Below are 44533 nucleotides of genomic sequence, written 5' to 3' on the forward strand. Positions count from 1 at the left end.
CGGAAACACATGATCAAGCAGAGGCCGCTCAGCTGTCAGGCGAACGACAAACCCCACCAAGAAATGATCTTGGTGGGGTTTAAAGCCAAGCTAAGAGGCCGCGCGCATAGGTGGGGTGGCGCCGCGCATCCAGTATGCGGACGCCCCTCCGTCTTGCGATGCGCCACATCCGACGCCGCGCGCCGATCCGTCAGGGATTACGGGACAACCCTTGGGGTCGCTCGTTCGGATCACGCTGGGCTCGCGGGGTTCGGCACGCACCTATGCGGCGCTGCCGTCGGCCTTCCCCAAGCTCTCGGCTTCGCTCGAGCAGGAGAGTCCCATTCGCTCCGCATGGGAGCTGACCGGGCCGGCGTTCGTCGTTTTCTCCGCACTATGCCCTCGCAAGCCGGACGGGGCCGGTTGTGGCGCCTGTCCGGCATGGCGCGTGGACGGTCCGGGGCGCGCGCGGAGATCATGCCCGTAACCCGGGCGCCATCCGTGTGACGTACGTCTTGGCCACCGCCTCTGGGCGTAACCCCTCCGCCCGACGTAAAATGAGTCCCTATACAAGGCTCCGCATAAGTAGCCGTTACTCGGCGGTTTCGATTCCTTTTCCGCCGGGCATGAGCCGTAGACACCGCAGGCAACGACGCCTGCTCTCTGCGGTCTCCCCGGGCGCCGATCCTCCGACTGCGACCCAAACCCCCGCCGCTCCGTGAGCGGTGTCCGCATGTTGGAACAGACTTTCCGCTTCTTGAGAAGCGCCCCATTATGTAACCTGCATGAAATTTCGCAGAGGGCCAACGTCGTCCCTCGGCACTGCATATGCCACGACGACGACGGGAGAGCCGATGCGTTCCGACGCCTGGTCGCCCATGGACGGTCGCCCCGCCCAGCAGGGGATGTACGACCCCCGCAACGAGCACGACGCCTGTGGCGTCGGGTTCGTGGCCACTCTGTCCGGTGTGGCCAGCCATGAGCTGGTCGAGCAGGCGCTTACCGTACTGCGCAACCTCGAACACCGCGGCGCCACCGGATCCGAGCCCGACTCGGGTGACGGCGCCGGAATCCTGCTCCAGGTGCCCGACGCCTTCCTCCGCGAAGAGGTCCCCTTCGACCTCCCGGAGGCTGGTGCCTACGCCGTCGGAATCGCCTTCCTGCCCGCGGACGACTCCACCGAGGCCGTCCAGAAGCTTGAGAAGATCGCTGTCGAGGAGGGCCTCAAGGTCCTCGGCTGGCGCGAGGTCCCGGTCACCCCCGATTTCCTCGGCAACGGCGCCCGCGCCACCATGCCCGAATTCCGGCAGCTCTTCGTTGCCGACGGTACGAGCGCCGGCATCGCGCTCGACCGCAAGGCCTTCGTGCTGCGCAAGCGCGCCGAGCGTGAGGCCGGGGTGTACTTCCCCTCGCTCTCCGCCCGCACGATCGTCTACAAGGGCATGCTCACCACCGGGCAGCTGGAGCCGTTCTTCCCGGACCTCTCCGACCGGCGCTTCGCCACCACGGTCGCGCTGGTCCACTCGCGTTTCTCCACGAACACCTTCCCGAGCTGGCCGCTCGCCCATCCGTACCGCTTCGTCGCGCACAACGGCGAGATCAACACGGTCAAGGGCAACCGCAACTGGATGAAGGCCCGCGAGTCTCAGCTGGCGTCGAGCCTCTTCGGAGCTGCGCAGCTTGACCGGATCTTCCCCGTCTGCACCCCGGACGCCTCCGACTCCGCCTCCTTCGACGAGGTCCTGGAGCTGCTCCACCTCGGCGGCCGCTCGCTGCCGCACTCGGTGCTGATGATGGTCCCCGAGGCGTGGGAGAACCACGACTCCATGGACCCGGCCCGCCGCGCCTTCTACCAGTACCACTCCACGATGATGGAGCCCTGGGACGGCCCGGCCTGCGTCACCTTCACCGACGGCACCCAGGTCGGCGCGGTCCTCGACCGCAACGGTCTGCGCCCGGGCCGGTACTGGGTCACCGACGACGGCCTCGTCGTCCTCTCCTCCGAGGTCGGGGTCCTGGACATCGACCCCGCGAAGGTGGTCCGCAAGGGCCGCCTGCAGCCCGGCAAGATGTTCCTCGTCGACACCGCCGAGGGTCGCATCATCGAGGACGACGAGATCAAGGCGGGCCTCGCCGCCGAGCAGCCGTACCAGGAGTGGTTGGAGACCGGCGAGATCGAGCTCGAGGATCTCCCCGAGCGCGAGCACATCGTGCACACGCACGCCTCCGTCACCCGCCGCCAGCAGACCTTCGGCTACACCGAGGAAGAGCTCCGCGTCATCCTCGCGCCGATGGCCCGCACCGCCGGCGAGCCGCTCGGCTCCATGGGTACGGACTCGCCGATCGCCGCCCTGTCCGAGCGCCCCCGGCTGCTCTTCGACTACTTCGCCCAGCTGTTCGCGCAGGTCACCAACCCGCCGCTGGACGCCATCCGCGAGGAGCTCGTCACCTCGCTGCGCTCCACGCTCGGCCCGCAGGGCAACCTGCTGGAGCCGACCGCCGCGTCGTGCCGCAGCGTCACGCTGCCGTTCCCGGTGATCGACAACGACGAGCTGGCCAAGCTGATACACATCAATGCCGATGGCGACATGCCGGGCATGAAGGCCGCCACGCTCTCCGGTCTCTACCGGGTCAGCGGCAGCGGTGAGGCCCTCGCCGCGCGGATCGAGCAGATCTGTACCGAGGTCGACGCCGCCATAGAGAACGGCGCCCGCCTGATCGTCCTGTCCGACCGGCACTCCGACGCCGAGCACGCACCGATCCCGTCGCTGCTGCTCACCTCGGCCGTCCACCACCACCTCATCCGCACCAAGCAGCGCACCCAGGTGGGTCTGCTGGTCGAGGCCGGGGACGTCCGCGAGGTCCACCACGTCGCGCTGCTGATCGGTTACGGCGCCGCCGCGGTCAACCCGTACCTGGCGATGGAGTCCGTCGAGGACCTGGTCCGGGCCGGCACGTTCATCGAGGGCATCGAGCCCGGGAAGGCCATTCGGAACCTGATCTACGCGCTCGGCAAGGGCGTCCTGAAGGTCATGTCCAAGATGGGCATCTCCACCGTCGCCTCCTACCGCGGCGCCCAGGTCTTCGAGGCCGTCGGCCTGGACGAGGCCTTCGTCACGAAGTACTTCAACGGCACCGCCACCAAGATCGGCGGCGCCGGACTCGACGTCGTCGCCGAGGAGGTCGCCGCCCGGCACGCCAAGGCGTACCCCGCCTCCGGCATCTCCGCCTCGCACCGCGCTCTGGAGATCGGCGGCGAGTACCAGTGGCGCCGCGAGGGCGAGCCGCACCTCTTCGACCCGGAGACGGTCTTCCGCCTCCAGCACGCCACACGCAACAAGCGGTACGACATCTTCAAGAAGTACACGGACCGGGTGAACGAGCAGTCCGAGCGCCTCATGACGCTCCGCGGCCTGTTCGCCCTCAAGACGCATGAGAACGGAACGTCGGACCGCGAGGCGATCTCCATCGACGAGGTCGAGTCCGTCTCCGACATCGTCAAGCGGTTCTCGACCGGCGCCATGTCGTACGGCTCGATCTCCCGCGAGGCGCACGAGACCCTCGCCATCGCCATGAACCAGCTGGGCGGCAAGTCCAACACCGGTGAGGGCGGCGAGGACGCCGACCGGCTGTACGACCCGGCGCGCCGCTCGTCCATCAAGCAGGTCGCCTCCGGCCGCTTCGGTGTGACCAGCGAGTACCTGGTCAACGCGGACGACATCCAGATCAAGATGGCGCAGGGGGCCAAGCCCGGCGAGGGCGGCCAGCTGCCCGGCCACAAGGTCTACCCGTGGGTCGCCAAGACCCGGCACTCCACCCCGGGTGTCGGTCTGATCTCCCCGCCGCCGCACCACGACATCTACTCCATCGAGGACCTGGCTCAGCTGATCCACGACCTCAAGAACGCCAACCCGGCGGCCCGCATCCACGTGAAGCTGGTCTCCGAGGCCGGCGTCGGCACAGTCGCCGCGGGTGTCTCCAAGGCGCACGCGGACGTCGTCCTGATCTCCGGCCACGACGGCGGAACAGGCGCCTCCCCGCTCACCTCGCTGAAGCACGCGGGCGGCCCCTGGGAGCTCGGCCTCGCCGAGACGCAGCAGACCCTGCTGCTCAATGGCCTGCGCGACCGCATCGTCGTGCAGACCGACGGCCAGCTGAAGACCGGCCGCGACGTCATCATCGCCGCGCTGCTGGGCGCCGAGGAGTTCGGTTTCGCGACCGCGCCGCTCGTCGTCTCCGGCTGCGTCATGATGCGTGTCTGCCACCTCGACACCTGTCCGGTCGGCATCGCCACCCAGAACCCGGTCCTGCGCGACCGGTTCTCCGGCAAGGCCGAATACGTCGTCAACTTCTTCGAGTTCATCGCCCAGGAAGTCCGCGAGCTCCTCGCCGAACTCGGCTTCCGCACGATCGAAGAGGCCGTCGGCCACGCCGAACTGCTGGACACCGACCGCGCGATCACGCACTGGAAGGCGCAGGGCCTCGACCTGGAGCCCCTGTTCTACGTCCCGGAGCTGCCCGAGGGCGCGGTCCGCCACCAGCTGATCGAGCAGGACCACGGTCTCGACAAGGCCCTCGACAACGAGCTGATCAAGCTCGCTGCCGACGCCCTGAACGCGGACAGTGCCGAGGCCGCCCAGCCGGTCCGGGCCCAGATCGCGATCCGGAACATCAACCGGACCGTCGGTACGATGCTCGGCCACGAGGTGACGAAGAAGTTCGGCGGCGCGGGTCTGCCGCAGGACACCATCGACATCACCTTCACCGGCTCCGCCGGCCAGTCGTTCGGCGCGTTCGTGCCGAGCGGTGTGACGCTGCGACTGGAGGGCGACGCCAACGACTACGTAGGCAAGGGCCTCTCCGGCGGCCGAGTCATCGTCCGCCCGGACCGCGGCGCCGAGCACCTCGCCGAGTACTCCACCATCGCGGGCAACACCATCGCCTACGGCGCGACCGGCGGCGAGCTGTTCCTGCGCGGCCGCACCGGCGAGCGGTTCTGCGTCCGCAACTCCGGCGCGACGGTCGTCTCCGAAGGCGTGGGCGACCACGGCTGCGAGTACATGACCGGCGGTCACGCCGTCGTCCTCGGCGAGACCGGACGCAACTTCGCCGCCGGTATGTCGGGTGGTGTCGCGTACGTCATCGACCTGGACCGCGACAACGTCAACGTCGGTAACCTCGGCGCGATCGAGGCGCTCTCCGACGGCGACAAGCAGTGGCTGCACGACGTCGTGCGCCGTCACCGGGAGGAGACCGGGTCCACGGTCGCCGAGAAGCTGCTTGCCGAGTGGGACAGCGCCGACGGCGGTGTCTCCCGCTTCAGCAAGATCATCCCGTCCACCTACAAGGCAGTGCTCGCCGCCAAGGAAGCCGCTGAGCTCGCCGGTCTCTCCGAGCAGGAGACCACCGAGAAGATGATGGAGGCGGCGACCCATGGCTGACCCCAAGGGCTTCCTGACCACCGGGCGCGAGGTCGCCAAGACCCGCCCCGCGGGCGAGCGCGTCAAGGACTGGAACGAGGTCTACGTTCGGGGCTCGCTGCTCCCGATCATCAGCAAGCAGGCCGGCCGCTGCATGGACTGCGGCATCCCGTTCTGCCACAACGGCTGCCCGCTGGGGAACCTCATCCCCGAGTGGAACGACTACGCCTACCGCGAGGACTGGTCGGCCGCGTCCGAGCGCCTGCACGCCACGAACAACTTCCCGGAGTTCACCGGGCGGCTGTGCCCGGCTCCCTGTGAGTCGGCGTGCGTGCTCGGCATCAACCAGCCGGCCGTCACCATCAAGAACGTCGAAGTCTCGATCATCGACAAGGCGTGGGGCAGCGGCGACGTCATCCCGCAGCCGCCCGAGCGCCTCTCCGGCAAGACGGTCGCGGTCATCGGCTCGGGTCCGGCGGGTCTCGCCGCCGCCCAGCAGCTGACCCGGGCCGGCCACACGGTCGCCGTCTACGAGCGCGCGGACCGCATCGGAGGCCTTCTCCGGTACGGCATCCCCGAGTTCAAGATGGAGAAGTCGCACATCAACCGCCGCATCGAGCAGATGCGCGCGGAAGGCACCAAGTTCCGTACGGAGGTGGAGATCGGCAAGGACATCGACGCCGCCAAGCTCCGACGCCGCCACGACGCGGTCGTCATCGCCGCCGGTGCCACCGTCTCCCGCGACCTGCCCGTCCCGGGCCGTGAGCTGAACGGCGTGCACTTCGCGATGGAGTACCTGCCGCTCGCCAACAAGGTGCAGGAGGGCGACCTGACAGTCTCCCCGATCAGCGCCGAGGGCAAGCACGTGGTCGTCATCGGCGGCGGCGACACCGGCGCCGACTGCGTCGGCACCGCCCACCGGCAGGGCGCGGCCTCCGTCACCCAGCTGGAGATCATGCCGAAGCCGGGCGAGGAGCGGAACGCCAACCAGCCCTGGCCGACCTTCCCGATGCTGTACAAGGTCACCTCGGCGCACGAGGAGGGCGGCGAGCGGGTCTACTCCGTCTCCACCACCCACTTCGAGGGCGACGAGGACGGCAACGTCCAGGCACTGCACCTCGTCGAGGTGGAGTTCAAGGACGGCAAGCTGGAGCAGAAGCCCGGCACGGAGCGGCGGATCCCCGCGCAGCTGGTCACCCTGGCCATGGGCTTCACCGGCACCGACCAGTCCAACGGTCTGGTCCAGCAGTTCAGCCTGGAGCTCGACGGACGCGGCAACGTCGCGCGCGACGGCGACTACGCCACCAATGTCGACGGTGTGTTCGTCGCCGGTGACGCGGGCCGCGGCCAGTCCCTCATCGTGTGGGCCATCGCCGAGGGCCGCTCCGCGGCCCGTGGCGTGGACCGCTTCCTGACCGGGGCCAGCGCACTGCCGGCCCCGATCCGCCCGACAGACCGTTCCCTGATGGTCTGAGCACCACCAGGAGTACGCATCACCACAACAGACGTCCCGTACAAAGGCGTACGGAACTGAACGCGGCGCCTGCCCGTCCCCGACCGGACGATCTCGGCAGGCGCCGTGGCGCGTCCGGGCCAGGGGCGCCGGCCAGGGCCGGACAGGCGGAACGCTCACGCCACGGCGCCGCCGGTCAGCTGCGAGGTCTGCAGAACGACCAGGGCGACCAGTACCACGAAGACCACCCCGCACGCGGCGATCTGCACGGCGGTACGGCGCTTCGCCGGGGCGTACGCGAGAGCGGCCATGACGATGCCGCCCGTCAGCAGCCCGCCCAGGTGCCCCTGCCACGAGGTGAACCACGCGGATATCAGCATCCAGATCAGGAACTGGGCCATGAACCGGTTGACCGCCTGCATGTCCCGGCCGAGGCGCCGGTTGATGACCCAGAACGCTGCCGCCAGACCGAAGATCGCCCCCGAGGCGCCCACCGTGAGGGCGTCCGGCGCGACCAGGTACACCAGCACCGAGCCGCCCAGCGCGGACAGAAGGTACAGCGCGAGATACCGGCCCCGGCCCAGCTGCTCCTCGACGACCCGGCCCAGGTTCCACAGCCCGTACATGTTGAAGAGGATGTGCAGCACCCCGAACGGCAGCGCGCCGAACAACGCCGAGCCCGGCGGGAGATGAAGGAACGCTCCGGTCAGCAGCCGGTACCACTCGCCGTCCACCACACCGATCGCGTGGAACCCGGGGAAGTCCCCGCTCTCGTACATGTACTGGCCGCCGTGGGGTCCGACCAGACCCGCGCCGAGCATCCCGAACCGGTCGACGATCCCGGGGCGAACCAACTCGCCCAGATACGCCACGATGTTCAGGCCCATCAGTACGAACGTCACCACGGGCACCGCCGTCCTCGACACCGCACCGCCGAAGACCGTGCGCGCCTGCCGGATCGACCGCTGCCCCTCCTTCACGCACTCCACGCAGTGGTGGCCGACCGCGGCCTCACGCATGCAGTCCGGGCAGATGTAGCGGTCGCAGCGGGTGCAGCGCACATACGTCTCGTACGACGGATGGCGGTAGCAGGTGGTGGCAGCGGCCTCCATGGCCGGCTCCTTCACGGGGGGACGGTGGCGGGCGGCCGGTGGGGGTCGGCGGCGCTCAACATAGCGAACGAGGGCCGCGCGGACGCGGCCGGGTCCGGGCACGGACCAGGGCGGGAAGGGCCGGGGGCGTCCACAACGCCGCAGCCGGTCCACCACGGTGACGTAACCTCGTAAGACCGACCGGCAATGGGGGGGCGGCGTCACGGGGCTGGGGCACGCACCTCGCGGCGTTGTCGTCCCTCACCAGGGCTCCGCCATGGCTCAGTCCTCCGCCTTGCGATGCACGCACCCCAGCCCCGCTCCTTCACCCACCCCCCATTGCCGGTCGGTCCAACTCCCCTCTCAGGAACGGAGCCCCGTATGGCCGGCATCAGTCTCCGCAAGGTCGAGGAGACCGCGCCCGCGCTCGTCAGCCTCTACAGGAGCGCCGGGGTCTCCCTGCAGAAGCACCGGCTCAGTGGCGAGCGCGCGGCCGTCTATCTCGTGCTCGACTACTCCGGCTCCATGAAGGAGTACTACAAGGACGGCAGCGTCCAGGCCCTCGCCGACCGGGTGCTCGGCCTGTCGGCGCACCTCGACGACGACGGCCGCGTCCCCGTCGTCTTCTTCTCCACGGACATCGACGCCGTCACCGACATAGCCCTCGACAACCACGTCGGGCGCGTCGACCACATCGTCGCCGGACTCGGACACATGGGGAAGACCAGCTACCACCTGGCCATGGACGCGGTCATCGACCACTACCTCGACAGCGGCTCGACCGCGCCCGCGCTCGTCGTCTTCCAGACCGACGGTGGCCCGATCAACAAGCTCGCGGCGGAGCGCTATCTCTGCAAGGCGGCGAAGCTGCCGATGTTCTGGCAGTTCATCGGCTTCGGCAACAAGCGAAGCTCGCAGTTCAACTTCCTGCACAAGCTCGACGAACTGGCCGTGCCCGCCAAGCGCCCCGTCGACAACGCCGGCTTCTTCCACGCCGGACTCGATCCGCAGCAGGTTCCGGACTCCGAGCTGTACGACCGGCTCGTCGCCGAATTCCCCAGCTGGCTGACCGCGGCCCGGGCGCAGGGGATCGTCACGTGATGCCACGGGTGCTGAGGGCGGCCGACCGCACGGCCGCGCCCTGGAAGAACGGTGGGGGAGTCACCCGGGAGATCGCTGCTTCCCCCGAGGGCGCACCGCTGGCCGACTTCGACTGGCGGGTCAGCCTCGCCGATGTGACCGCGGACGGGCCGTTCTCCTCGTTTCCCGGGGTCGACCGCACGCTGACCGTGGTCGAGGGCGCCGGGATGGACCTCATGGTGGGCGGCGAGCACCACATCGTCGACGAGCAGTACTGGCCCCACGACTTCCCCGGGGACCTGGAGACGGACGGGCAGCTCCTCGGCGGCCCCGTCGTGAACCTCAATGTGATGTACCGCAGAGAACGTACGGCGGCGGAGGTCGCGGTCGTACGCGGCACCGTCCGGCTGCAAGCGCCGGAGGGCGGCACGGTCCTGGCCGTCGCAGTGGAGGACGGTGCGGCGCTCGAAGGCCAGGACATCGAACTCGACTGCTATGACGCGGTGTTGATGGAAGGTGCGGTACCCTTGGTGCTCCGCACCCACGGGTGGGCGCTGGTGATCACCCTGTCACCGGCCGGCGGCTGCCACGATGACGGCCAAAGATCTCGTACAGCACACCACGATCATGGCGGTACGGCATCCGAACCGGTGACGCCCTGGAAATCCGGACAGAAGATGTCGGGATTCAACGGTTCGATGGAACCATGACATCGAGTTCATGGGCAGCGTTCCAGGTGGCGGAGCCGGGCTTCGCCGAGACCGTTCAGGCCCGCTTCGAGCAGCACAAGCACCACATCCTGGCCACCCTCCGCAAGGACGGTTCACCACGCGTGACCGGACTGGAAGTGAACTTCTGCTTCGGTGAGCTGTGGCTCGGCATGATGCCGAACTCGCGCAAGGCGCTGGACCTGCGGCGCGATCCGCGGTTCGCGATGCACGCGAATCCGGGACCGGACGACGCGATGGAGTATGCCGACGTCCGGGTCTGCGGCCACGCGGTGGAGGAGACCGACCCCGACGTCCTGGCCCGCTTCATCGGGGAGGTGAAGCCGCCGGAGCCGTTCCATCTCTTCCGCACGGAGCTGACGGAGGTCGTCAGCACGGGGCTGGAGAACGAGGACCTGGTCGTCCGGGTCTGGCGCCCGGGCGAGCCGCTGCGCACGATCCACCGCGCAGCGGACGACGGCAGCCCGCGTGAGACCACCTGACGCCCGAACAGGTGCCTGCCGGGCTCGGCAGGCACCTCCCCTCGGCCCGGCGACCGAGGACGGAACGACCGCCGGACGCCCCGGCCCCTCAGCCGCCCGCCACCACCCGCTCCCGGCACGCCGCCGGCGCTCCCCAGGCATCCCGCAACGGCCTCGCCTTCCGCAGCCACAGCGACAGGTCCAGCTCCTCCGTATATCCCACCGCCCCATGCAACTGCAGCGCCGCCCTCGCCGCCGCATGGGCCGCCTCGCCCGCCGTGACCTTCGCCGCCGCCACATCCGCCCCGGCGTGCGGCGCCTTCTCGGCGAGCGCCAGCGCCGCCCCGAACAGCAGTGGGCGGGCGAACTCCAGGCCGGTCAACGTGTCCGCCAGCCGGTGCTTGACCGCCTGGAACGATCCGATCGCCACCCCGAACTGCGTGCGCTGCTTCACGTACTCGACCGTCGCCCGCAGCAGCGCCTCTCCCGCCCCCAGCGCCTGCGCCGCCGTCGCGAACGCCGCCCAGTCCGCCGCCGCGGCGGCGGCCTCCACCACCCGCGGCCCAGAGGCGAGCAGCTGCCCGCCCGGTTCGACATGGAAGAGCCGCCGCGCCGGGTCGGACGACACGCGCAGCGGGCCGTGCCCGCCGGCCAGCCGCAGCTCGTCCCCCGACACCGCGAACACCGCGTCCACCGCATCCGCGTCCAGCGCGAACACCCCGTCGCCCAGGCTCAGCGTCGCCGCCGCCCCGGACGCCAGCCGGGGCAGCCACTCCTTCGCCGCCGGACCCCCCACCCGGCTCAACAGCACCGCCGCCGCCACCGTTTCCACCACCGGCCCCGGCATCACATGCCGCCCCAACTCCACGAAGGCCACTGCGAGTTCCACCGGCAGAGGGCCGACCCCCTCGTACGCCTCCGGTACCGCCAGCGCGAACACTCCCGCCTCCGCGAGCCGCGCCCACAGCGCCCGCCCCGGCCCGTGGTCCCCGGCCCCCCATGCCCGTACCACCGCGGGCGTGCCGGCCGCCGTCAGCATCGCGTCCAGCGAGCGGGCGAACTCCCGCTGCTCGTCGTCGAGGAGGAATCTCATCAGCGCCGTCCCTTCGGCAGGCCGAGCAGCCGCTCGGCGATGATGTCCCGCTGGATCTCGTTCGTACCGGCGTAGAGGGGACCCGCGAGGGAGAAGACGTACCCCTGCGCCCATTCCCCGTCGGCGAGTTCGCCGTCCGCGCCCAGCAGGTCGAGCGCCGTCTCGTGCAGCGTGATGTCGTACTCCGACCAGAACACCTTGTTCAGACTCGACTCGGCGCCGATGTCCGCGCCCGCCGCGAACCGCGACGCGTTGGCGTAGGTGAACAGCTGGTACGCGCGCGCCCCGATCACCGCATCCGCGACCCGGTCCCGCACCGCCGTGTCCGACGGGTCCCCGTGCCTGCGCCACAGCTCCGCCAGCCGGTCCGCCGCGGCGAGGAAGCGACCGGGGGAGCGCAGCGTCAGCCCGCGCTCGTTGCCCGTCGTCGACATGGCGATGCGCCAGCCCTGCCCCGGCTCCCCGATGACGTCCTCGTCCGGTACGAACACCTCGTCCAGGAAGAGTTCGGCGAAGGCCGGCTTGCCGTCGAGCCGTCCGATCGGCCGGACCGAGACGCCCGCTGCCGACAGGTCGAACATCACGTAGGTCAGCCCGTGGTGCGGCTTCGTCGCCTCCGGATCCGTACGGAAGATCCCGAACGCCCGGTCCGCGAACGCCGCCCGCGACGACCAGGTCTTCTGCCCCGACAGCAGCCAGCCGCCGTCCGTCCGCACCGCTCGCGAGCGCAGGGACGCCAGGTCCGAGCCCGACTCCGGTTCGGACCAGGCCTGAGCCCAGATCACCTCGCCGCTCGCCATCGACGGCAGGATCCTGGCCCGCTGTTCGTCCGTGGCGTGGTCGAAGAGTGTCGGAGCGAGGAGGCTGATGCCGTTCTGCGAGACCCGGCCGGGGCCGCCCGCCGCGTAGTACTCCTCCTCGAAGATCAGCCACGTGACGATGTCGACGCCCCGGCCGCCGTACTCGGACGGCCAGGAGACGACCGACCAGCGGTCCGCATGCAGCCGTGCCTCCCACTCCCGGTGCGCGGCGAAGCCCTCCGCGGTCTCCAGGGACGGCAGGGGCTCGGCGGGCACATGGGCACGGAGCCACTGCCGGGCCTCGGTCCGGAACGCTTCCTGACCTGCGGTGAAGGCCAGATCCATCAGACGCCCGCCTTCCTCGGCGCCGCGTTCGGAGGGGTGCGGCGACGGGGGCCGCTCGGCGTGACGTACGCGGCCGGGCCCCGGTGCTCGTGCAGCACGGGTTCTGCTCCGGCGGGACCGGCCCCGTCGGCTGCGGCGGTCGGGTCATGGACAGGGGGCATCGGCTCATCCTTCCCTAACAAGTGTTTGGTAGGTTAACGTACGGACGTCAGGACCGTCGAGGAACCGGGGACCGAGGAGGCGCGGGCGTGAGCGCACCGCAGTACATACCGGGACACGGACTGCTGACCGGCCGCACCGCGGTCATCACCGCGGCCGCCGGCGCCGGTATCGGCGGCGCCACCGCACGTAAATTCCTGGAGGAAGGCGCTCGCGTCACCCTCGGCGACGCCCATGCCCGCCGTCTCAAGGAGACCGAACAGACGCTCGCCGACGAGTTCGGCGCCGAACGCGTCACCTCGCTGCCCTGCGACGTCACCGACGAGGCCCAGGTCCAGGCCCTCTTCGCCCACGCCGAACAGGCCCACAGCGGTCTCGACATCGTCGTCAACAACGCCGGGCTCGGCGGTACCGCCGAGCTCACCGAGATGACCGACGCACAGTGGTCCACGGTCCTCGACGTCACCCTGAACGGCACCTTCCGCTGCACCCGCGCCGCCCTGCGCTCCCTCCGGGCCGCGGGCCGCGGCGGCGTCGTCGTCAACAACGCCTCCGTCATCGGCTGGCGCGCCCAGAGCGGCCAGGCCCACTACGCCGCGGCGAAGGCGGGCGTCATGGCGCTCACCCGGTGCGCCGCCGTGGAGGCCGCCGCGTACGGCGTACGGGTCAACGCCGTCGCCCCCAGCCTGGCCATGCACCCGCACCTGGTGAAGGTCACCTCCGCCGAACTCCTCGACGAACTGACCCGCAAGGAGGCGTTCGGCCGGTACGCCGAACCCTGGGAGGTCGCCAATGTCATCGTCTTCCTGGCCAGCGGCTACTCCTCGTACATGACGGGCGAAGTCGTCCCGGTCAGCAGCCAACATGCCTGACCGGGCAGCCGCCGACGCGTCCGCGGGGGCATCCCACGGGCGGAGAATGGGCGGGTGCCTACCAAGAAGAAGCCCCAGGTGACCCCCTCGCCCGAGCGGCGCCGCGAACTCCTCGACACCGCCGCCGAGGTCTTTGCCGCGCAGGGATACAACGCCACCACAGTCCGCAAGATCGCGGACGAGGCCGGGATGCTCGCGGGCAGCCTCTACTACCACTTCGATTCCAAGGAATCGATGGTCGACGAGATCCTCTCCACCTTCCTCACCGAACTCTGGGAGGGGTACGACGCGGTGCTCGCCGCCGGACTCGGCCCCCGCGAGACCATCGAGGCGCTCGTCACCGAGTCCTTCCGGGAGATCGACCGGCACCGCGCCGCCGTCGCCATCTACCAGAAGGAGTCCAGACACCTCGCCACCCAGCCGCGCTTCGCCTATCTCATCGACTCGCAGCAGAAGTTCGAGAAGGCATGGCTCGGCACGCTGGAACGCGGCGTCGCCGCCGAGGTCTTCCGCGCCGACCTCGACATCCGGCTCACCTACCGGTTCGTCCGCGACACCGTCTGGGTAGCGGCCTCCTGGTACCGGCCGGGCGGACAGCACAGCCCCGAGGAAATCGCCCGCCAGTACCTCTCGATGGTGCTGGACGGCATCGCTCTGCGTACGTAACCCACACCCACGGACCTCTCAAGGAGCGGCAGTCATGGCCGAGGCCTACATCGTCGAAGCGGTACGCACCCCGGTCGGCCGACGCGGGGGAGGGCTCGGGGCCGTCCACCCCGCCGACCTCGGCGCCCATGTGCTGAGGGCCCTCGTCGAGCGCACCGGCATCGACCCGGCGGCCGTCGAGGACGTCATCTTCGGCTGCCTCGACACCGTCGGACCGCAGGCCGGCGACATCGCCCGGACCTGCTGGCTGGCGGCGGGACTGCCCGAGGAGGTCCCCGGCGTCACCGTCGACCGGCAGTGCGGCTCCTCGCAGCAGGCCGTCCACTTCGCCGCCCAGGGCGTCCTCTCCGGCACCCAGGACCTGGTCGTCGCGGGCGGCACCCAGAACATGACGCAGATCCCGATCGCCTTCGCCTCCCGCCGGGCCGCCGAACCCCTCGGCCTCACCGAAGGTCCGTACGCGGGCAGCGAGGGCTGGCGCGCCCGGTACGGCGACCAGCCGGTCGACCAGTTCCACGGCGCCCAGCTGATCGCCGAGAGGTGGGGCATCAGCCGCCGGGACATGGAGGAGTTCGCGCTCCGCTCCCACCGGAGGGCGATCCGCGCCATCGACGAGGGCCGCTTCGCCCGCGAGACCGTCGCGTACGGGGACGTCACCGTCGACGAGGGGCCGCGCCGCGACACCACGCTGGAGAAGATGGCCGCGCTGAAGCCGGTCGTGGACAGCGGCACGATCACCGCCGCCTGCTCCTCCCAGGTGTCCGACGGGGCCGCCGCGATGCTCATCGCCTCCGAACGCGCCGTCGCCGGACACGGCCTCACCCCGCGCGCCCGCATCCACCACCTCTCGGTGCGCGGCGAGGACCCGATCCGGATGCTGTCGGCGCCCATCCCGGCCACCGTGTACGCACTGAAGAAGACCGGCATGACCATCGACGACATCGACCTGGTCGAGATCAACGAGGCGTTCGCGCCGGTCGTGCTGGCCTGGCTGAAGGAGACCGGTGCCGACCCGGACCGGGTCAACGTCAACGGCGGAGCGATCGCACTCGGGCACCCGCTCGGCGCCACCGGCACCAGGCTGATGACGACGCTGCTGCACGAACTGGAACGCACGGGCGGCCGCTACGGCCTGCAGACCATGTGCGAGGGCGGCGGCCAGGCGAACGTGACGATCATCGAACGGCTGTGAACCGGTTGCCGTCAAGGCCTCCGCGGGAGTCCGCCGACCCGCGGCGTGGCAAGATCCGCCGCTGGTCGGCAGAACGTGCTACGGTGGTCCGGTTGCAGTTTTGGTACCCATGAACTTTATGTGCGCCTGACGGAAATGCTTCCTCAGGCGCATTATTGTTTTCCGGCTTTCTCCGGATGGGGCTCAATGCGGCGACTTGGAATTCGTAAAGTGCGGATTTCCGGCACTGCACCTCTTGAGGAGAATGACATGGCTACTGGAACCGTGAAGTGGTTCAACTCGGAAAAGGGCTTCGGCTTCATCGAGCAGGACGGCGGCGGCGCCGACGTCTTCGCCCACTACTCCAACATCGCCACCTCGGGCTTCCGTGAGCTCCAGGAGGGCCAGAAGGTCTCCTTCGACGTCACGCAGGGCCAGAAGGGCCCGCAGGCGGAGAACATCGTCCCGGCCTAATTGCCGCGACGCGTACCTCGCAGCCGGGGCCCGCACCGTGAAGGTGCGGGCCCCGGCTTGTGCTGTCCCGGGGAAGTGCGCCGAGAGTCCCGCGCGTACGCACATACGACCGGAATTCTCGAACATTCACCGAGAATTCACGAGCCGGTACGCGCGCTCCGTAGAGTCCCCAGCAGTCCCCAGTAGTTCCCAGGAATCCCCAGGAGGGCAATTCCGTATGACCCGCTCCGAACGCCAGGACCGACCCGCCCGCACCCGCCCGTCGAGGGGGCGCGGCACGGCCCAGGCACAGGCAACCGCTAAGGGTTCCGGCAAGGGATCCGGCAAGGCGTCGCCCCGTCGCAGGGCCACGCCGCCGCAGGGCGAATTCGCCCTGCCCGAAACCATGACCCCCGCACTGCCCGCCGTCGAGGCGTTCGCCGAGCTGGACATGCCCGCCGCCCTGCTGAAAACCCTTGCCGCGCAGGGCGTCACCGATCCGTTCCCGATCCAGGGCGCCACCCTGCCGAACTCGCTCGCAGGCCGGGACATCCTCGGCCGCGGCCGCACCGGCTCCGGCAAGACCCTGGCCTTCGGCCTCGCGCTGCTCGCCCGCACCGCCGGACGCCGCGCCGAGCCGCGCGCCCCGCTGGCACTCGTCCTCGTCCCGACCCGCGAACTCGCCCAGCAGGTGACCGACGCACTCACGCCGTACGCGACATCCGTGAACCTGCGGCTCGCCACCGTCGTCGGCGGCATGTCGATCGGCAAGCAGGCCGGCACGCTGCGCCGTGGCGCCGAGGTGCTCGTCGCCACGCCGGGCCGGCTGAAGGACCTCATCGAGCGCGGCGATGCCCGACTCGACCAGGTGTCCATCACCGTTCTCGACGAGGCCGACCAGATGGCCGACATGGGCTTCATGCCCCAGGTCGTCGGACTGCTCAAGCAGGTCGAGCCGGACGGTCAGCGGATGCTGTTCTCCGCGACCCTGGACAAGAACATCGACCGGCTGGTCAAGATGTTCCTGACCGACCCGGTCGTGCACTCGGTCGACCCCTCCGCGGGCGCCGTCACCACCATGGAGCACCACGTGCTGCATGTGGCCGACGAGACCGACAAGAAGGCGATCGCCACCAGGATCGCGGCCCGCGACGGCCGCGTGATCATGTTCGTGGACACCAAGCGTGCCGCCGACCGTTTCGCCAAGCGGCTGCTGGCCAGCGGTGTCCGGGCTGCCGCACTGCACGGCGGACGCTCCCAGCCGCAGCGCAACCGGACGCTCGACCAGTTCAAGAACGGTCAGGTCACCGCGCTCGTCGCGACGAACGTGGCCGCCCGCGGCATCCACGTCGACGACCTCGACCTGGTCGTGAACGTGGACCCGCCGACGGACCACAAGGACTATCTCCACCGCGGCGGTCGCACGGCGCGCGCCGGGGAATCGGGCAGCGTCGTCACACTGGTGCTGCCGGAGGAGAAGCGGGAGATGAACCGGCTGATGGCCGACGCGGGCATCGCGCCGCGAACCACCCGGATCAAGTCCAGCGACGAGGAACTCAGCCGGATCACCGGGGCGCGCGAACCGTCCGGCATCGCGGTCGTCATCGAGGTCCCCCAGCCGACCCAGCCGAAGCCGCGCACACGGTCGGGCGGGGCCGGTGGAACCGGAGGGGGTGCGCCGTTGCGTTCCGGCACCCGAGGCCGGGGCCGACGCGGTGGGTCCGGCGCCGGAAGCGGAGCCGGGACCGGGGCCCCGCAGGGTGGCGGCGCGGCACGGGCCGGCGGCGCGGGCCGTGGCAACGGTTCGGGCGCGGCTCCGGGGCGCGCGGGAGGCTCCGGGCGAAGCAATGGCAGCGCGGCCGCGCGGGGTCGCAGGGCGGCATAGCAGCGTACGAGGTGCGGTGACCGGTCGACCTGGTCACCGCACCGGTGCTCTGCCCCGGACCCCGGTCCGGGGGTGCCGGACAGGCTGGATCCATCCGCCCGTCCGGCTCTTTCGTCCCGCACCATGGAGCGGCCCCCGGACGGACCCGGGCATCCCGCCCCCGCCCCTACACCCGAGGCAGCCCCTTCAGTACCTCCCGCGCCTCCTCCATCACCCGTTCCACCAGCTCCGCGGAGCTCGGCACGTCCTCGATCAGGCCCGCCACCTGACCCGACGCCATCACACCCAGATCCGTCCGGCCGTCGACCATCGACGCCTTCAGCAGCATCGGCGTGTTCGCCGCCAGCAGCACCTGGCTCCACGACAGGTCCCTGCCGTGCTTCAGCGCCATGCCGTCGCGCACCATCCGGGACCAGCTCAGCCCCGAGATCCGTCTGAAGCCCGCCGCCCGGCGCACCGCCTGGGCCAGCGCCCTGGTACGGCCCGCGTTCTCCAGCGCGGCGACCATCTCCGTACGCAGCATCCGGTGCGGCAGCCCGTCCACCGCCGTCGTGACCGTGACGTCCTTGACGCCCGCCGCCAGATAGCGTGCCTTCACCGCGTCCGGGACCGTCGAGTCGGACGTCAGCAGGAACCGTGTACCCATCGCGATGCCCGCCGCCCCGTACGCCAGCGCCGCGACCAGACCGCGGCCGTCGTGGAAGCCCCCCGCCGCGATCACCGGAATGTCCACGGCGTCCACCACCTGCGGCAGCAGCACCGTCGTCGCCACGTCGCCCGTGTGCCCGCCGCCCTCGCCGCCCTGCACGATCAGCGCGTCCGCACCCCACGCCGCGACCTTCTCGGCGTGGCGCCGGGCACCGACCGACGGGACGACGACCACCCCCGCGTCCTTCAGCTCCACGATCAGCTCCTTCGACGGGGCCAGTGCGAACGACGCGACCTTGACGCCCTCGTCGATGATGATCCGAACCCGGTCGCGCGCATCACCGGCGTCGGCACGCAGATTGACGCCGAACGGCGCCTGCGTACGGGACTTGACCTCCCGCACCGCTGCGCGCAGCTGCTCCACGTTCATCGTCGCCGAGGCGAGAATGCCGAGTGCACCCGCCTCGGCGGTGGCGGAGACCAAGCGGGGACCGGCGACCCAGCCCATGCCGGTCTGCACGATCGGGTGGCGCACGCCGACGAGCTCGGTGAGCGGGGTCCGCATCGGATCCGTCGCGTCCATCAGCCCCTGACCTCGTGGTCGCGTGTGCCCATCGGGTCGATGACCTCGCGGATCAGCCGGAGTTCGCCGGCGGTCGGCTCGCGGGTGTACGGGACGTCGTCGGCGATCGTCAGCGCGAAGCCGGTCGCCGCGCGCACCGTGTCGACGGTGACGCCGGGGTGCAGCGAGGCGAGGCGCATCGAGCGGTCCGGGGTCGCGAAGTCGAGGACGCCGAGGTCGGTGACGACGCGTGGGATGCGGTGGTAGCGGGTCGCCGACGGTCCGGCGGCCGCCGCACTGTCGTAGCCGACCCCGCTGATCATGTCGACACGCTCGACGAACACCCGGGGGGAGTGCTTGGGAACCCAGTAACTGACTGGATTGTTGAGGGTGTTGACGGGCGCGCCGCGTACGCCGAGCAGCTGACGGGCGGGCTGTTCCCAGTCGCCGATGCAGGAGATGTTCTGATTGCCGAACCGGTCGATCTGGCCGGCGCCCATCATCACGTGCCGCTTGCCGCCGGTCACCATGGCGAGGTGCCGGCGGTACGGCAGCCACCCTTCGGGCGTGCCGTCGAGATCGACGATCATTGCCTCACCGTCGGTGAGCAGCAGATCGGGCGAGAACGTGCGCTTGGCGAGACGGGCGCCGAGGGACGGGATCAGGCCCATCGGGCTGGCGAGCACCTCGCCGTTGTCGCGCCAGGCGTCCGCGCAGGCGATCACGCAGTACTCGGCCCGGGTGATGGTCCGGGGCCCGGGGGTCTTCGTCACTTCTGCTCCTCGTGCCAGGTCCGGACGGCCAGTTGGTAGCTCTTCTCGTCACCGTCCGCCGGCAGGAACCGGTCGGTGAACGCCGCCCAGGCGTCCGGGTCCGCCGCCGCGGTGGCGTACGCCCGCTGGAAGGCCTCGTCGCGCGGGTGGTCGGGGGCGCAGGAGGTGAAGTGCGCGCCGTTCGGGGTCTCGACGACGCCGGTGACCGAGTGCCGGTTGACGAGCAGGGTCTGCGGGGCGGCCTCCGCGGTCAGTTCGGCGGTCTCCACGAGCCGTTCGCAGGAGACGTACGCGGTGTCGGCGGCCTCGCAGAACAGGTCGTCGAAGTACGGGTCCGGCCCGAGGTACTGGCCGTTTCCGTACCGGTCGGCTCGGTTCAGGTGGACCAGCGCCGCGTCCATCCGCAGGGCCGGCATCGCGACGAACTCCTCGCCGTCCTCGTACGGTGAACGCACCGTACGCAGACCGGGGTTGACCCGCATGACATCCGAGCCGATGCCCGCCCGGACCGGCAGGAACGGCAGCCGGTTCGCGGCAGCGTGCAGTCCCCACATGAACATCGCCTCGTCGACCTCCCTCAGCTCGAAGGCGCCGCGCTGGCGGGCCGCCCTGAAGTGCGGTTCGAGCGGAATCGAGTCGAGCGTGGCGAAGGCCGCGACCAGCGTGCGGATCTTTCCGGCGGCGGCGAGCAGGCCGACGTCGGGGCCACCGTACGAGATCACCGTGAGATCGGTGATCTTGGACCGGAGCAGTGCGCGAACCAGGGCCATCGGCTTGCGGCGCGAGCCCCAGCCCCCGATGCCGATCGTCATGCCGCTGCTGAGCCGGGAGACGACCTCCTCGGCCGTCATGGTCTTGTCGGTCACGGTCGTGCCTCCTTGCCGAAGGTGTCACGGACGCGGCCGGCGATGCCGCTGAGGTTGGCCTCGAAGGTGAACCCCTGTTCGAAGCGGTAGCTGCGACGTACGTCCACCGGGTCGATGCCGTTGATGGCGGCCTTGGCGAGCCGGATCAGATACCCGTCCTTACGGGCGATCTCCCCTGCCAACTCCATGGCGCTGTGCATGAGTTCGGCGCGCGGGACGACCTTCCAGACGGAGCCGTGGGCGTGCAGATCGGCGGCCGTGGCGGTGCGCGAGGTGTAGTACAGCGCGCGCATCAGGTGCTGGGGGACGAGCCGGGCGAGATGGGTCGCGGCGCCGAGCGCACCCCGGTCCAGTTCCGGCAGGCCGAACGTCGCGTCGTCGCTCGCCACGATCGCGTCGGCGTTCCCGACGAGACCGATGCCACCGCCGAGGCAGAAGCCGTTCACCGCGGCGACGACCGGCACCTCGCACTCGTACACCGCGGCGAAGGCCTCGAAGCAGCCGCGATTGGCGCCGATCAGGGCGTCGTGTCCGGAGTCGCGCTGCATCTCCTTGATGTCGACACCCGCGTTGAAACCGCGCCCGGCGGCGGCCAGGACGACGCACCGGACCTCGGGATCGCGGCCCGCGGCGCGGAGTGCGTCGGCGAGGTCGTACCAGCCCTGCGCGGGCAGTGCGTTGACGGGCGGACAGTCGACGGTGACGACGGAAATGCCTGTGGCGGGGCTGGAGGTGGAGACACCCATGAGCGGATCAGCTACCTTTCCACCAAACATTTGTTAGGTGGGAAGGTAGCAGCCTGCCCCCGCATCGCCAACAAGGAGATGTGAGATGACCGCAAGCAGCGACGCACACGACACCCGGATCTGCGCCGGACGCGTCGTCATCGTGACGGGCGCCGGGCGCGGGCTCGGCCGGGCCCACGCGCTGGCCTTCGCCGCCGAGGGAGCGAAGGTCGTGGTCAACGACCTGGGTGTCGGACCCGACGGCGACGGAGGGTCCGCCGGACCGGCCCGGGACGTCGTCGACGAGATCACCGCCGCGGGCGGCGAAGCAGTGGCCCACGGAGGAGACATCGCGACGCGGGAGGGCGCGTCCTCGCTGATCGCGACCGCACTGGACGCGTTCGGGCGGCTGGACACACTCGTCAACAACGCGGGATTCCTGCGCGACCGCATGCTCGTCAACCTGGACGCGGACGACTGGGACGCGGTGCTGCGAGTCCATCTGAGAGGCCACTTCCTGACCCTGAAACACGCGGCGGCACACTGGCGGGCCGAGACCAAGGCGGGCCGCACCCCGGCCGCCCGGGTGATCAACACCAGCTCCGGCGCGGGCCTGCTCGGCAGCGTCGGCCAGGGCAACTACGCCGCGGCGAAAGCCGGGATCGTCGGCCTGACCCTGGTCGCCGCGGCGGAGATGGGCCGGTACGGCGTCCAGGTCAACGCCATCGCCCCGGCGGCCCGGACCCGGATGACCGAGCAGACGTTCGCGGCGACGATGGCGGCTCCGGGGGAGGGGACCGGGGCATTCGACGCGATGGCCCCGGAGAACGTGTCACCGCTGGTGGTGTGGCTGGGCTCGGACGCGAGCGGCGGAGTGACCGGACGGGTCTTCGAGGCGGAGGGAGGCCGCATCACCGTGATGGAGGGCTGGCGCCCCGGACCCACCACGGACCGGGAGGCACGATGGGCGCCCGCGGAGGCGGGGGAGGCCACCCGGAAGCTGCTGGCGCAAACGGTGCCGGCGGAGCCGGTGTACGGGGCGCGGTAGGGCGGGACTGCTCCGAAAGCGGTCCCGCTCCCCACACCGGCCTGTCCGGGCCTCAGCCCCGCCCCGCCCGCCGCCGAGGGCCGGAACCCCGGCCTCGCCGGAACCCATCCCACCCCCGGAAACGGAGACCGCTGCTGCGCGAGCCGGACCTGGTCGACAGGATGGCCGAGGACGCCGGAGCCCGCTCCCTGCGCATCCACTGCAACACGTGCATGCCGACCGTCACTCGGGCACCCGCTGCCCACTCGTCACCGCGCCGCTCACGGCAGGCGCGGACAGATCCGTTCCAGACGCTCCCTGACCGGGCCGTCCGCGACGCACGCCGCCGCGTCGACAGCCACCGCCCACGCATAACCGTCCGGCTCCGACTCCTGCAGCAACCGCTCCAACACCGGTACCGCCCGCGGGTCCTGACGCCGCGCCAGGCCCTGTGCCGCCTCCGCGACCGTGTCCGGATCCGCGTCGTCCAGCCGCTCCGCCAGCGCCGCGCGGAGCACCGGCGTGTCCGCGTCCAGCGCGGCCAGCGCCGTCGTGGCCCAGTCCCGCACCTCCGCATCGGTGTCCCGGCTCAGCCCCACCAGCGCCGCGACCCCCTCCGCATGGTCACCGGAAACCAGGTCGAACAGCGCCAGCGTCACCGCACGGCGCACCACCCGCTCCGGATTCCGCGCATGCCGCAGCACCTCCGGCAGGGCCACCGGATCCCCATGGTGCCCCAGCCCCAGCACCGCCGACTGGATCAGCTCCGTATCCGCCGCCTCCCGCGCCAGCTCCCGCAGCAGCGGAACCGAACGGGCGGCAAAAGGCTTCGACCCGGTGCGGAAACCGAGCTGGGCCAGCACATCCGCGCCGAACGCCTGCCGCAACGGCTCACCGTCGCCCGCGCACCACGCGGCGCCCGCCTGGAACGTCTCCTCGTCGCCCCGCCGCCACAGCACCTCGACCGCCTCGTGCCAGTTGTCCAGCTCCGGGTTCCCGCCGCGCAGCGCCCGCGCCGCCAGCTCCGCGTACGGCGTCCGCAGACCCAGCTCCCCCTCCAGGACCGTGGCGATCGCACCGTGCCCCGTCTGCTGCTCCTGCCCCGCGAACGGCGCCCCGTCCCGCACCAGTTCGACGGCCACCGTCTCCCCGCCGTCCACCGGTGTACGGCGCACCACCACCCCCGGCCCGTCCCCGTACATCTCCCGAAGCGCGCGCCGCATCTCCTGCTCCACATCCAGCGCAAGCATCCGGCGCGCCTCCCGCAGCGCCTCCTCCAGCGCCCCGGCCCGCGCACCCGCCCCGTACCGCAGCAGCGCCCGCACGGTCTCCAGCGACCCGCGCCGTACCGCGAACACCAGCGGCGGTTCATGCCCCGGCCCCGGTCCCGGCAGATCGGGGTCCGCCCCATGGGCGAGCAGCACCTCCGTGGTCCGCGCATGACCCAGACCCACCGCCCACCGCAGTGCCGTGAACCCGAACTGCTCCCGCAGATCCGGCTGCGCCCCGGCCGCCAGCAGCGCCTCGACCACATCCGTGTGCCCGCCGCACGCCGCCCCGCAGATCGGCAGATCGCCCGCCTCGGGCCCGCACGCCCGGTCCGGATCGGCGCCCGCCGCCAGCAGCAGCCGCACCACACCCGGCCGGTCCGACACCGCCGCCAGATAGAGCGCCGTCGCACCGTCCTCGTCGACCGACTCGGCAGGCACCCCCGCGCGCAGCAGCCGCACGACGGCGTCCTCACCCTCGTACAGGGCCTCGAACAGGTTCTGCGTGTCCGTCATCGGATCTTCTGCCACCCATCGACTCTACGACCGAGGGCCCCGACGGGCTCAGGTATTGCAGTCCAGTACCGTACGGCACAACCCGCACCGCGCCCGCACCCGGCCCCGGACCGGTACCCGGATGCGCTGGTGGCAGGTCGGGCAGGTGAACGAGACCCGCCAACCCCCCGGACCCTCCTCGAACCGGTACGGGACCCCCGGGGTCGCGGCGGCCCCCCCATGGTCCTGGGCGTACCGCCGGTCCTTCGCGTAACGGTGCCGGCCGGCCCAGCCCGCCGCCGCCAGCGGAGGCTGCTGCCCGTCCCGCAGCGCCAACGCCCGCCCCTTCACGTACGCGGCATACGCCTGCGGACTCGTGAACCACGGCGACGGATCCTCGTCGAACACCAACGCCCGCTTGGCCAGCACATACCCGAACTCCTCCGGGGTGAGATAGCCGAGCTTCTGACTGGACGCGGCGTCCTCCCGGAACGCGTCGAGCAGCAGCCAGCCCGCCCCCAGATACGCGGCCGCCGTGTCGGTCAGGATCTCGTTGTCCCGTGTACCGGGGAACTCCAGACCCAGCCGGTGCAGCAGCACATGCATCACCTCGTGCGACAGCGCGGCACCGATGTCCCTGCGATGAGTGCGGAAGCGGTCGTTGAGTTCGATGAAGTACTCGGGCCCCGCCGCGAGTTCGACACTCCCCGCATGCTCCATCGCCCGGAACCCGACGATCATGCGCGCATCCGGCAGATGCAGATGCCGGACCATCGCCCGAGCCACGCGCTGCGCCCCCAGATGCAGATCGTCCTGGTCGGAGAAGGCCGCTTCGGCGGGCAGCAGGCTCGGGGCGTACCTGCGCACACCGTCGTACGACAGCCTCCGGTACAGCGCGGTGATCGCGGACCGGACGATGTCCAGATGAGGGAAGCCATGCACCACCGGGCCGCCGTCCGTCACGTCCGCACCCCCATCCGTGACGCTCAACCGGCTTCCACTGTAACGGCCTGCCCCGCGGTAGGCAGTGGGCTCCCGTACGAACCCGGCTGCCCCGGGGTGTACAGCGAGGCGCCGGCCTTCGCCGCGACCACCGCCTCCGCGACGGCCACACTCCGACGCCCCGGCCGGCCCCACCGCATCAGCCCTGAGCACCCCCGGGTGTGCCCGTCCGGACGGGCACACCCGGACCCAGCTCCACCCACGGATCCCCGGCGCCCTCCACCTCCAGCACCCACACCTCGTTGACGCCCTCCCGCAGAACCGGACCCGGCACATACAGCGTCCGCTGCGGACCCGCCGACCAGTACCGGCCCAGACAGAAACCGTTCACCCAGACGAACCCGCGCGTCCAGCCCGGCAGTTCGATCCCCGCATGATCCGGAAGACCCGCGCGCCCCGAAACCGCCGACTCGAACGAACCCCGGTACAGCCCGGTACGACCCCCCTCGGCGACAGCCCCGAAGGGCACCGCGTCCACCGCACCCGGCTCCTCGAAAGCGGCCAGCCGCAGCGCCCGCGCCCGCACCCCGTGCAGATACTGCCGCTCGTGCCGGACACCGCCCGTGATGCCCTTCGGCTCAGCCAGCCGCGGCCCGTAATTGACCCGGCCCAGCGACTCCACCCACAGCTCGACCGACGCGGGCCCGGCCACCGGCTCGGCGAGGGTGGCACTCTCGCCGCTCAGCACGCCTTCCCGGACCCCGTTCACATACACCACCGCCCGGTCCCGGAGCCCGGTCACACCCAGCGCATACGGGCGTCGCGAACCCGGAACGGCGACCTCGTACCGCACCAGGCCCCGGTCCACGCCCAGCTCCTCGAACGTCGGCGGAACACCGGACTCCGCCCGTTCCGGGTCGCCCAGCACCTCCAGCACCACGGACAGCGGCGCCCACCCGGTCAGCTCCGCCCGCACCGGAGCCGCAAGCCCGGTCGGCTCCGGCGGCAGCTCCGGGATCGGATCGTCCGCGAACTCCGCCAGGACCTTCCGGAACAGCCAGAACTTCTCCGTCGGCCGCCCGTACTCGTCGATCGGCGCATCGTAGTCGTACGACGTCACCGTCGGCTGAAAATCCTGGTCCTGCACCGGACCCGAGCGGTTCGCCCCCGCCCAGCCCGCAAAATTCGTTCCCCCGTGCGCCATGTAGATATTCACCGATGCCCCGCACTCCAGAATCTCCCGCAGCGCCTGTGCGGCCTCCGCCGGATCCCGGACCATCGGCGCGGCACCCCAGTGCTCGAACCAGCCGCACCAGAACTCCATACACATCAGCGGACCCTTCGGCTGATGCCGGCGCAGCACCTCGAACGCCTCACGCGCCCCCGAGCCGAAATTCGCCGTCGCCAGCACCCCCGGCACGGAACCACCTGTCAGCATGTGGTCCTCCGGCCCGTCCGACGTGAACAGCGGCACGCTCACCCTGTGCCCGCGCAGCACCTCCGCCAGCCGCCCCAGATAGACCTGATCGGTGCCGTAGCTCCCGTACTCGTTCTCCACCTGAACCATGACCACCGGGCCACCACGGTCGATCTGCCGCTCCACCACCTGCGGCAACAACGCGGCGAACCACCGCTCGACCGCCTCCAGATACCCGGCGTCACGCGTCCGCACCCGCCGCCCGAACCGGCCCGTCACCCACGCGGGCAACCCGCCGTTCTCCCACTCAGCACAGATGTACGGACCCGGACGCACGATCGCCCACAGTCCCGCCCGGTGCGCCGCATCCAGGAACCGGCCGAGCGCCGCCACATCCCGGAACACCCCGGGCTCCGGCTCGTGCAGATTCCACGGAACGTACGTCTCCACACAGTTCAGGCCCATCGCCCGCAGCATCGAAAGCCGGTGATCCCACTGCGCCTCGTGCACCCGGAAATAGTGCAGCGCCCCCGACAGCAGGCGTACCGGCCTCCCGTCGAGCCGGAAGTGGTCGTCCCCCACGGTGAAATCAGCCATCGTGCTCGTACTCTCCTGTTGCGCCGGTCCCACCCCCGGGCCCGCACACCCCGGGGCCGCACAACGGCACGCACCACGGAGCGGGCGAACCCGGGAGGAATGTTCCATCCACCTTTGCCCCCTGGCGTACAGCCGGTCCATGGACAAAGATCACTGCTGTTTGGACACAATGCGCAGGTCACCGCCGCCGACCGAGCCGGCGAGCCCGGCGGAGTCGAGCCCGGCCGAGCCGAGCGGAGGAAGGGAAGTCGATGTCGACGTACCACACCTGGATGCGATTCTTCACGCCCAGCCCGCTCCATCACCGCCTCGGCCTCGTCTGCCTGGGCGTCGGCCTGCAACACGGCGCCCTGCCCACCGTCGGCCCCCGCACCCTCGACCACCACGTCGCTGTCGTCATCAACTCCGGCAGCGGCTGGTTCAGCGGCCCCGACGGCCGCCGCATACCCGTCACCGCCCCCAGCCTCATCTGGCTCACCCCCGGCACCCCCCACCACTACGGCGCCGACCCCGGCACCGGCTGGGACGAAGCCTTCGTCGACTTCACCGGCCCCGCCACCACCACCTACACCGAACTCGGCTACATCGAACCCGACCGCCCCCTCGTCCCCCTCGCCGACACCGCAGGACCACGTGCCGCCATCAGCCGCATGGTCCGCGCCGCCAGACGCGGCAACCCCCTCCTCGAAGTCGAGACCAGCGCCGCCGTCCACGAACTCCTCGTCGCCCTGCGCCGCGCCCGCGCCGATGTCAGCCCCGACGGCGACCCCGTCCTCCAGGCCCTCGCCCGCGACGCATTCCAGCCCCTCTCCGTCGCCGAACACGCGGCCCGCCACAGCATGACCCCCGCCGAACTGCGCACCGCCGTACGCCGCGGCGCCGGCTGCAGCCCCAAGGACTACCTCCTCGGTATCCGCCTCGGCCGAGCCAAAGAACTCCTCGCCGCAACCGACCTGCCCGTCGCCGCGGTCGCCCGCCGCGTCGGCTACGACGACCCCGCCTACTTCTCCCGCCTCTTCGCCCGCCGCGTCGGCACCGCCCCCGTCCGCTTCCGCGAACAACAGGGCCGCGCCGTTCCCGGCGGCTGGAGCGACCAGGTCCCCGACCCCGAACACCCGCCGACGATCACCGCATGGACCCCGGGCGTCTAAGCTCGACGACCATGACCAAGAGCGACATCGACGAGTCCGTACGCGCGGAACTGAACCGGCTCCGCGAAAGCATCGACAACATCGACGCTGCTGTTGTCCACATGCTCGCCGAGCGCTTCAAGTGCACCCAGCAGGTCGGGCATCTCAAGGCGAACCACAAACTGCCCCCGGCCGACCCGACGCGCGAAACCGAACAGATCGCCCGCCTGCGCCGCCTCGCCGAGAACGCGAAACTCGACCCCGCCTTCGCAGAGAAGCTCCTGAACTTCATCATCGCCGAAGTGATCCGGCACCATGAGCGGATTGCCGGTGACCCCCCGACCGGCGACGCAGCCTCCGAGCACTGATCCCCGCACCCTGCACCGTACGGCGGGCCGAGCGCGCGCCCCGCGACGCCGCCTCCCGTGTGCCGGTCGGTCTCACCACTTCCGGGCCCCCATCACGCCCTGAGCCGGCGACGTTCACGGAGATCACCCACTCCACGAAGCCCTGACGAACATCAGTCAGGTACGAACACGCAGCGAGGGCCGCGACCTCAAGGCCGCGGCCCTCGCTTCCGTGCCGCTACAGCGAGTGACCGAGGGGGTAGACCTCCCCCGGAGTCACGATTCGGGTTGACCGCTCGCGACTACAGGTTCCGCACCCGGATGTTGCGGAACTCGATCAGGTCGTTGTTGCTGTGGTTCTGCAACCCCACGTACCCGCTGAGGAACTGACGCAGGTCCGTGGGCGGGTCACCCGCCCGGGACGACGACTTGCCGGGCGTGTTGTCGAACTCGTTGATCACCACGCCGTTGCGGATGATCGTGTAGTGCTGCCCGACCGCGCGGATCTCATAGTCGTTCCACTGGCCCTTGGGGGTCACCCCCGCCTTGTCCAGGCCCAGCGGCTTGAAGTTGTACACCGAGCCGGTCTTCTGGACCTCGCCCGTGGTCCCGTCGTAGATCTGGATCTCCTGACCGCAGTAGATCGCGAGCCACTCGGGGGCGGTGCGAGCCGAACCGACTGTCCCGCAACTGCCGGCCGGACGGTCGGCCAGCGGCGTCCGCGGGTCCGGGAACCGGATGAAGACACCGCTGTTGGCGTTGCCGTTACCCGGAGCCATGTCCCGGAACTGGAGCCTGACCGAGAAGTCTCCGAGCTCCTGCTTGGTGTACCACAGCATGCCCAGGCCGCCTGAACCGCGAATGGTGCCGTCGGGCTGGAGGGAGAACTTCCCGGGGCCGGCCTGCCGCCAGTCGGCGAGGCTCGCCGCGGTCCCGTCGAAGAGGGGCTGGTACCCGGCGACCTTGCCGATCTTGCTCTGCGCCGCCGCCTTGCTGATCGCCGCCGACTCGCGGTTGTCGAGGACGTCCGCCTTGCGGAGGTCGTTGACCACGGCGTTGACGTGGCTGACGAACTCGCCGTGGTTCGGCCAGGACGCCTCGTCGTCGATCAGGTCATTGACCGTGCAGTGGCCGCCCGCGCGGTGGTTGGCCACGCCGGTGTCGGTGTCGAGCAGCTTGACGGTCGGACGGGCGTCGGGCGCGGGGCAGCCGGCCTCGGCGTCGAACGTCGCGGTGGCCTTCTCGCCGTCGGCGTAGGTGACCGTCAGCTTCGCGTGGTACGTGCCGTAATCGGCGTAGGTGTGCGTGGGGTTGGCCTCGTGCGACGGCGCGCTGCCGTCACCGAAGTCCCACTCCCAGGCCACACCGCCGACCTTGGCACCGGAGAACGCCACCGTCTTCGGCTTGCTCTGGGTGATGACGCGCGCCCCGGCGTCCTGCGGCTTCGGGGTGGCCGGGCCACCCTGGTAGGTGATGCGGATGAGCTTCTGGTTGGAGTGCAGGCTGAAGAAACCGCCGGCGTAGTCGAGCATGTACAGCGCACCGTCGGGACCGAACTTGGCGTCCATCCAGCTCTGCAGCTGGGTGCCGCCGCTGCCGGGCGCGATGATGCTGCGCAGGTCCTCGCCGAAGGCCGGCGCGCCTTGGTCCTTGACGTGGTCCGGGTCCAGGGTCACCGCGACCCGGTTGTTGGCGTTGGACTCGTCACCGATGAACCACTTGTCCTCCCAGTACGCCGGCCAGGCGACACCGCTCTTGGTGTCCACCTGGGAGCGGTGGTAGGTCGGACCGGACATGATGGCCTGGCCGCCGCCCTTGAGGTACGGCTGGGTGTAGGTGGCCTCGCTGTCGACGTAGCTGGGGACACCACTGCCGTCGGAGCGCTTGGGGAAGACCGGGCCGCCGCCCTGGGGCGAGTACCAGATCATGTTGTCGCGGGCCGGCGGGATGTCCACCAGGCCGGTGTTGCGCGGCGACTCGTTCTTGAGGTGGTCGCAGTCGTACCAGCCGGTGAGGACACTGGCGTCGGTGTTGCTGCGGTCACGGTACGGCTGCCGGTTGCCCATGCAGTACGGCCAGCCCTGGTTGCCCGCGGAGGTGATGACCGTGGCCGTCTCGTACTTGGCCGGGCCCAGTTCGGGGTTCGACGCTCCCGCGTCCGGCCCGACCCAGCCTGCGTTCAGCCAGTTGTGCACCGGGTCGACGGAGAGCCGTGCGATGTTGCGGACACCCATCACATAGATCTCCGGGCGGGTCTTGGCCGTGCCCGGCGCGAAGAGGTTGCCCTTGGGGACGGTGTAAGTGCCGTCGGCCTCGGGGTGGATACGGATGATCTTGCCGTTGAGGTCGTTGGTGTTGCCGGAGGTGCGGCGGGCGTCCTGGAAGGAGACACCCTTGTAGTCCTGGGTCCAGTTGTTCCCGGAGTAGCCGCTGGAGCCGCCGGAGGAGTTGCTGTCGCCGGAGCCGATGTAGAGGTTGCCGTCCTTGTCGAAGGAAATGCCGCCGCCGGCGTGGCAGCAGCTGTGGATCTGGGTGTCCCAGTGCAGCAGGTCCTTGCGGGTGCCCTGGTCGATGGACTCGGACGCGAAGTCGTAGGTCAGCCGGGAGACCGTCCGCTGGCCGATCCGCTTGTCGCGGTCGATCGACTCGTGCGGCATCCAGTAGATGTAGATCCACCCGTTCTTCTCGAACTTCGGGTCGAGGGTGATGCCGACCAGGCCTTCCTCGTTCTTGACCAGCTCGTCACCGCTGCCCCGGTTGCCCATCACATCGAGTGTGGTGAGCAGCTTGACCTTCTTGGTCCTGGGGTCCCACTGGTGGATGGTGCCGCAGCCCAGGCCGACCTTGGGGTTGTTCCAGTCGGCGATCGGGCCGGACGGGCAGGCGGCCTTGCCGATGTAGAAGGCCTTGCCGTCGGGGCCCATGGTGAGACCGTGCGGCTCACCGATCTGGTCGAGCTGCCCCGCCTGGTTCTGTTCGGTCAGCCGCTCGGTCTTGTAGTTGGACGCGATGGTCGCCTGGCAGTCGCCGCGGACCATGCCGGTGGTCCACTGGATGGCGCCGAGGAGGTGGCTCTGGAACTTCGTATCGGTGGTGTAGCTCTCCTCGGTGCGACCCATCCCGGTGTAGAAGGACCGACCGCCGTCGTAGTCGCGGCACCACGAGATCGGGTGGAACGGGCCATTGGCGCTGATTCCCGGCTTGTACTTCCACTCCTCGACCTGGGCGACGGTGTGGACCTTGCCGACCGGGCTGGGGTCCCAGTTGATCCACTGGTCGGAGCGGGTCCAGTTGAGTGGCAGGCCCTTGTTGGCCGGGTGCTGGCGGTCCGTCACGTCGACAACGGCCTGCTGGACCTTGGAATCCTGCGAAGGCGTCGGGTTGGCGTTGAAGAGCCGCAGCTCGGCCAGCTGAGTCAGCGGTTCACCGCTGTTCGCTGTGATCTCCAGCCGGTAGTGCTGGTAGGCCTGCTTGTTGGTGAACTGGAACTGCCTGGTCTGGAACCGTGACGGGAAGGTCTCGCCGGTCCGGGTGTCCAGGGTCGTCCAGTTCTCGCCGTCCTGCGAGCCCTGCAGCTTCCAGTCCTTCGGGTCCCGTCCCGGATAGTCGTTGGCGGAGGTCAGCGCGTAGTTGACCACCGCGGCCGGCTTGTCCAGCTTCATGGTGACCCAGCCGGTCGGCGTACGGGCCAGCCACTTGGTGTCATTCTTGCCGTCGAACAGCTTGTCCTTGGTCTCGTTCGGCGGGTTGTCCCCGTTGGCCGCGCTCTCGACGACCTTCTCGGGGTCCGGGAGGCCCAGGGCCGGGCGGGTGCCGATCAGCCCGGTGAACCAGGAGGAGTCGGACTGGGCCCGGGCGGCGTCGTGGACGCCGACGAAGCCGCCTCCGTTGTTGATGTACGACTGGAACGCGGCTTCCTGCTCGGCGTTGAGCTTCACGCCGTCGGCCGACAGGAACACCACCCCTCGATACTTGGCGAGGTCGGCGGTGTTGAACACGCTTGCGTCCTCGGACTCGACGACCTTGAACCCGTTCTTCTCACCGAGGTTCTCGATCGCCGCCGCGGCCTTCTTGACCGGGTCGTCCTGCTTGGCGGCCGGTCCGTGGAAGACCAGGAGGTTCACCGGGGCGTCGGTGGCGGCGCCCTGGTCCTCGCTGACGCTTTCGACGGGCGGCTGCGCCTGTGCCTGCACGGAAGGCAGCGCGGACAGCCCCACCGTCAGTGCTGCGCTGGACAGTAGAACGACCGCGCGGCGCCAGGGCCACGCGTGACGAGAGGTCCGCGCAGGACGCGACGGCGGCGAACCGCGTCGTTTCGACTGGGCGAACCGGTCTCTCTTGCCCATGTGTGCTCCTTGACTCGATCCGGAAACGGAAGAGTGATCAGGGGATGGAGCGAGGGCTGCCGCAGGGCCCCGCCCGGCATGCGCCGGGCGCGACGGCTTCCGGCGGGCGGTCACGCTGCCCGGGAAGGACGGGGTGCCGGAGCAGGGAGGTCAGGTTCGCCTCCGATCCTGACGGACGATGACCGACCGGCGGCAGGCTGGTACACACGCCCGTCAGGCGTCAGGCAGGCCTGACGGGCGTGGCTTCGGGGGGGGGGGGGGAGCCCGTGTCAGGGCCCCGCCGTTGCCTTCTAGGGCGTGTTTCGAAAGTAACGTCGTCCGCCCGTAGGGCGGGCCAGACGTCGCCCGGCAGACGGGACTTTCGAAAGACGCCCTAGTGGTGGGGCATGCCGCCGGGGACCGTGCCGTCGGCCTCGGTCACGAGGAAGATCCCGGCCATGCCCATGTCCGCGTGGCTCTGGACGTGACAGTGGTACATCCAGGCACCTGCGCCGACCCGGGCACCCGCGATCACCTGGAACCCGAAGGAGTCCGCGGGGCCGACGGTCTTGGTGTCGATGACCCGGCTCACGTCCTGCGGACCCTGCAGGATCCCGGTGCGGTTGTCCACCCAGCGGTGGCCGTGCACATGGAAGGTGTGGAAGAAATCCCCGTGGGTGATGACGATGAACTCCACCCGCTCGCCGCGGACGGCCGTGAAGGTGGGGGCGTCGTGGTGGGCCTTGTTGTTGATCGTCATGTCGTTGAACACGACCGTGAACTGCTTGTCGGGCAGCACGTCGCCCTTGCGGCGCACGATCACGGGGCCGTACAGGCCCTTCTTGAGGCCGCCCGTGCCGTGTTCGGTCCCCACGTTGTGATCGTGATAGTGCCAGTAGCCGGCGCTGCCGGCCTCCCACGTCCCGTCGTGGTTCGGTCCCGGGGCGTGGGTGCGCCAGACGTAGGTCCGCCGGCCGCCCGGCTCGACGACGCTGTCGTTCATCTTGGTGCCGTCGCTGGCGACGTCGTAGTCCACGCCGTGCACGTGCAGACTCGCGGCGACGCTCAGGTTGTTGACGACCTCGATGTGCATCGTGTCGCCCTCGGTCAGCTCGATGAGCGGGCCGGGAATCGACGCCTGACCGGGCTCCAGGCCGTAGCCCATCTGCCCGTTCGGCAGGTTCTCCATGTACAGCGTCAGCTCGCGGACGGTGCCCTTGTCGCTTCCTTTGCCGCTTCCTTCACCGGGCTTGTCCTTCGGGGTGGCGGCGGTGGCGCCGAGCACCGTGGGCACGACCGCTGCGGCGGCCGCGCCGGTGGCGAACGCTCGCCGGGAGAAGAGGCGTCTGGTGCCTGCGCCTGAGTCGGTCATCGCTCTCCAATCCTCGAAACGCGCGCATGCCTGAAAGCGTTTCGTGGTCGTGGTGTGAGCCGCCGCCGACGGCAGCTGTCCCGTCACGGCGGTACGCGGTGGTGCGCCGGGCGTTCGGCCCCGCGAGGCAGGCGGGGCGATGGTCGGACCGGACTCCGGTGGAGACGGTCCGACGTGGCCGGACCCCGGTGGAAGCAGTCCGGCTTGGCTCGATGTGCCGGCTACGGCCGGGATCGGATCGGCTGGGCGAACGGATTCGCCTCGGGACCTGGACACCGTAGCGGGCACGTCTCCAGTTTTTCCAGACTCAGGTCAAAGTTGGTTGGATTCTCGTCATAGGTCTTGGCGGATAGTCAAAAGACCCGCTAACTTCCCATCGTTGCCGCATGGTAAAGAGGTTGCGTGAACCCCGCCCTCGGGTTCGCGGTGCCAGCGGCCTCGCAGCGACAGGGGCGGATGCCGCCTGTGCGTGAGTGACGGCGGCCCCCGCCGTCGTCGCGCGCGGGCGATCAACCGCAACGCGGCACTCGCCCCGTTCCGTCCAGGGCGCCGGTCCGGTGAGCGGAGTACTCGCGTCTCGAACGCGCTCAACCCGGCGGCTGATTGTCCACCCGGCGGGACCGCGAGTCCTGCGCGGTGCCGCACAAGCGAATTCCCGAAAGGTGCAGCGGTGTTCAGAAGACTGCTCCATGCCCAGACGGATCCGCCCCCCTCAAGATCCGCGCTACGTGACCGATTCAGCGAGCACCCGGTGCTGATGGCGCTGATGGCCGTTGTCTTCACGGCTTTCGCATTGGCCGTTCCGGCCGCGTACGCGGCGGCGAATCGCGCGGAGGAGACCGCAGCGACCCAGGTGCTCACCTGGACGGCCGGCGACGATTACATGAAGTACACGTCAGCCCCCACCACCGCGGTGGCGGGCAAGGCGACCATTGTGTTCGAGAGCAGCGCGGCGACCGGCAATACGACGGGGTTGACGCACACCCTGACGTTCGACGTCTCGAACCCCGACTACAACAGCGACGTCAGCCTCAACATCCTGGCGAGCCCCTTCGACTCCGAGGGAGGCAAGCACACGGCCGAAGTCACCCTCACGCCTGGCGTCTACCGCTACTTCTGCGCGATGCCGGGCCACCAGATGATGACGGGTGAGCTCGTCGTCACTGCCGCGCCCGGCGACGACACCACTGCACCGGACACGTCAGCGACGGTGTCGGGGACGAAGGACTCCGCCGGCAACTACGTCGGCAGCGCGACCGTGACGCTTACCGCCTCCGACGCGGAATCGGGTGTGGCCGGAGTCGAGTACTCGCTCGACGGTGCGGCATACCGGAGCTACACAGCGCCGGTTGACGTGAACGGCGTGGGCCGGCATGCGCTGAGCTACCGGGCGACCGACAAGGCAGGTAATACCTCGACGGTGAAGTCGGTCGAGTTCACCGTGGTGGCGGCCGAGCCGCCGAAGGACACCACGCCGCCCGACACCTCTGCGACGGTGTCGGGGACGAAGGATTCCGCTGGGAACTATGTTTCGAGCGCGACCGTCACAGTGACCGCGTCTGATGTCGAGTCCGGTGTGGCGGGAATCGAGTACTCGCTCGACGGTGCGGCATACCGGAGCTACACAGCGCCGGTTGACGTGGACGGCGTGGGCCGGCATGCGCTGAGCTACCGGGCGACCGACAAGGCAGGTAATACCTCGACGGTGAAGTCGGTCGAGTTCACCGTGGTGGCGGCCGAGCCGCCGAAGGACACCACGCCGCCCGACACCTCTGCGACGGTGTCGGGGACGAAGGACGCTGCCGGGAACTATGTTTCGAGCGCGACCGTCACAGTGACCGCGTCTGATGTCGAGTCCGGTGTGGCGGGAATCGAGTACTCGCTCGACGGTGCGGCATACCGGAGCTACACAGCGCCGGTTGACGTGAACGGCGTGGGCCGGCATGCGCTGAGCTACCGGGCGACCGACAAGGCAGGCAATACCTCGACGGTGAAGTCGGTCGAGTTCACCGTGGTGGCGGCCGAGCCGCCGAAGGACACCACGCCGCCCGACACCTCTGCGACGGTGTCAGGGACGAAGGACGCTGCCGGGAACTATGTATCGAGCGCGACCGTGACGCTGACCGCCTCCGACGCGGAATCGGGCGTGGCCGGAATCGAGTACTCGCTCGACGGTGCGGCATACCGGGGCTACACAGCGCCAGTTGCGGTGAACGGCGTGGGCCGGCATGCGCTGAGCTACCGGGCGACCGACAAGGCAGGCAACACCTCGACGGCGAAATCGGTCGACTTCACCGTGGTAGCGGCTCCGCCCGAGGACAGGACGCCGCCGCAGGTGTCGGCCTCCGTCTCCGGCACGAAGAACGACTCCGGTGACTACGTCGGCAGTGCGACGGTGACGGTGACGGCTTCGGACACGGGGTCGGGTGTGGCCGGGATCGAGTACTCCCTCGACGGCGGCCCCTACCTGCAGTACTCCGCACCGGTGGTGATCGACAGAACCGGGAGCCACACCTTGCTCTACCGGGCCACCGACAAGGCCGGCAACACGGCCACGCCGCAGTCGCTGTCCCTCGCCATCGTCGACAGTAAGCCGCCGGCCGACTGTCCTGAAAGGGACGACCGCTCCACCGTGTTCACCGGCTCGATCAACACCGGTGTCCCGAACCGCGTCACGACCAACGCATGCACGGTCAACGAGCTGATCGAGGATCACCGGGCCTGGAAGAACCACGGCGCATTCGTCTCCCACGTCGGGGAGATCGTCACGACGCTCCGGAAGGAGGGAGTCCTCGACCAGCGGGAGGCCGCCCTGATCAAGAAGGCGGCCGGCCAGTCCGACGTCGGCATGCCGAACCACAGTCTCGCCGGTCGCTGAGTCACGGCCGGGCGGTGACGCGGCCTGAGCCGTGTGCCTCGGCCGGCTGCGGCAGCGGCCCGCCGAGCGAACCGGACAGCGCACCAAAACCGATGGGGTGGAGAGTTGGACGGCTCCACCCCATCGGGCCTGGCCGCCTCTGCAAGAGCCTGGGCGGCAACGAGACTGTGCTGCTTCGAACCGGCCTTGTCCATCTGCTGATGAAAGTCCTGTGACGCGGGGCACAAGCTTCTTTTGCCGTCGACGGCACGGTGCTACGGTCCGGTGGAAGTCGCGCCCCCAGGCATCGGGCATGCGAACGGCTCTGACCACGACGGGGGCGGCGTGAGGAGTACGACGGTTCGACCGTCCAATATGCATCAGGCCCGGCTGCTCCGCCTCCTGCGCGACCTCGGCCCGCAGTCCCGGGTCGCCCTGGGGGACCTGGTCGAGCTGTCGCGCTCCAAGCTCGCGTTCGAGATCGACCGGCTGCTGGAAACCGGTCTGGTCGTCCCGGACGGCCTCGCCGCCTCCCGCGGCGGCCGCCGCTCGCACAACGTCCGGGTCGCCCCATCGCTGCGGTTCCTCGGCGTGGACATCGGCGCCACCTCCGTGGATGTCGCGGTCACCAACGCCGAGTTGGAGGTCCTCGGTCACGTGGCCGAGCCGCTGGACGTGCGTGAAGGCCCGGTCGTGGTCTTCGAGCGGGTGCTGGCATTGGTCCGCAAGCTGCGCGAGGCGACGTCGGCGGAACACTTCGACGGTGCCGGGATCGGCGTGCCGGGACCCGTCCGGTTCCCGGAGGGTGTCCCCGTCGCGCCGCCGATCATGCCCGGGTGGAACGGCTTCCCCGTCCGCGAGGCGATGAGCCAGGAACTCGGTTGCCCCGTCCTCGTCGACAACGACGTGAACCTGATGGCCCTGGGCGAGCAGCAGGCCGGCGTCGCTCGGTCCGTGCGTGACTTCTTGTGCGTGAAGCTCGGGACCGGCATCGGCTGCGGCATCGTCGTCGGCGGCGAGGTCCACCGCGGCATGACCGGCAGTGCCGGCGACATCGGCCACATCCAGGTGGACCCGGACGGGCCGCGGTGCGCCTGCGGCAACACCGGTTGTCTGGAGGCCTACTTCGGCGGGAACGCCCTCGTACGCGACGCGACCGCGTTCGCCCAGTCCGGCCGCTCGACGGAGCTGGCCGGACGGCTCGCATCGGCCGGGAGACTGACCCCCGAGGACGTGTCGGCCGCCGCGGGCGCCGGGGACGCCGCGGCCCTGGATCTGATCCGCTGGGGAGGCAACCGTACCGGTCAGGTCATCGCCGGCCTGGTCAGCTTCTTCAACCCCGGCCTGGTGGTCATCGGAGGAGGGCTCACCGGACTGGGCCATAACCTCCTGGCGAGCATCCGCACCCAGGTCTACCGTCAGTCGCTGCCGTTGGCGACCGGCAACCTGCCGATCGTGCTCGGCGAACTCGGCCAGGTCGCCGGCGTCGTCGGCGCCGCCCGGCTGATCAGCAACCACGTCTTCTCACCGGCCTGACGCTTCGATACGCGGCCGGAGCCCGTGGTGAGGCGTGCCCCGCGACGTACCGCACCTTGGAAGTGGGCCGACCGGAGCGCTACCGAATCCTGCGTTCCGCCCCGGCTCACACCTGGTCGCGCAGAACGAAATTCTGGATCTTTCCGGTGGAGGTCTTGGGCAGCCGCCTCGTGGAACCGCCCGACCGCGCCGCCGGCCCCGCCCCGCGCACGCACCCCGCGCACACGCACCATCTCAGCCCTGCGAGAACTCACCTGTGCACCCCCCACCCCATGCGGCAGAGTGGATCCATGTCCGTACTGACGCGCGACGAAGCGCAGACCCGAGCCCAGTTCCTCGACGTGGACAAGTACACGATCGACCTCGACCTGACCACGGGAGAAGACACCTTCGACTCCCGCACCGTCATCCAATTCACCGCACTCGCGGCCGGAGACACCTTCGTCGAGCTCAAGCCAGCCACCCTGCGCTCCATCACTCTCGACGGACAGCCCCTCGACCCCGCCGACCTCACCGAGAACCGGTTCCCCCTCACCGCACTCACCCCCGGCGCACACGAACTCCGCATCGACGCCGCCATGCGCTACTCCCGCACCGGCGAAGGCATGCACCGCTTCACCGACCCCACCGACGGCGAAACCTACGTCTACACCCAGCTCTTCATGGAAGACGTCCAACGCGTCTTCGCCGCATTCGACCAGCCCGACCTCAAATCTGTCTTCGCCCTCACCGTCACCGCCCCCGAAAACTGCACCGTCCTCGGCAACGGCATCGCCGAACACACCGGCGACGGCCGGTGGACCATCGCCCCCACCCCACTGATCTCCACCTACCTCGTCGCCGTCGCCGTCGGCCCCTGGCACACCGTCACCACCCAGCACGCCGGACTGCCCTTCGGCATCCACTGCCGCCGCTCCCTCGCCCCCCACCTCGACGCCGACGCCGACGAAATCCTCGACATCACCCGCGCCTGCTTCGACCGCTTCCACGAAAAATTCGACGAGCCCTACCCCTTCGACTCCTACGACCAGGCATTCGTCCCAGAATTCAACGCCGGCGCCATGGAGAACCCCGGACTCGTCACCTTCCGCGACGAATTCATCTACCGCTCTGCCGTCACCGACACCGAACGCCAAGTCCGCGGCATGGTCATCGCCCACGAAATGGCCCACATGTGGTTCGGCGACCTCGTCACCCTCGCCTGGTGGGACGACATCTGGCTCAACGAGTCATTCGCCGAATACATGGGCTACCAGACCCTCGCCGAAGCCACCCGCTTCACCGACACCTGGGTCGACTTCGGCGTCGCCCGCAAGGGCTGGGGATACGACGCCGACCAGCGTCCCACCACCCACCCCGTCGCCCCCGACCCCGCCGCCGTCCCCGACACCGCATCCGCGATGCTCAACTTCGACGGCATCTCCTACGCCAAGGGCGCATCCGCCCTCCGCCAGCTCGTCACCTGGCTCGGCGAAAAAGATTTCCTCGCCGGCATCAACACCCACTTCGCCCGCCACAAATTCGGCAACGCCACCCTCGCCGACTTCATCGACAACCTCGCCTCCGCCACCGACCGCGACGTCCACGCCTGGGCCGACCAATGGCTCCGCACCACCGGCGTCGACACCCTCACCGCCCACGTCGAAGAAACCGACACCACCTGGTCCCTCACCGTCGACCACCACGGCACCCGCCCCCACCGCATCGCCGTCGGCGCCTACGACCACACCCCCGACACCCAGCCGGGCCCCGACCAACTCGTCCTCCGGGACCGCTTCGAACTCGACATCCCCCAGGACGGCACCCCCACCACCCACCCCGGCCACCGCCCCGCCCTCCTCGTCCTCAACGACGGCGACCTCACCTACGCCAAGATCCGCCCCGACACCACCTCCTGGAACACTGTCGTACGCAGCCTCTCCGGCATCCCCGACCCCCTCACCCGCGCCGTCATCTGGAACAGCGCCCGCGACATGGTCCGCGACGGCGAACTCGACCCCATCACCTACCTCGAAACCGCCCGCACCCACCTCCCGTACGAAACCGACCTCGCCCTCCTCCAAGGCGTCCTGACCTTCGCCGGCACCCAGATCGCCGCACGCTACGTCACCCCCGAAAACCGCCCCGCAGCCCTCGCCACCCTCACCGCCCTCTGCCGCGACCTCATCCGCCGCACAGAAGACGGCACCAACCCCGGCCTCCGCCTCACCGCCGTACGCCACCTCATCGACGCCGCCACCCAACCCGACACCATCCAGACCTGGCTCACCGACGGCACCGTCCACGGCGGACCCGAACTCGACCCCGAACTCCGCTGGCGCATCCTCACCCGCCTCGCCACCCTCGGCGCCACCGACGAAACCACCATCGCCACCGAACTCGAGAGCGACCCCAGCGCCACTGGACAGGAAGGCGCTGCCCGCTGCCGCGCCGCCCTCCCCACCCCCGAAGCCAAAGCCGCCGCCTGGGACACCCTGTTCAACGACGACACCCTCTCCAACTACCTCTTCATCGCCACCGCACAAGGCTTCTGGCAAGCCGAACAAACCGACCTCACCAGCGACTACGTCCCCCGCTACTACCCCGACGCCACCCGACTCGCCACCCGCCGAGGCCCCGCCATCGCCGAAGCCGCCGGCCGCCACGCCTTCCCTGCCTACGCCATCACCGCCGACAACCTCCACCTCGGCGAACAAGCACTGAACGGCAACACCCTCACCCCCGCCCTCCGCCGCAAGCTCGCCGACCAGATCGACGACCTCCGCCGCGCCCTCGCCGTACGCAACGCCCACTGACCCCACAAACCCGCACCACCCCCACAACCACACACCGCACCACCCGTGCCCGGCCCACCCCTACCAAGGGGAAGCCGGGCACACCCATACCACCACCGCCCCCACCACCACCCCCACCACCACCACCCGTCCCTCTTTCGAGTTCAGATCACCGAGCTCACCGGCCACGCCACCAGAAACCCGGACAAGCTGACACGTCCACCCACGCGCACCCGAAGGACCCCACCACCATGCCCACCCCACCCCTCGCCGGAGGCACCACCGGCCCTGACGCCCTACGCCCCCTCCTCGACACCGTCCTCACCGCACTCCACGACGGAGCCCAACAACGCCACGGCCCCCTACCCGCCGGCGGACCCCAAACCGTCACCGACCACATACACCACACCACCCACCCCCTCATCCCCGACCACGGCACCGGCCCCCACCACGCCCTCCGCACCCTCATCACCGCACTCACCCAAGGCGCCGCAGACCCCGCACACCCCCACTGCACCGCCCACCTCCACACCCCACCCCTCGCCCTCGCCGCAGCCGCCGACCTCGCCGCCTCCGCCCTCAACCCCTCCATGGACTCCTGGGACCAAGCACCCGCAGCCTCAACCCTCGAAACCGACACCACCACCGCACTCGCCGCCGAGATCTACCCCCACCAACCCCACCCCGACGCCCTCATCACCACCGGCGGCACCGAAGCCAACCAACTCGCCCTCCTCCTCGCCCGCGAACGCCACGGCCCCGTACAAACCCTCACCGGCGCCAACGCCCACCACAGCATCACCCGCGCCGCCTGGCTCCTCGGCCTCCCCGAACCCCACACCATCCCCGCCCCCACCGGCGTCATGGACCTCACCGCACTCGAAGAAGCCCTCACCCACCACCCCGGCCCGCTCCTCGTCACCGCCACCGCAGGCACCACCGACACCGGCCAGATCGACCCCCTCGACGACATCGCCGACCTCTGCACCACCCACGGCGCCGAACTCCACATCGACGCCGCCTACGGCGGACCACTCCTCTTCAGCCCCACCCACCGCACCAAAATCCACGGCCTCGACCGCGCCCACAGCGTCACCCTCGACCTCCACAAACTCGGCTGGCAACCCGCATCAGCCGGCATCCTCGCCGTCCCCGACCACCACCACCTCCACCCCCTCCACCACCACGCCCCCTACCTCAACGCCCACGACGACACCCAAGCCGGCCTCCCCGACCTCCTCGGCCGCTCACTGCGCACCACCCGCCGACCCGACGCACTCAAAATCGCCGTCACCCTCCAAGCCCTCGGCCGCACCGGACTCGCCGACCTCATCGATCACACCATCAACACCGCCCACCAACTCGCCGACCTCATCACCCACAACCCCACCCTCGACCTCTACCAACCACCCACCATCACCACCGTCCTCTTCCGCCCCACCAACGCCACCGACCACACCGTCGCCACCGTCCGCCGCACCCTCCTCACCACCGGCCAAGCCGTCCTCGGCCGCGCCCACGCCGACAACCGCCTCTGGCTCAAAGTCACCCTCCTCAACCCCCACACCACCCGCCACGACCTCCAAACCCTCCTCGACCTCATCACCCACCTCACCCACACACTCCAGAAAGGCAACCCACCCCGATGACCGACCGACCCACCCCCGACCCCGGCCAGCCATACGACCTCGTCGGCATCGGCATCGGCCCCTTCAACCTCTCCCTCGCCGCCCTCGCCCACGGCATCCACCCACTCGCCGCGACCTTCTACGAACAACGCCCCGCCTTCCACTGGCACCCCGGACTCCTCATCGACGGCTCCAGCCTCCAAGTCCCCTTCCTCGCCGACCTCGTCACCCTCGCCGACCCCGCAAGCCCCTGGACCTTCCTCAACTACCTACGCAGCCGCGACCGCCTCTTCCCCTTCTACTTCGCCGAGCGCTTCCACATCCAACGCGCCGAATACGACGCCTACTGCCGCTGGGTCACCGACCAACTCCCCGGACTCCACTTCAGCCACCAAGTCGACGCCATCCGCTGGAACCCCGAACGCACCCTCTACGAAGTCGACTTCACCCAACTCGACACCCACGGCGAAGTCGAAGCCCTCGGCCGCGCCTACACCCGCCACATCGCCCTCGGCATCGGCACCGAACCCTTCATCCCCGAACCCCTCAAACCCCTCGCCCAAGCCGAATCCATCCCCGTCATCCACTCCGCCGACTACCTCCACCACCGCGAACAACTCCTCCAGGCCGAACACATCACCGTCATCGGCTCCGGCCAATCAGGCGCCGAAATCTTCCTCGACCTCCTCCGCGCCCGCCCCGCCGGACACGAAAAACTCCACTGGCTCGCCCGCACCAGCGCCTTCGCCCCCATGGAGTACTCGAAACTCGGCCTCGAACACTTCACCCCCGACTACAGCCGCTACTTCCACGCACTCCCCGAATCCGTGCGAGACGAACTCGTCCCCCACCAATGGCAACTCCACAAAGGCATCGACGCCGACACCATCGCCGCCATCCACGACGAGCTCTACCGACGCACCCTCCACGGAGGCTGGCCCGACACCACCCTCACCCCCGGCGTCCACGTACGCACCGCAGGCCGCCTCGCCAACACCCGCGTCGAACTCCACCTCGAACACACCCAACAGAACACCCGCACCCGCCTCACCACCGACGCCGTCATCCTCGCCACCGGCTACCGCGAACGCCCCCTCGACCGCCTCCTCACCGGCCTCACCCCACACATCCGCCGCGACGCCGCCGGACGACCCCGCATCGACAACCAGTTCCGCCTCGAACTGGACCCCACCGTCACCGGCAACATCTACGTACAGAACGCCGAACGCCACACCCACGGCGTCGGCGCCCCCGACCTCGGACTCGCCGCCTGGCGCAGCGCCACCATCCTCAACAACCTCACCCGGACCAACGCCTACCCCCTCCCAGAACGCACCGCCTTCACCACCTTCGGCCTCACCCCCCAGAACACCCCCCACATCCCCCACCAGCACCCCGCCCTCATCCCCCTCGCCCAAGGCAACTGACCCCCACACCCACAACAGAAGGCGGCCGCCCCCTCAAAGAGGAGACGGCCGCCCTTAGACCGACCCGCACATGGGGGGCGGCGTCGCGGGGCTGGGTGCGCACATCTGCGGCGTTGTCGTCAGTCAACAACTCCCCCATAGCCCGAAAGGCATGGGAGGGG

Annotated in this window: 30 protein-coding genes and 4 pseudogenes; 18 read left to right on the forward strand and 16 right to left on the reverse strand. The window is 69.9% G+C overall.

All coding sequences use genetic code 11. The features are described from left to right. The first annotated feature begins 833 nt into the window (after positions 1-833). Complete coding sequence (gltB, locus tag AB0N06_RS27870) at positions 834-5420, forward strand: glutamate synthase large subunit (protein WP_366137436.1); 4587 nt, start codon at positions 834-836, stop codon at positions 5418-5420. Further along, the gene (locus AB0N06_RS27875) at positions 5413-6873 is read left to right on the forward strand and encodes a glutamate synthase subunit beta (protein ID WP_366137437.1); all 1461 of its coding nucleotides are present in this window, start codon (positions 5413-5415) and stop codon (positions 6871-6873) included. Before gltB ends, AB0N06_RS27875 begins: the two co-directional genes overlap by 8 nt. A gap of 155 nt (positions 6874-7028) precedes the next feature. On the opposite strand, the gene AB0N06_RS27880 is transcribed toward AB0N06_RS27875, so the two are convergent. Next, positions 7029-7964 (reverse strand): rhomboid family intramembrane serine protease, encoded by a 936-nt coding sequence (locus tag AB0N06_RS27880; RefSeq protein ID WP_366137438.1) that lies wholly within the window; start codon positions 7962-7964, stop codon positions 7029-7031. 360 nt (positions 7965-8324) lie between these two features. On the opposite strand from AB0N06_RS27880, the gene AB0N06_RS27885 reads away from it, so the two are divergent. The 3 genes and pseudogenes from AB0N06_RS27885 (at position 8325) to AB0N06_RS27895 (ending at position 10233) form a co-directional block, all read left to right on the forward strand. Continuing rightward, positions 8325-9044, forward strand: a complete 720-nt coding sequence (locus tag AB0N06_RS27885) for a VWA domain-containing protein (RefSeq protein WP_366137439.1) — start codon at positions 8325-8327, stop codon at positions 9042-9044. Continuing rightward, positions 9041-9595, forward strand: a pseudogene (locus AB0N06_RS27890) (HutD family protein); the annotation flags it as partial. The gene AB0N06_RS27885 and the pseudogene AB0N06_RS27890, both read left to right, overlap by 4 nt. A 134-nt stretch (positions 9596-9729) precedes the next feature. Beyond that, positions 9730-10233 carry a pyridoxamine 5'-phosphate oxidase family protein gene (locus AB0N06_RS27895; RefSeq protein WP_366137440.1) on the forward strand — a complete coding sequence of 168 codons (504 nt, stop codon included), beginning with the start codon at positions 9730-9732 and terminating at the stop codon, positions 10231-10233. 88 nt (positions 10234-10321) lie between these two features. On the opposite strand, the gene AB0N06_RS27900 is transcribed toward AB0N06_RS27895, so the two are convergent. The 3 genes from AB0N06_RS27900 to AB0N06_RS27910 are packed head-to-tail and all read right to left on the reverse strand — an operon-like array spanning position 10322 to position 12611. Beyond that, the gene (locus AB0N06_RS27900; protein ID WP_366137441.1) at positions 10322-11305 is read right to left on the reverse strand and encodes an acyl-CoA dehydrogenase family protein; all 984 of its coding nucleotides are present in this window, start codon (positions 11303-11305) and stop codon (positions 10322-10324) included. After that, on the reverse strand, positions 11305-12450 hold the full coding sequence (locus tag AB0N06_RS27905) for an acyl-CoA dehydrogenase family protein (protein ID WP_366137442.1): 1146 nt from the start codon (positions 12448-12450) through the stop codon (positions 11305-11307). The genes AB0N06_RS27900 and AB0N06_RS27905 overlap by 1 nt, the downstream gene beginning before the upstream one ends. Further along, a complete protein-coding gene (locus tag AB0N06_RS27910; protein WP_366137443.1) occupies positions 12450-12611 on the reverse strand; it encodes a hypothetical protein in 162 nt (53 codons plus the stop codon). The genes AB0N06_RS27905 and AB0N06_RS27910 overlap by 1 nt, the downstream gene beginning before the upstream one ends. Positions 12612-12698: 87 nt before the next feature. Between AB0N06_RS27910 and AB0N06_RS27915 the strand changes: the two genes are divergently transcribed. The 5 genes from AB0N06_RS27915 (at position 12699) to AB0N06_RS27935 (ending at position 17656) form a co-directional block, all read left to right on the forward strand. Continuing rightward, positions 12699-13481, forward strand: a complete 783-nt coding sequence (locus AB0N06_RS27915) for an SDR family oxidoreductase (RefSeq protein ID WP_366137444.1) — start codon at positions 12699-12701, stop codon at positions 13479-13481. A gap of 54 nt (positions 13482-13535) precedes the next feature. After that, positions 13536-14147, forward strand: a complete 612-nt coding sequence (locus tag AB0N06_RS27920) for a TetR/AcrR family transcriptional regulator (RefSeq protein ID WP_366137445.1) — start codon at positions 13536-13538, stop codon at positions 14145-14147. A 34-nt stretch (positions 14148-14181) separates the two neighbouring features. Continuing rightward, complete coding sequence (locus tag AB0N06_RS27925; RefSeq protein ID WP_366137446.1) at positions 14182-15339, forward strand: acetyl-CoA C-acetyltransferase; 1158 nt, start codon at positions 14182-14184, stop codon at positions 15337-15339. Between the two features lie 249 nt (positions 15340-15588). Then, positions 15589-15792: a cold-shock protein gene (locus AB0N06_RS27930; RefSeq protein ID WP_003969786.1), complete on the forward strand. Its 204-nt coding sequence runs from the start codon at positions 15589-15591 to the stop codon at positions 15790-15792. 217 nt (positions 15793-16009) lie between these two features. Further along, positions 16010-17656, forward strand: a complete 1647-nt coding sequence (locus AB0N06_RS27935; RefSeq protein ID WP_366137447.1) for a DEAD/DEAH box helicase — start codon at positions 16010-16012, stop codon at positions 17654-17656. A gap of 166 nt (positions 17657-17822) precedes the next feature. Here AB0N06_RS27935 and AB0N06_RS27940 read toward each other — a convergent pair whose 3' ends face one another. Genes AB0N06_RS27940 through AB0N06_RS27955 form a run of 4 tightly spaced genes read right to left on the reverse strand, consistent with a single transcriptional unit; the run spans position 17823 to position 21251 of the window. Further along, complete coding sequence (locus AB0N06_RS27940; RefSeq protein ID WP_366137463.1) at positions 17823-18869, reverse strand: nitronate monooxygenase; 1047 nt, start codon at positions 18867-18869, stop codon at positions 17823-17825. 17 nt (positions 18870-18886) lie between these two features. After that, entirely contained in the window at positions 18887-19639 is a 753-nt protein-coding gene (locus tag AB0N06_RS27945) for a CoA-transferase (protein ID WP_366137448.1), read from the reverse strand. Continuing rightward, positions 19636-20490, reverse strand: a complete 855-nt coding sequence (locus AB0N06_RS27950; protein ID WP_366137464.1) for a CoA-transferase — start codon at positions 20488-20490, stop codon at positions 19636-19638. The genes AB0N06_RS27945 and AB0N06_RS27950 overlap by 4 nt, the downstream gene beginning before the upstream one ends. Positions 20491-20501: 11 nt before the next feature. Beyond that, positions 20502-21251, reverse strand: coding sequence for an enoyl-CoA hydratase family protein (locus AB0N06_RS27955; RefSeq protein WP_366137450.1), 750 nt, complete (start codon positions 21249-21251; stop codon positions 20502-20504). Between the two features lie 85 nt (positions 21252-21336). Here AB0N06_RS27955 and AB0N06_RS27960 point away from each other — a divergent pair, with 85 nt between their 5' ends. Further along, positions 21337-22278, forward strand: a complete 942-nt coding sequence (locus tag AB0N06_RS27960) for an SDR family oxidoreductase (RefSeq protein WP_366137451.1) — start codon at positions 21337-21339, stop codon at positions 22276-22278. A 260-nt stretch (positions 22279-22538) separates the two neighbouring features. Here AB0N06_RS27960 and AB0N06_RS27965 read toward each other — a convergent pair whose 3' ends face one another. From AB0N06_RS27965 to AB0N06_RS27975, 3 genes are all read right to left on the reverse strand, one after another. After that, positions 22539-24056: a HEAT repeat domain-containing protein gene (locus AB0N06_RS27965; RefSeq protein ID WP_366137452.1), complete on the reverse strand. Its 1518-nt coding sequence runs from the start codon at positions 24054-24056 to the stop codon at positions 22539-22541. 33 nt (positions 24057-24089) lie between these two features. Then, a complete protein-coding gene (locus AB0N06_RS27970; RefSeq protein WP_366137453.1) occupies positions 24090-25010 on the reverse strand; it encodes a hypothetical protein in 921 nt (306 codons plus the stop codon). Positions 25011-25161: 151 nt separating this feature from the next. Then, a complete protein-coding gene (locus tag AB0N06_RS27975) occupies positions 25162-26976 on the reverse strand; it encodes a beta-galactosidase family protein (RefSeq protein ID WP_366137455.1) in 1815 nt (604 codons plus the stop codon). Positions 26977-27227: 251 nt separating this feature from the next. Here AB0N06_RS27975 and AB0N06_RS27980 point away from each other — a divergent pair, with 251 nt between their 5' ends. Continuing rightward, positions 27228-28127, forward strand: coding sequence for an AraC family transcriptional regulator (locus AB0N06_RS27980; RefSeq protein WP_366137456.1), 900 nt, complete (start codon positions 27228-27230; stop codon positions 28125-28127). Between the two features lie 11 nt (positions 28128-28138). Beyond that, the gene (locus AB0N06_RS27985) at positions 28139-28474 is read left to right on the forward strand and encodes a chorismate mutase (RefSeq protein ID WP_366137457.1); all 336 of its coding nucleotides are present in this window, start codon (positions 28139-28141) and stop codon (positions 28472-28474) included. A 281-nt stretch (positions 28475-28755) separates the two neighbouring features. On the opposite strand, the gene AB0N06_RS27990 is transcribed toward AB0N06_RS27985, so the two are convergent. The 5 genes and pseudogenes from AB0N06_RS27990 to AB0N06_RS28010 all read right to left on the reverse strand — a co-directional run bounded on the left by AB0N06_RS27990 (position 28756) and on the right by AB0N06_RS28010 (position 34150). Then, a complete protein-coding gene (locus tag AB0N06_RS27990) occupies positions 28756-29607 on the reverse strand; it encodes a DUF1080 domain-containing protein (protein ID WP_366137465.1) in 852 nt (283 codons plus the stop codon). An 81-nt stretch (positions 29608-29688) separates the two neighbouring features. Beyond that, positions 29689-29889 (reverse strand): annotated as a pseudogene (locus AB0N06_RS27995) (PKD domain-containing protein); the annotation flags it as partial. Between the two features lie 9 nt (positions 29890-29898). Next, a pseudogene (locus AB0N06_RS28000) lies at positions 29899-31815 on the reverse strand (ThuA domain-containing protein); the annotation flags it as partial. A gap of 39 nt (positions 31816-31854) precedes the next feature. After that, positions 31855-32799: pseudogene (locus AB0N06_RS28005) on the reverse strand (ThuA domain-containing protein); the annotation flags it as partial. A 373-nt stretch (positions 32800-33172) separates the two neighbouring features. Beyond that, positions 33173-34150 carry a multicopper oxidase domain-containing protein gene (locus tag AB0N06_RS28010; protein ID WP_366137458.1) on the reverse strand — a complete coding sequence of 326 codons (978 nt, stop codon included), beginning with the start codon at positions 34148-34150 and terminating at the stop codon, positions 33173-33175. Between the two features lie 766 nt (positions 34151-34916). On the opposite strand from AB0N06_RS28010, the gene AB0N06_RS28015 reads away from it, so the two are divergent. From AB0N06_RS28015 to AB0N06_RS28035, 5 genes are all read left to right on the forward strand, one after another. After that, positions 34917-37028 carry an Ig-like domain repeat protein gene (locus tag AB0N06_RS28015; RefSeq protein WP_366137466.1) on the forward strand — a complete coding sequence of 704 codons (2112 nt, stop codon included), beginning with the start codon at positions 34917-34919 and terminating at the stop codon, positions 37026-37028. A gap of 354 nt (positions 37029-37382) precedes the next feature. Beyond that, positions 37383-38543: an ROK family protein gene (locus AB0N06_RS28020; protein WP_366137459.1), complete on the forward strand. Its 1161-nt coding sequence runs from the start codon at positions 37383-37385 to the stop codon at positions 38541-38543. 290 nt (positions 38544-38833) lie between these two features. Then, positions 38834-41338, forward strand: a complete 2505-nt coding sequence (gene pepN, locus AB0N06_RS28025; RefSeq protein ID WP_366137460.1) for an aminopeptidase N — start codon at positions 38834-38836, stop codon at positions 41336-41338. A gap of 230 nt (positions 41339-41568) precedes the next feature. Next, positions 41569-42966 carry an aminotransferase class V-fold PLP-dependent enzyme gene (locus tag AB0N06_RS28030; protein ID WP_366137461.1) on the forward strand — a complete coding sequence of 466 codons (1398 nt, stop codon included), beginning with the start codon at positions 41569-41571 and terminating at the stop codon, positions 42964-42966. Next, the gene (locus AB0N06_RS28035) at positions 42963-44372 is read left to right on the forward strand and encodes a SidA/IucD/PvdA family monooxygenase (RefSeq protein WP_366137462.1); all 1410 of its coding nucleotides are present in this window, start codon (positions 42963-42965) and stop codon (positions 44370-44372) included. The genes AB0N06_RS28030 and AB0N06_RS28035 overlap by 4 nt, the downstream gene beginning before the upstream one ends. The last annotated feature ends 161 nt before the right edge of the window (positions 44373-44533 follow it).

This window comes from Streptomyces sp. NPDC051020 (assembly GCF_040683105.1).
In the GTDB taxonomy this organism is placed as follows: Bacteria; Actinomycetota; Actinomycetes; order Streptomycetales; family Streptomycetaceae; genus Streptomyces.

What these genes read in the sequence shown, in the direction of transcription:
- gltB (WP_366137436.1), top strand. Translation starts at nt 834, where the DNA reads ATGCGTTCCGACGCCTGGTCGCCCATGGACGGTCGCCCCGCCCAGCAG.
- AB0N06_RS27875 (WP_366137437.1), top strand. Translation starts at nt 5,413, where the DNA reads ATGGCTGACCCCAAGGGCTTCCTGACCACCGGGCGCGAGGTCGCCAAG.
- AB0N06_RS27880 (WP_366137438.1), bottom strand. Translation starts at nt 7,964, where the DNA reads ATGGAGGCCGCTGCCACCACCTGCTACCGCCATCCGTCGTACGAGACG.
- AB0N06_RS27885 (WP_366137439.1), top strand. Translation starts at nt 8,325, where the DNA reads ATGGCCGGCATCAGTCTCCGCAAGGTCGAGGAGACCGCGCCCGCGCTC.
- AB0N06_RS27895 (WP_366137440.1), top strand. Translation starts at nt 9,730, where the DNA reads ATGACATCGAGTTCATGGGCAGCGTTCCAGGTGGCGGAGCCGGGCTTC.
- AB0N06_RS27900 (WP_366137441.1), bottom strand. Translation starts at nt 11,305, where the DNA reads ATGAGATTCCTCCTCGACGACGAGCAGCGGGAGTTCGCCCGCTCGCTG.
- AB0N06_RS27905 (WP_366137442.1), bottom strand. Translation starts at nt 12,450, where the DNA reads ATGGATCTGGCCTTCACCGCAGGTCAGGAAGCGTTCCGGACCGAGGCC.
- AB0N06_RS27910 (WP_366137443.1), bottom strand. Translation starts at nt 12,611, where the DNA reads ATGCCCCCTGTCCATGACCCGACCGCCGCAGCCGACGGGGCCGGTCCC.
- AB0N06_RS27925 (WP_366137446.1), top strand. Translation starts at nt 14,182, where the DNA reads ATGGCCGAGGCCTACATCGTCGAAGCGGTACGCACCCCGGTCGGCCGA.
- AB0N06_RS27930 (WP_003969786.1), top strand. Translation starts at nt 15,589, where the DNA reads ATGGCTACTGGAACCGTGAAGTGGTTCAACTCGGAAAAGGGCTTCGGC.
- AB0N06_RS27935 (WP_366137447.1), top strand. Translation starts at nt 16,010, where the DNA reads ATGACCCGCTCCGAACGCCAGGACCGACCCGCCCGCACCCGCCCGTCG.
- AB0N06_RS27940 (WP_366137463.1), bottom strand. Translation starts at nt 18,869, where the DNA reads ATGCGGACCCCGCTCACCGAGCTCGTCGGCGTGCGCCACCCGATCGTG.
- AB0N06_RS27950 (WP_366137464.1), bottom strand. Translation starts at nt 20,490, where the DNA reads ATGACGGCCGAGGAGGTCGTCTCCCGGCTCAGCAGCGGCATGACGATC.
- AB0N06_RS27955 (WP_366137450.1), bottom strand. Translation starts at nt 21,251, where the DNA reads ATGGGTGTCTCCACCTCCAGCCCCGCCACAGGCATTTCCGTCGTCACC.
- AB0N06_RS27960 (WP_366137451.1), top strand. Translation starts at nt 21,337, where the DNA reads ATGACCGCAAGCAGCGACGCACACGACACCCGGATCTGCGCCGGACGC.
- AB0N06_RS27975 (WP_366137455.1), bottom strand. Translation starts at nt 26,976, where the DNA reads ATGGCTGATTTCACCGTGGGGGACGACCACTTCCGGCTCGACGGGAGG.
- AB0N06_RS27980 (WP_366137456.1), top strand. Translation starts at nt 27,228, where the DNA reads ATGTCGACGTACCACACCTGGATGCGATTCTTCACGCCCAGCCCGCTC.
- AB0N06_RS27985 (WP_366137457.1), top strand. Translation starts at nt 28,139, where the DNA reads ATGACCAAGAGCGACATCGACGAGTCCGTACGCGCGGAACTGAACCGG.
- AB0N06_RS28010 (WP_366137458.1), bottom strand. Translation starts at nt 34,150, where the DNA reads ATGACCGACTCAGGCGCAGGCACCAGACGCCTCTTCTCCCGGCGAGCG.
- AB0N06_RS28015 (WP_366137466.1), top strand. Translation starts at nt 34,917, where the DNA reads ATGGCCGTTGTCTTCACGGCTTTCGCATTGGCCGTTCCGGCCGCGTAC.
- AB0N06_RS28020 (WP_366137459.1), top strand. Translation starts at nt 37,383, where the DNA reads ATGCATCAGGCCCGGCTGCTCCGCCTCCTGCGCGACCTCGGCCCGCAG.
- pepN (WP_366137460.1), top strand. Translation starts at nt 38,834, where the DNA reads ATGTCCGTACTGACGCGCGACGAAGCGCAGACCCGAGCCCAGTTCCTC.
- AB0N06_RS28030 (WP_366137461.1), top strand. Translation starts at nt 41,569, where the DNA reads ATGCCCACCCCACCCCTCGCCGGAGGCACCACCGGCCCTGACGCCCTA.
- AB0N06_RS28035 (WP_366137462.1), top strand. Translation starts at nt 42,963, where the DNA reads ATGACCGACCGACCCACCCCCGACCCCGGCCAGCCATACGACCTCGTC.